We start from the raw sequence: 57,671 nt of genomic DNA, 5'->3' as shown, positions 1-57,671 counted from the left end.
AAGAGACTGCGAGGAGCAGGTCGACGCCTTCCGCGAGACCTTCGGGGAACGGCACCCGTTCACCTTGCGGGCCGTGGCGCGGCTCGGCGTCGCCCAGCGCAAGGCGGGCCATCACGCCGAGGCGAAGGAGAACACACGCGTCGCCCGCGACGGGCTCATCGAGCGGTACGGGGAGGACAGCCCGGACGGCCTCCAGGCGTCCCTGAACCTCTCCATCGACCTGCGGCAGAACGGCGAGCTCCAGGAATCCCTCCACCTCGGGGAGCGCACCAGGGTGCTCTACGCGGAGGTGTACGGCAAGGACCATCCGCACACGGTCGCGGCGGACGCCAATGTCGCGGTCGCGCTGCGGCTGCTGGACCGGGTCGGGCAGGCGCGCAAGCTGAACGAGTCGGCGCTGGCCCGCTTCGGGGAACCGCTCGGCGATCTGCACCCGCACACCCTGACCTGCGCGATCAACCTCGCCAATGACGTCTTCGCCCAGGGCGACGCGGCGGCGGCGCTCGAACTCGACCAGCGGACCCTTCCGCCCCTGATCGAAGCGCTCGGGGAGGACCACCCGACGGTGCTGGTGCTGCGCGGCAACATGGCCTGCGACGTACGCGCGGTGGGCCGGACGGAGGAGGCGGAGGAACTCCAGCGACAGGTCCTGGACGCCATCGGCGCGAAGCTGGGACCCCAGCACCCCGCCTGCGACGACCTGCTCGCCTGGCGCCGGGCCAACTGCGACATCGACCCGATGCCGATCTGACCGGTCTCGGCGAAGGACGCGCGTTCGTTCCGGCGTCCGTTCCGGCGGCGGGTGCGGGCGTCGCGGGGTAGGCGGATCAGCGGCCCGGTTCGCCGCGACCGCCCTCGCGTGGTGATCCGGGGACGTGCCCGGCCTGCGGGGCCGGGCGCGGCACGCCCTGCGGGCCCTGCGGCCGGGGAGGCGTGCCGGCCCCTCGGCCCTGCGGCCGGCGGCCCGACGCGGGGTCGTCGGACTTCGCCGCCCGCCGGCACGGCCACGACCGCCCGCGTGCGGTGATTCCGGGATCGTTCACCGGCCCGTGGGGCCGACACGGCAGTCCCTACTTGGCCCCTGTGGCCGGGAGGCGCGCCCACGCGGGGTTGCGGCCGTGGGGTGCCCGTGCGTGGGGTCGCCGGATCCCGTCGCGTGTCGGTACGGCGGTGTGCGAACCGTGGATCGCCGCCGCCGCGTGGCGGGCGTACCGGACGTGGTGGGGTTCCGGCATGTCTCTCGGGCCGCCGCATCAGGCCGCTTGGCCCTGCGGCTGGGGGCCGTACGAGGAATTGCCGGATCCCGTCGCCTCTCGGCACGGGCGCGTACGAACCGTGGAGCGCCGCCGCGTCCACCGGGCTCCGCCGTGCTCCCCGGACCCCGCGCGTCCCGCGGTCGCCCGGCCGGGCCCCGCCGCGTGGCGCACCGCACCGGAGGCGGCGGGGCAGCGGCGGGACTCTGCGTCCGCCGCACGGGGCCGCTCACCGGACCCCGCGCGTTCCGCGCGTCCCGCGGCCGCCCAGCCGGGCCCGCCCTTCGGTCAGCCTTCGTGTCGGTCCGGTCCGGCGGCCGTGCCGAGCCAGTGGGCCAGGGCCACCGGTTCCGGTGGTCGGCCGGAGGTCCGCCGTACGGCCCGGTGCACGGCCGCGACCAGCTCCGGCGTCTCGGTCAGGGCCCGTACGGCCTCCGCCGCCCCGCCCGTGTCCGCCAGGGTCAGCCGCAGGCCGGTCCAGGCTCCCGGCCGCGTCGGCCGCGCGCCGTCGTCATCTCCCTCGCCGTCCCCGTCGGCGTCGCGGTCGATGTCCCGCAGGTAGAGGCGGAGTGCGGCGGTGCTCTCGCCCGTGGCCCAGAGCAGATCCGCCCGGCCGGCGCCGGCGACACCGGGCACCGTCTCGCCGGGACCGTCCCGCAGCTTGTCGAGGGCCGCGGGGTCGGCGAGTCCGATCCGTACGAGCATGGCGCGGGCGTCGAGATACCGTGCCCCGGAGTCATGGGCCGGGAAGCCGGAGCGCCGGGGCAGGGCAGGGGGCCGCTCCCGCCGCTCCCGCCAGGCGGCGGCCAGGAGCGCCACATCGTCCGGGTGCGGCCGCACATGGGCCAGGCGCCAGGACGTCCGGTGGTCGAGGGCCATCCGGTGGGCCAGCGTCTCCTGCGGACCGACGCCGGACCGGCGGCCCAGATCCGCCACGGCGCTCCGCAGGTCCTGTAACGCGCGCCGCCCCAGCGGTGTCAGCGCCGGATCGGCCGAGAGCTCGGGCAGAACCCGGCCCAGCTGGCCGAGCCAGAGCGCGCTTTCGAAGCGCGCGTGACCGCTGTCCGGAACATCGGGATCCTCCGCGCAGGCCAGCCAGAACCGGGCCAGCGCGGTGAAGGCGTAGGCCCCCTGGAGCATCCCGCCCAGCGGCCGGGGATCGTCGCGCCACGGTGCGTAGTAGAGACGTTCCGCCTCCTCGTCGGCCGACGCGGACGGCTCGTGCAGCGGGGCCAGATGCATCAGCGCGCTGAGCTTGCTGTGCTGGAGTTCGTGGACGAGCGTCGCCGCGCACGCGGTCACCGACTCGGGCACGGAGGACGCGAATCCGCCGACTCCGTGCGCGCTGGTGACACTGCGGACCCGGAAGACCTCGTGCGCGGGCATCGGCTGCAGGGAGCGCAGCAGGACCGCGGCGGCATCGGCGGTCGGCGGATCCGTATCGGCCAGCAGCCGGAACGCCTCGCCCAGCAGTCCGGCCCAGTCGTCGTACGCGCGCTGCGACAGCCGCTCGGGAGCACCGTAGGGAAGCGGCGCGATCCGGTGCGGCCCGATGTCGTCCACCGCGACCCCGGTGGCCGCTTCGCCGTCGAGCGGGAGTCCGCGCACCGGAAGCCAGCCCGGCGCGGCCTGTTCCGGACGGGCCGGCAGCACCAGACGGGCGTCCCGGCCGGTGACGGTCAGCCGCCCGCCCGCCGCCCGTACCTCGGCCGTGTCCCAGCAGGGCCGCCGTCGACGCGCACCGGCGAGCCGTGCCAGTCCCAGGGTGGGCAGCCAGAGCTCACCCCGGCGGACGGGTACGGGGAAGGAGAAGGCGAGGCCCGCGCGCGCCGCGGCGACGGCGGCCAGGATGTGCAGCCGCCCTGCCTCGGCCCACAGAGGGGTGTCGCCGCCGCGCGAGGTGCGGAGCCTGACCAGCAGCCCGTTCAGCCAGAGACCCGTCTCGGGGAGGAGGAGCAGTTCCTCGACCACCGCCGGTGTCCGCCGCTCCGCCGCGGCCAGCAGATCCCAGGCGCGCTGGGCCTCGGGGAGAGGGCCGGTCACCCCGGTGAGAGGGGCGAGGGCGTCCATCAGCAGATCGAACAGCAGGAGGCGGTGGCTGCGCTCGGCCCGTGCCAGTGCGGCAAGGGTGTCAGAGGTGCCGCCACCGCGGGCCAGTTCACGGAATTGGCGGGGTGTCAGTGAATGCCGCGACCTTGCCTCGTGCAGTGAGTCAGGGCGCATACCTTCCCTCTGCGTCGGCACCGGGCCGGGGGCTCAGGCGGACCAGCTGTTCTGCCCTCCGGGGGATGTGCTCCTGGCAGGCCGCCCGACATCCTTGAGCAGCCGCTGCTTCGCGATCGTTCTGTGATCGTCCGAGCGAGCGCGCAACTCCTCCAGAGATGTGCCCGTGAGATCGGGCAGGTCCGACTTGACGGCCGTTTCCGGCTTCTCCACTGCCGTAGACCTCCCCGAAAATCCGCGCGGCGTTCGATCCGCGCTTACATGATGTCCCAGGCACCCATCACTGGAAACATGCCCTCTCAGACAGTCTCAAGGCCCCGCGGCGGATGGTTGGCCGAATATCAGAGCGTCACGCCCGGCTCCGGATCGGGCGGCGTGAACCACTCCGGATACTCCCGGAGGACCTCCAGCAGATCATCGAGGGCCGCCGTCCCCGGATCGACCAGCGAGACAGCCGCCCACAAATGCGTCAATCCGTCTGTGAACGCCAGACATGTCTCCACGAGGTCGAGGATTTCCAGGCGCATCACCCCCGAACGGGCGACGCTGCCGGCCAGTTCGTCCGGAAGCAGGCCGATCACCCGGCTCCGGGACTCGGGCGTGCGCATCGCCCCGACCGCCGCCAGCGCGTCATGGAGACGACGCATATCGGCCAAGCCGAATTGCCGCCGCCGAGCCCGGCTCGGCGGGGGAGCCGCCGGCCTCCGGCCACCGGTACCCCGGTTCGCGCCGCCCGGATTCGCGCCGCCCGGACTCGCCTCGCCCGGACTCGCGCCGCCACGGGTGCGCCGGGCCTCCCCGTCACCCTCGAACCAGAGCGAGGTGGTCTTCCCCAGCCGCGCGCGCAGCGCCTCGGCGAGCAGTCCGGGCGAGTGCCGACGGGCGGGGTCCTCCCGCAGCAGCCGCAGCGCCTCGGCACTGAAGTCGCCGGACCGCACTCCGTTGCGGGTGGTCTCGCCGGGGCCGCAGGCGAACAGCACGTGCTGGTCCGCCTGCTGCCGGGGAGTCGATCGGGGGAGCGGATCCGGCCGCAGCGCCCCGGCCGTCGCGACCGGATCGGCGTAGGTCTGGCAGGCGTCGATCAGCCAGAGCTGACGCGGATGTCCCGGAGCCCCGTCCGACCGGTAGAGGGCCAGCGCCGCCTCCACGTCGAGACAGCGCAGATCGCGCTGCACCGCGTCCGTGAAGAGCAGCCTGCGGCTGTGCTCCCCGTCGATCAGTCCGTGCCCCGACCAGGCGACGAAGAGCCAGTCGCTGCGCTGCTCCGCCAACTCCCTCGCCAGCACCCGGTGGACGGTGTCCCGGTCGGCGGGCCGGTACCGCAGACCGGACTTCTCCACGCGTTCGCGGTTCCGTTCCAGCGGGGACAGCAGCAGCGTCAGGGCCTCCTCCCGTACGCCCAGTTCCCGCAGCCAGCCGGCGTATCCGAGCGCGTCGTGCACCGGCCCGTCGAGACTCCAGGCCGAACCCGCCTCGTACGACTCCACTCCGACCACGAGCGCCCGCATGGATCCTCCCCTCCCCGTCGCCGACAGTCTTTCCTGCCGTGCGGTGCCGGTACACCGCCCGGCCCGAAAGCGCCGCGAGCCGACGGCGGAGCAACTGACGCGGCCGGGGCACGGGACCGCCGCGCACGCGTTTGACGATTCGTCATGGTCGCTCCGAATCCGGGTTCTAGGCTGCGCGGATGGACTGGACTGCTCTGCTGGCGACAGCGTTGGGCGCGCTCATCGGCGTCGGAAGTACCCTCGCCGCGGGCCGAATACAGTGGCGTCGCGAAACCGAGGAAGTGGACAGGGACCGACTGGAGGCCCGGTACGTCGACTATCTGGAAGCGCTGGCGAACGCGCGCGACGGAGTCTCCGCGGCGAGCCGTGAGATGGAGAAGACGGTTCAGGAACGTTCCGAACTGGCCAGGACGGCATTCGTCGAACATTCGGTCTACGCCAAGGTGTATCTCCTGGAGCTGATCGCGCCCGCCGATGTGGTGGAGATCGCGAGGGACGCCACCGCGAAGCTCACCGTGTACCGCGATGTGGTCGTGGCCGGGGCCACGCGCGACGACCCCGCGTGCGTCCAGGCGCGCCGGGATTTCCGTCAGGCGCGCGAGAAGCTGATGGCCATGATGCGCGCGACGCTGGCACGGGAGGGACAGCGCTCGCTCGGCACCCGATGAGACGCACCGCGAGCCCGCCCCGCGCCCGCCGTGGCGTTGAGGTCCTCCGGCACGACCGGTGCCGCTCCCGCAGTGCGAACCGGACGGCGTCAACGGCGCCAACGGCGGCACCCGGTCGTTCTCCTGACTCCTCCATGGCCCGAGGCTCCCGCGCAGCACGGGCCGCTCGTTCCCGGCCGAGCCGTGCACCGCCGACCGACGGTACGGTGACGCGGCAAGCGGTTCTGCGACAGGTTGGGCGGACGGATTCATGCGGATGCGGTTCGAAGACGAGGCCGAAGGCGAGGAGGAGTTCGAGGCGGCGAGCGGGTTGCTGGTCGACCGACTGGAGCGGTGGGCCGGGGAGCACGGTCTGCCGGTCGACGCGTTCCTGGCCGAGGCGGCGTTGGAGTACCGGCACCGGGCGACTGCCGACGGTCGCTTGGGGCTGTGGGAGCCGAGGCACATCGAGGAGTTCCTGCTCTCCTGGTCGCCGGAGCAGATCACCCAACCCGTCGCCCGGGAAGACGGCGACGCTCCCAGCACGTTGCGTACGCTGCTGCGCTACCTGCACGCCGCGCAGTTGGCGGATCCGCGCGGTCCCGCGCTTCGGGACTCGCTCGCCGCGGTCGACGCCGCTGCCGAGGAGCATCCGGCGGCCATGGCGGACCGCACCCGATGGGGTCTGGCGAAGTTCTGGGCGATGACGGCCGCCGAACAGGGCGTGGACATCCTGGACACAGAGGCGTTGCAGCGATTCGCGGAGCGGGCTCGGCACGGAGAGGTCATCTATGACCAGGAGGCTCTCGACGCGATCATGGAACGGCGGTTGACCGGCTCGACGGCCGGCGCGGTCCGGTCCGAGCCGCAGTTGCCCGTGACGCTTCTCCCGGACGACGCACTGCGCCGACGGGCCGAGGCGTCCGCCGTGGTGGCGCAGTTGCGCCGGCTCGCCGAGTGGGCGGGGCGCGACGGTCGCGCGCTGACGGCGGCGGGGCGGTTGCGGATGACCGACGCCCGTGAGCTGGTGGAGGCGCTGGGCACCGGCGACAGGGCAGAGGGGGTGCGCTCCTCGGCGGGCCTGCCGCGGCTGGGGCTGCTGGTGGAGTGGGCCAGGAAGGCGCGGCTGGTCCGGGTGGCCAAGGGGCGGCTGTACGCGGTGTCCGCGGCCCGGCCGGTGCTGGCAGACCCACTGCGGCTGTGGCTGCGTGCCTTCGACGCCTGCTTCGAGCTGCGGAAGGCCCTGATCGGGGCGCGCGGCGGCTGGCAGACCGAGTCGATGCTCTTCGATGTGTACGAGGACGTGCTGGAGGACGTGCTGAACACGCTCTACAGCCTGCCGCAGCCGATGCCCTGGCCGCGTCTGCGCGACTCCGTGCACCTGGTCTACCGGACGCGCTTCGAGTGGGAGGGCGGATCGGAGTTCCAGGAGCGGATGTGGTTCGAGGAAGCCGACCGGGATCTGCGCACGGTGATCGACGCGCTGGTCGACCTGGGCGCGCTTGAGCGCGACCGGGGGATGGCCGACCCGGTCTTCCTCGACGTCGACCTCGCCGACGCCGGCTCCGCGCCGCCGGCCGACATGCCGCCGGAGTTCGCGGAGCTGCTGGGCTTCGTGGCGGCGGCGGACCCGGCGGCGCGGGAACGCGTCCACCGTCGGCGTGAGGAGCTGACCGCCGGGCCCGTCGAGCTCATCCGTCTCACCGAGCCGGGCACGTGGGCGGTACGGCAGCGGCTGCTGGCGGCGGGCCGGGACGCACCGCTGGTCGGCGAGCTGGCACAGGCGCCGGCGGCCGGTCTGCTGGGGGTGCTGGCCGACGACTACGACCCGGATGCCGCCCGCGCGGAGCTGGACGGCTGGCTGTCGGCGCGTGGTGAGCGGGACGCCGCACTGCGGCAACTCACCGAAGCCGTACGGACCATGGTCTTCCGCACGCGTGCCCAGGCGATGCTCACCGTACTGCTGACGGCGTTGCCGGATGGCGAGGGCGAACGGCTGCTGCGCGAGTTGCGCGGCGACCCCCGGCTCGCGCCGCTCGCGCTGAGCGTGCTGGCGCACCGTGAACTTCTCTCCCCCGAGGACATGACCGATGAGGAGCACCTGCTGGTGCTCGCCGAGAGCCTGCTCCAACTCGTGGAACTGACGGGCGGCCGGGACGGCGCCGAGGAAGCGCTGAGCGCCCAGGGCCCCCAGGCCGGGGAAGCGGTCGCCGCCGCGCTGGCCTCCACGCACCCGGACCGGGCCGGACTCGAAGAGCTCCGACGGCTGGCTTCCCGCGCGCTGCGGACCCCCGCCGCCCGCCTCGGCCACATCCGTAACCGCAGCCGCCGCTCGGGCAAGAGCGGCCGCAAGCACCGCCGTTGAGGGCGGCGCTGCCGGTTCCACGGGCGCGGGCACGTCGCCGTACGTCCTTGGCGGCGCGTTACTGTCGGACACATGGCCGAGGCATGGGACGAGGACGGGCTGCGGGCTCTGCGCCGTGCGCTTTACGGGCAGGACGGGGCGGCGCTGCTGGCGGCGTTGCGCCGGGGACCCGCGAGTGATGTGCTGCAACTGGCCGGCGAGGGCGTGGCCGGGGCTGCGGCGCTGGGTCTGCCGGGTGCCGCGGAGACGGCGGCCCAGTTCCTGAGCGCACTCCAGGAGCGCGGCTTCGAGGGGGACGAGGAGCTGGCGGACCGGTTGCGCACGGCCATGGACGGCACGGCGGATCCCCTCCTGCGTCCGCTCGGGGTCGATCTGGAGATGCTCGCCATGCTGCTGGAGGGCGACCCCGCCCACTCGGGTGGCCGACTCGATCTGTCCACCGGGGAGTGCTTTCCGGCGTTCACCGACGAGTTCGACCCCGGGCTCGGGGGGCCGCGGACGACCCCGAGCGATGGCTGCACGTGCCGGCTCTCGGTTCCCGGCCCGGCTACCGGGACATGGAACTGTTCGTCGACGGGCTCGGTGATCCCGCCCTCGCCGCCCGGCTGCGGATCGCCATCGCCGGGCGAGGAGCCTTCCGGCGGTTCAAAGACGTCCTCTCCCACGACGAGCGCGCCTCGCGCCGGTACCACCGATTCCACGAGGAACGACAGCTCGGCCGGGCCCGCGCCTGGCTGGCGGAGGAGGGCTACCGCCCGACGCCGCTCGCGCCGCGGCGAACGACGGGGTCCTGACTCCACTGGGCGAAACGTCGGTACACCGTCTGCCGGCACGGACCGAACACCGGAGGCAACCGCCTCCACGCGCAGCCCGATGTCGCCACGAACACGATCGCGGCCTGCGCCTCACGGTCATCAGCCCGACGTCGGCCCCCACCCCGGACGCTTCGCGCCGCTCAACCAGGTCCGTCGTGCACGTTCAGTGAACGACAACGCCATGAGAGCACGGTGTCGCAGGGAGCCGAGCCTCCATCAGACCCGGATCGCGATACGGAGCGTCACCACCACCGGAGAGACAAGGTGCGACAAGCTGGGACAATACGGTGCGGAGTGATGGGATTGAACGGAGTGGGCAATGGGGCGTCCCTGGCTGAACGTGCTGGTAAAGGTGGTGCCCGTTCCGCTCGGGTTACTGCTCAGCGGTGCTCTGGTCTGGAGTGCCACCAACGCCGACTGGAGTGCGACCAGCAGCAACAGCGGCAACACGTGGACCTCCGGCTCGTTCGGGCTGGCCAATGACAGCAAGGTGCCCATGTTCGACGTCGAGGACATGCAACCTGGCGACAGGGGCTCCAACTGCATCAGGATCAAATCGAACACCGATTTCCCCTCAGTGCTCAAGGTGTACAGCAGCTCACCGAACTGGCCCAACAACTTCCAGTCCTTCGTCAACCTCAGAATCGAGGTGGGCAGCGGCGGCGACGCCGGCGACTGCAAGGGCTTCACCCGGCGCGAGACCGTGTTCCGCGGCACCCTGGACACGTTCGTCGCCGTGCACACCGACTTCCGCACCGGCGTGGGTCCCTCCCCCCTGCGCGGCGCGGTGAGTTTCCGCATCGCGTGGGAGTTCAGCCGGAGCGCACCCAATGGCTCGCAGAGCACCAACACCAACGAGGTGACCTTCACCTGGGAAGCACGGGAACACAAGTGACTCTCCCCAGTGACCCTGCTGCCGGCGCTCCCCGCCAACCCACGGTCAAAGACGTCCCGCACCCGATCCGCGTGGTCACCTCGATCACCGCACGTACCTTGCTCGGCTCGATGGTCGGGCTGATGGTGTGGGCGCAATTGCCCGTGGTGGCGCTGGGCTGGACAGCGGGCGTGGTGCAGTCGGGCTCCATGCGTCCCGCCCTCATGCCGGGCGACGTCGTTCTCTACCAGCCACCACGCGACCGCACACCGGCGGTGGGCCAGATCGTGCTGGCCCAGGACCCCACTCGATCCGGCCAACTGCTCACCCATCGGGTCCACGGGGTACTTCCCAACAACGACCTGATCACCAAAGGTGACGCCAACTCCACCCCTGACTCCACCCCGATTCGGCCCAAGGCACTCCAAGGCGTCGCGCGATTGCACGTGCCCTGGATCGGGCTGCCGGTCCAGCTCTGGCGCGCCGAGCAGCTCGTGCGGGAGGCGATCCTGCTGCTCGGACTGGCCATTCTGCTCGCGCTCGCCGCGCTGCCACCGCACAGCCGTAGCCGGCACAAGTAGTTCCGGTGGCTGGAAAGGTGCCGTTCAGGGCCTACGACCTCAGCACTCGATGATGTTCACCGCGAGCCCGCCCCGCGCCGTCTCCTTGTATTTGACCGACATGTCCGCGCCCGTTTCCTTCATGGTCTTGATGACCTTGTCGAGCGAGACCATGTGGCTGCCGTCGCCGCGCATCGCCATCCTCGCCGCGGTCACGGCCTTGACCGCCGCCATGCCGTTGCGTTCGATGCAGGGGATCTGGACCAGACCGCCGACCGGGTCGCAGGTGAGGCCGAGGTTGTGCTCCATGCCGATCTCGGCGGCGTTCTCGACCTGTTCGGGAGTGCCGCCCAGGACCTCCGCGAGGGCGCCCGCGGCCATGGAGCAGGCGGAGCCGACCTCGCCCTGGCAGCCGACCTCGGCGCCGGAGATGGAGGCGTTCTCCTTGAAGAGCATGCCGATCGCGCCTGCCGCGAGGAGGAAGCGGACCACGCCCTCGTCGTCGGCGCCCGGCACGAAGTTCGTGTAGTAGTGGAGAACGGCCGGGATGATGCCCGCCGCGCCGTTGGTGGGGGCGGTGACGACCCGGCCGCCCGCCGCGTTCTCCTCGTTCACGGCCATCGCGTAGAGCGTGATCCACTCCATGGCGTGGGCCGAAGCGTCGCCCTCGGCGCGCAGCCGGCGGGCCGAGTTGGCGGCGCGCCGGCGGACCTTGAGGCCGCCGGGGAGGATGCCCTCACGGGACATGCCGCGCGAGACGCAGGCCCGCATGACCCCCCAGATGTCCAGCAGACCCGCACGGATCTCGTCCTCCGTGCGCCACGCCTTCTCGTTCTCCAACATGAGGGAGGAGATCGAGAGCCCGGTCTCCTCGGTCAGCCGCAGCAGTTCGTCGCCCGTGCGGAAGGGGTGCCGCAGCACGGTGTCGTCGAGCTTGATCCTGTCCTCGCCCACCGCGTCCTCGTCCACGACGAAGCCGCCGCCCACCGAGTAGTACGTCTTCTCCAGGACGGTCGCGCCCTCGGAGTCGTACGCGAAGACCGTCATGCCGTTGGCGTGGTACGGCAGGGTCTTGCGGCGGTGGAGGATCAGGTCCCTGTCGAAGTCGAAGCCGATCTCGTGCATCCCGAGCAGACTGATCCGGCCGGACTCCTTGATCCGCTCCACCCGCTCGTCGGCCGTCTCGACCTCGACCGTACGGGGGGAGGCGCCCGTCAGGCCGAGGAGGACGGCCTTCGGGGTGCCGTGGCCGTGGCCGGTCGCGCCGAGCGAACCGTACAGCTCGGCCCGTACCGAGGCGGTGTGGACGAGCAGACCCTCGTTCTTCAGCCGCCGGGCGAACATCCGGGCGGCGCGCATCGGGCCGACCGTGTGGGAGCTGGAGGGGCCGATGCCGATCGAGAAGAGGTCGAAGACCGAGATGGCCACGGGGACTCCTAGGAGAGTGGTAGACGCCGTTGTCTGCCGGGGTGGTGCGGGGTGGTGCGGATACGCGCCGGGGTGGTGCGCGGGATGCACCGGGGTGGTGCGTGGTACGGGCGGGGCACCGCGCTCACCGTCCAGTGTGCGCGGTGCCCCGGAATCCGCCGGTGGAACGTAAGGGCTACAGACCGGGGTACAGCGGGTGCTTCGCGGCCAGCGCCGTCACCCGGGCGCGCAGCGCCTCGGCGTCGTAGGACGGCTTCAGCGTCTCGGCGATGACGTCCGCGACCTCGCGGAAGTCGTCCGCCTGGAAACCGCGGGTGGCGAGCGCCGGGGTGCCGATCCGCAGGCCCGAGGTCACCATCGGCGGCCGGGGGTCGTTCGGGACGGCGTTGCGGTTGACCGTGATGCCGACCTCGTGGAGCCGGTCCTCGGCCTGCTGGCCGTCCAGCTCCGAGTCGCGCAGGTCGACGAGGACCAGATGGACGTCCGTACCGCCGGAGAGCACGGAGACGCCGTACTTCCTGACGTCGTCCCGGACCAGGCGCTCGGCGAGGATGCGCGCGCCGTCCAGCGTGCGCCGCTGGCGCTCCTTGAAGTCCTCGGTGGCGGCCACCTTGAAGGAGACCGCCTTCGCCGCGATGACATGCTCCAGCGGGCCGCCCTGCTGACCGGGGAAGACCGCCGAGTTGATCTTCTTCGCCAGTTCCTGCGTGGAGAGGATCACTCCGCCGCGCGGGCCGCCCAGCGTCTTGTGGGTGGTCGTGGTGACGACATGGGCGTGCGGCACCGGGTTGGGGTGCAGACCCGCCGCGACGAGGCCCGCGAAGTGGGCCATGTCGACCATCAGATACGCGCCGACCTCGTCCGCGATCCTGCGGAAGGCGGCGAAGTCCAGCTGACGCGGGTACGCGGACCAGCCGGCCACGATCAGCTTGGGCCGGGACTCCTTGGCGAGCTTCTCGACCTCGGCCATATCGACCTGGCCGGTGGCGTCGTCCACGTGGTAGGCGACCACGTTGTAGAGCTTGCCCGAGAAGTTGATCTTCATGCCGTGGGTCAGATGCCCGCCGTGCGCGAGATTCAGGCCCATGATCGTGTCGCCGGGCTTCAGCAGCGCGAACATCGCCGCCGCGTTCGCCTGCGCGCCCGAGTGCGGCTGGACGTTCGCGTGCTCGGCGCCGAAGAGCGCCTTCACACGGTCGATGGCGATCTGCTCGACGACGTCGACATGCTCACAGCCGCCGTAGTAGCGGCGGCCGGGGTAGCCCTCGGCGTACTTGTTGGTGAGGACGGAGCCCTGGGCCTCCATGACCGCGACCGGAGCGAAGTTCTCCGAGGCGATCATCTCGAGGGTGGACTGCTGGCGGTGGAGCTCGGCGTCGACGGCGGCGGCGACGTCCGGGTCCAGCTCATGGAGAGGGGTGTTGAGAAGCGACATCTCTGGATCCCTGGGGGTGGTGATGGTCGGTTGCCAAAGTCCCTCAGCTGCTGGGGCGCATCAGCTGCGGGGGCACGTCAGCCGCTGGAGAAATCCGCGTACTCGTCGGCGGTGAGCAGATCCTTGGGCTCCTCGCCGACCCGCACCTTGAACAGCCAGCCGCCCTCGAAGGGGGCGGTGTTCACCAGCGAAGGGTCGTCCACGACGTTCTGGTTGATCTCGGTGACCTCTCCGGAGACCGGGGAGTACAGATCGCTGACCGACTTGGTCGACTCCAGCTCGCCGCAGGTCTCGCCCGCGGTCACCGTGTCGCCCACCTCGGGAAGCTGTGCGTAGACGACGTCACCGAGCGCGTTGGCCGCGAACTCCGTGATGCCGACCGTCGACACACCGCCGTCGGCGGCCGACAGCCACTCGTGCTCCTTGCTGTAACGCAGCTGCTGGGGGTTGCTCATGATCTGAATTCTCCTGTACGCGGGAAGTGCGGATGTACGGGCAGGGGGGTGGTGGGCGAGGGTGTGCCGAGGGTCACTTCTGGCGCTTGTAGAACGGCAGCGCGACGACCTCGTACGGCTCGTGCGTGCCGCGGATGTCGACGCCGACGCCCTCGGCGCCGGGGACGGCGTGCTCCGGGTCCACGTACGCGATGGCGATCGGCTTCCCCAGCGTGGGGGAGGGCGCGCCCGAGGTGACCTCGCCGACGACCTTGCCGCCGGCGACGACCTCGTATCCGGCGCGCGGGACACGGCGGCCCTCGGCGATCAGGCCGACGAGCTTGCGCGGCGGGGCGGTCTCGGCGCGCTCGGCCGCCGCGGCCAGGGCCTCGCGGCCCACGAAGGCTCCGCCGTTCGTGGTCTTCTCGAACTTCACGATCCGGCCGAGGCCGGCGTCGAAGGGGGTCAGCGCGGTGGTCAGCTCATGCCCGTACAGCGGCATGCCCGCCTCCAGGCGCAGGGTGTCGCGGCAGGACAGACCGCAGGGGACGAGACCGGCGTCCCGGCCCGCGGCCGTCAGCGACTTCCACAGCTCCTGTGCCCGCTCCGGCTCGACGAACAGCTCGAAGCCGTCCTCGCCCGTGTAGCCGGTACGGGCGATCAGCGCGGGGACCCCGGCGACCGTGCCGGGCAGGCCCGCGTAGTACTTCAGCCCGTCCAGGTCGGCGTCGGTGACGGACTTCAGGATGCCCGCGGACTCGGGGCCCTGTACGGCGATCAGCGCATAGGCGTCCCGGTTGTCGCGCACCTCGGCGTCGAAGCCCGCGGCACGCTCGGTGATCGCGTCCAGGACGGTCTGGGCGTTGTCCGCGTTGGCCACGACCATGTATTCGGCGTCACCGAGGCGGTAGACGATCAGATCGTCCAGGATGCCGCCGTCCTCCCGGCAGATCATGGTGTAGCGGGCGCGCCCGACGCCGACCGTGCCGATGTTCCCGACCAGCGCGTAGTCCAGGAGTGTGGCGGCCTGCGGGCCGGTGACCGTGATCTCGCCCATGTGGGAGAGGTCGAAGAGGCCCGCTCGGGTGCGTACGGCCTGGTGTTCGTCGCGCTCGCTGGCGTACCGCAGCGGCATGTCCCAGCCGGCGAAATCGGTCATGGTCGCGCCCAGCGACCGGTGCAGGGCGTCGAGGGGGGTACGACGGGGGGCAGGGCTCATGGACGGGACTCCCAAGGCATGGCGACGAGGACGTTCCTCCCCATCTGTCATCGGAACCTGAGAGGTTCACCGCGACCGTACGTAGAGATGGTCGCGACTTGCACCTTGGGTGGAGCCACTGCCAGCGGCTCGCTTTTCAGATCTGCCTCATCGCGCGCGGTACGGGGCCTGAGAGATTCAAGGGAGGAACTTGCTCCTTCGGCGTCCGGCGGCATGGCCGGAACTCTCCCGCGCGGATTCAAGCGGCCGGTATGCAGTTGGCGGGCACATCATTGCACGCCTCACGGTCGAGTGGGGTGGACGGGCCCAACGGATTCTCCCGTCGCCGTTCCCGGAACCGCGACATGGGGCAAGACGCTCTTCACGGGGAAACCCGTTGAACCGCATTACCATTTCTTTACGCTTCTTGGGCAAGTGTGTCGGTGAGCTGACAGTGGGGGAGGGTGTGATGACGTTGCAGCACTCCGGTGCTTACGCGACGACCGCGGGGGTGCCCGCTCAGCCATCGGCGCCCGTCCGGGAGCTTCTGGGGGCGCCCGCGCCCGCGCTGCGGGATCTGCGGGAGCGCTCCGGGCGCAGTCCGCGGCGGCTGACATTCGGAGCGGGTGACCTCGTGGTGGTCTCCGGGCTGCCCGGCAGCGGGAAGTCCACGCTGATCCGGCGTGCGGCGAGCGGCCTGCGCATCGACTCCCAGGACACGCGGGACCGGTGGGACGCCCGAATGCCCGGGTTTCTGCCGTACGCGGTCTACCGCCCCTTCGTCCGCCTCGCGCACTACGCGGGGCTGCGGCGGGCCCTGCGCTCCGGCGAGAGCGTCGTCGTCCACGACTGCGGTACGCAGGCGTGGGTGCGCCGCTGGCTCGCCCGTGAGGCCCGGCGCCGGGGCACGGCCCTGCATCTGGTCATCCTCGACGTCTCGCCGAAGATCGCCCGGCAGGGGCAGCGCGAGCGCGGCCGGGGAGTGTCGGGGTACGCCTTCGCCCGCCACCGCCGTGCCGCCGGCCGTCTCATCTCGGACGCGGAGGGCGGCCGTCTCCCGTCCGGCTGCGCCTCCGCGGTGCTGCTGGACCGGGACGCGGCGACGGTCCTGACCCGGATGGGGTTCGCCAGCCCGCCGAGGTGCTGAGGGCGGCGCCCGAGTACGGAAACGGACCCGCGAGACGGGATACGGGACGTGTACGGGACGTCTGTGAGGCGGGACATAGGGGCGCGGGTCCGTGTACGGCACGGGTCTGTGTACGAGGCAGGGGCGCGGGCGCGAGCTTGCGTACGTGGGAGCGGAACACGAGCACCAGCCCGAGCCCGCGGGCTCGGGCACCCGGATGGGTAGGGCATTTTTCAGCCGTCCGCGTCCCCAGGGGCCGTTCCTGTTTCCCCGTCCCGTCCCCGTGGCTGTTCCCGTCCTCTCCGTCCCGGCGCCTTGTCCCCGTACCCGCGGCCGTCTCCCCGTCCCGGCCTCCCTGGCCCCCGCCTCTGTCGCCGTCAGACCGCTCTGTGGTGGGGTGCGGCCACCCGCCGGGCGGAACGCCAGGGCGGGTGGGACGCCGGGACGGGCGGGGCCGGGAGCAGCCGGGCGGCGGGGGCGGCTGGACCGCACCGCCCGTTCGCGCCGTCCGCCCGCCCCTCGCGCCCCGCGCCGTCCACCCCGCCTGCGCCCCGCGCGCCTCGCGGTGCCGTCCACCTTGGCTAAGTGGCCGCCGCTCGTCCGCGCCCCGCGCGGCCCCCGCGGCCTTCCACGGCATTAAAGTCGGGGGAGCGCAGTCGTGGGACGCCCGGTGGGAGCCGGGGGAGAGGGTCGGGGGCATGACCATGTCGGAGCAGGCGCATTCGCGTCTCTACGCGCAGTGGCCTGTGAACGAGCTGGAAGAGGTGCTCGCCGCGTCGGTCGGGAACCCGGCCGCGGGTGCGCGGCTCGTCGAGGTGCTCGGGCGGAGCCGTATCTGGGTGCCGCTGCCCAACGGCGGCGGCCCGGAGAGCCGGGACCTCGATCTGCCCATGATGGAGATCGACGGTGGGGCGTATGTGCCCGTCTTCAGCTCGGAAGAGCAGTTCATGGCCTGCGTCGGCAGCCATATGTCCTTCACCGTCGCGCCCGCGCGCGAGTTCGCCCGCGGACTGCCCCCGCAGCTCGGCATCGCCGTCAATCCGGGTGGCGCCGTCGGCGCGCCGCTGCCGCCGCCCGCCGTCGCCGAACTGTGCCGGGCGGTGGGCGACCCGCTGGGGGGCGTCATCGATGCCGGAGGCCCTGGGGCGGGGCCCGCGAGCGGTGGGCGCGTACGGCTTTTCGAGCCGGACTGGCAGGACGAGCCCGTCGACTTCCTGGCCGCGGCGGCCGGGGAGTTCCAGGAGTCCGGCGTCGTCCTCACCGCGCGCAGGGCTCTCGCCTCCGTCGAGGGCGATCCGCCGACGCTCTTCATCGGCGTCCAGCTCGCCTCCCTCGACGCCGCCCACGCCAACGCCCCCCTGGACGCCCTGGGCCGGGCGCTGGGCCGGGTCCCGATTCCCTGGCCCGTCAGCATCGTGCTGCTGGACGTCGCACACGACCCCGTGGCCGACTGGATGCTGGAGAAGCTGCGCCCCTTCTATCAGCGGGATCACAGATAGCGAACGGGTGGCGCTCAAGGACGTCAAGTCGATGTCAGGACGGCCGATTAAGCTGGTTTCATATGCCCGGACACCACCAGCGGTCCGGAGTCGGCCTCCCACCGGCTGGAGGTCGCGAATGTCGGATACAGGGTCGGACAGAGGGGCGGGACCAGGGTGAGCGCGTCAGGCACCGCGGCGACCGGGCAGGTCGAGCACATGCTCCGCCAGGTGACCCCCGGGCGCTATGACGCGTACGAGGCACTGCTCAAGGCGCTCGCCGACCCCGCGGGCGGCCAGGTGTGGATGCTGCTCTGGCAGGGCCGGCCGGGCACCCCGGACGCGCAGTACGGGAACATGGAGATCGACGGCGTCGGCTACGCCCCCTGTGTCACCTCCGCCCAGGAACTCTCCGTCTCCGGCTGGAACCGCGCACATGAGGTGGTCAGCGGGCTCGACATCGCCCGAGCGCTCTACCCCGACCGCTGGGGCATCTGGCTGAATCCGCATGCCCCCGGTGGCGGCGTCGGCATCCCCTGGCCGGATCTGCGCCGGATCGCCACCGGCCTCGACCGGATGCCGGCCGGACCGCTCAGGCTCTCCGAACCGGCCATCGAGATCCAGCACTTCTACGCCCTGCTCTCGCAGAACGCCCACCGCACCACCGCCGTCCGCTCACTGCGCCGCGCGTGGGTCCAGCCCGCGCTGGGCACTCCGTATCTCGCCATCGGGCTCGATCTGTACGACACGGGCAGACAGTCGGTGGACGCGGTGCGCGCGATGATGCAGCAGTCGATCGCCGCGGTGCCGGACGGGCTGCCCGTCTCCACGGTCGCGATGTCGGACGAGTACGACCCGGTGGCGATGTGGCTGCGGGCCAATGCCCAGCCCTTCTACGACCGTGACGCCCATGACCCCGCGCATGGCGGCGGCGGTTACGGCTACCCCCCTCCCCACGGCCGCTGATCCTGCGGTAGCCGGTAGCCGGTAGCCGGTAGCCGGTAGCCGGTAGCCGGTAGCCGGTAGCCGGAGGCCGGTAGCCGGCCCCCGAAGCCCGAGCATCGGGGCCGATCCTTCAGAAGACGGAAGCCCGAAGGCTCGCCCGGATGTTCACCGATCCCCAAGGGTGCTGATCCCCGACGGCACTGATCCGGGTGAACACCGCGCCCCCACGCGCTGAATCCGGAAGCGCGCGCCCAACCCCGGGAGTCACCGTTCCTCGGGCGCCGACCCCCGAGCGTGGCCGCCCGCCCGCGCGCCCGGTTCGCCGCGACCGCCCACCCCGGTCTCCGCAGGTCTCCGCGCGCGGCCCGTACGGCATGTGTGAAGGGCCCACACACCCCGGCTCCGCACGAGCTTCACGAATGCCGTGCCCGGCCCGGTCGTTTGCCTGTTTCCGAGCGCAATTGCCCCTTCGATCCCTCGGACGCACTCCGGTCCACATAGTGGGAACTGTCCCAACTTTCGCCTCATACACGGCAATTACCGATCCGCTCAGTATGGGAAGCGGTCCGGATATCGGAGCCTCTGAGGGTGCATCACGTTTGAGCAACCATTGCTCAGGGGGTCTGGCGGGTGATCGCGGGACCGTTGAAGACTCCCGCACCAAGGGGAGACGCGCACCCCTTGTACGGCTGGGTAACCCGTACCTCCGTACCGACTGCCGCATGTCCAACCGGATGTTGTGAACGAAGCCGCTCCAGCGGCGGGTACGGGCCGGTCACCTCCGGCCGAGAGGGGCCCCACCACGATGACGGCACCAATGCACGACACGAGCGCGGACGCGGAGAAGGCCGCGACCGCCGACGTCGCGGCGGCTGTACTCAAGAAGTCGGTCGAGGGCCGATCACTGCGGCAGATCGCCTGGACCCGACTGAAGCGGGACAAGCTCGCGCTCGCGGGCGGCATCGTTGTCATACTCCTGGTCCTCGTCGCCGTCTTCGCCCCGCTCATCGTCGATCTGCTCGGCCACCCGCCCGACAAGTTCCACCAGGACAAGCTCGATCCGCTGTTCGGCCTGCCCATCGGTTCGTACGGCGGCATCAGCTCCGAGCATCTGCTGGGCGTCGAGCCCAGCAACGGCCGCGATGTCTTCAGCCGGATCGTCTACGGCGCGCGGATCTCGCTCCTGGTGGCCTTCCTGGCCGCCCTGGTCGCCGTACTGCTCGGGACGGTGTTCGGCGTCATGGCCGGATACTTCGGCGGCTGGGTCGACTCGGTCATCAGCCGGGTGATGGACATGCTGCTCGCCTTCCCGCAGCTGCTCTTCATCATCTCCCTGGTCTCGGTGCTCCCCACCGATCTGCTGGGCATGACCGGGACCAACGTCCGAGTCGCCATCCTCGTCACCGTGATCGGCTTCTTCGGCTGGCCGTACGTCGGACGCATCGTCCGCGGCCAGACCCTCTCCCTCCGGGAGAAGGAGTACGTGGAGGCCGCCCGCAGCCTGGGCGCGGGCCGGCGCTATGTGCTCTTCAGGGAACTCCTGCCGAACCTCGTCGCCCCGATCACCGTCTACGCGACCCTGATGATCCCCACCAACATCCTCACCGAGGCGGCGCTCAGTTTCCTCGGCGCGGGGGTGAAGCCGCCCACCGCCTCATGGGGGCAGATGCTCTCCTCGGCGGTGAAGACCTATGAGTCCGACCCGACCTTCATGGTGGTGCCCGGTCTGGCGATCTTCATCACGGTCCTGGCCTTCAACCTCTTCGGCGACGGAGTGCGGGACGCGCTCGACCCCAAGGGCACCCGGTGACCGCCCTCGATCCCCGCGGCGCCGCCCGGCCGCGGCCAACTGAACGTGCCCCTGCCACAGATGTCAGGCGGCTCCCCGATGGATTCCCGGCGTCGAGCAGGGACCGCGCTACCCCGGAGGTTGCAGGAACTATGACTCCCCTACGTTCGTCGAGGACCAGGCGCATCGCCGGAGCGGCGCTCGTCGTGGCCGCCCTCACGGCCACCGCGGCGTGCGGCGGCGGCTCCGACGACGAGAACGGCGGCGGCAAGGGCGCCGGATTCAACGCCGGAGCCAAGGGCATCGCCAGTCCGTCGACCAAAGCGGGCGGCACGCTGAAGTTCATCGGCAAACAGGACCTGGACTCCGCCGACCCCCAGCGCCAGTACTACGGCATGGCCTGGGACTTCTCCCGGTTCTACGCGCGGCAACTCATCTCGTACGCGACCAAACCGGGCGCCGCGGGCGCCGAACTCGTCCCCGACCTCGCCAAGGCCAAGGGCGTCGTCTCCAACGGCGGCAAGACCTACACCTACCAGCTCCGCTCCGGGATCACCTGGGAGGACGGTTCGCCGATCACCTCCAAGGACATCAAGTACGGGATCGAGCGCATCTGGGCCAAGGACGTCATCACCGGCGGCCCGCAGTATCTGCGGCAGGTCCTCGACCCGGAGCAGAAGTACCCGGGGCCGTACAAGGACACCACCGCGGACAAGCTCGGACTGCAGGCGATCCAGACGCCCGACGACACGACCATCGTCTTCAACCTGGCCGCGCCCAACGGCGACTTCGAGCAGATGCTCGCCATGCCGTCCGGGTCGCCGGTGAAGAAGGAGAAGGACACGGCGGCCAAGTACCAGCTGAAGCCGTTCTCCTCGGGCCCGTACAAGTTCGAGTCGTACACGCCGAAGAAGAGCATCGTCCTCGTCCGCAACGACAAGTGGCAGAAGGCGTCCGACCCGATCCGGCCCGCGCTGCCGGACAAGATCACCGTCACGATCAACTCCAACATCGAGGCCATCGACGAACTGCTCATCAAGGGCGAGTACGACCTCGACCTGAACGCCACCGGAATGGCCCAGGCGGGCCGTACCAAGGCGCTCACCGAGCACAAGGACAATGTCGACAACATCGAGACGAGCTTCGTCCGCTATGTCGACATCGCCACCAAGGTCGCGCCGTTCGACAACATCGAGTGCCGTAAGGCCGTCATCTACGCCACCGACTACACATCGCTGCAGACGGTCCGCGGCGGCCCGCAGGCCGGCGGTGACATCGCCACGAACATGCTGCCCAAGGGCATCAAGGGCGCGGACGACTACGACCCGTACGGCATCAAGGCGCGCCAGGGCAAGCCGGACACCGCCAAGGCCAAGGAAGCCCTGAAGGCGTGCGGCAAGCCGAACGGCTTCAGTACCAACATCAGCGCCCGCAGCAACAACCCGAACGAGGTCCAGGCGGCCGAGGCGCTCCAGCAGGCCCTCGGGGCCGTCGGCATCAAGACTGAGGTCGAGGCGATCGACGGTGCCGAATCCTCCAGCATCACCGGTTCGCCGGCCGTGGTGAAGCAGCGCGGCCTGGGCCTGGTCATGTCCGGCTGGGGCCCGGACTTCCCGACCGGCCAGGGATTCTCGCAGCCGCTCGTCGACGGCCGCTTCATCGCCACGAACGGCAACTACAACATCTCCGAGACGAACGATCCGAAGATCAACAAGTTCTTCGACGACGCTCTGAAGGAGACCGACCCGAACAAGGCCGGCGAGATCTACCAGCAGATGAACCACGCCGTCGCCGACCTGGCCGTGCAGATGCCGTTCATCTACGAGAAGAACATCACCTGGCGCAGCTCGCGGCTGACGAACGCCTACTCGACGGCGGCCTACAACGGCCGTTACGACTACGTCAGCCTGGGCGTCGTCAAGTAATCCTCCGCCATGACGTCCAGTCCTCCGCCATGACGTCCAGTCGTCCGTCATGACGTGACTTCGTCCGTCATGACGTGCAGTCCTCAGCCGTGACGTGCACGGTCGCCCGCGGCCCGGCCCCGGGCGACCGGCCACGCCCCCACCATCGCCCAACCCGCCAGTCCCGAAGGGCAGGTGATGGCCTCGGGCGGCGGCCGGGAGCACCCCGTCGACCGGGGTCGCCCCGGCCGCCGCCGGGCCGCGCACAGTGCTTGCATACATCGTCCGGCGATTGTTCGCCGTCGCCATGATGCTGTTGGTCGTGACCCTGACGACCTTCGTCATCTTCTTCGTGCTCCCGAAGTGGGCCGGGTCCGATCCGGCGTATCTCTTCGCCGGCAAGCAGACCGACCCCGCCGCCATCGAGGGCATCCGGAAGAAGCTGGGTCTGGCCGATCCGGTGCTGGTGCAGTTCTGGCACTTCGTCCAGGGCCTGTTCGTGGGCCGGGAGTACGCCAACGGCGCGGACGTCACCAACTGCCCCGCCCCCTGCTTCGGCTACTCCTTCCGTACCGAACAGGAGGTGTGGCCGCAGCTCACCGAGGCCATCCCGGTCACCCTGTCGCTCGCCGGGGGAGCCTGTCTGCTCTGGGTCGTCGGCGGTGTCAGCACCGGCGTCGTCTCCGCGCTGCGCCGCGGCACCCTGTGGGACCGGGCCGCGATGACCGTCGCGCTGGCCGGCGTATCGCTCCCGATCTACTTCACCGGACTGCTCTCGCTGGCGATCTTCAGTTACCAGCTGGACTGGGTCGGCGGCGAGTACGCCTCGCTGGGGCAGGATCCGGCCCAGTGGTTCGAGACGCTGATCCTGCCCTGGATCACCCTCGCCTTCCTGTACGCGGCGATGTACGCGCGCCTCACCCGCGCCACCATGCTGGAGATCATGGGCGAGGACTACATCCGCACCGCCCGCGCCAAGGGACTCACAGAGCGGGTCGTCATCGGACGGCACGCGATGCGCTCCACCTGGACGCCCGTGCTGACGCTGCTCGGCCTCGACCTCGGAGCGCTGCTGGGCGGGGCGGTGCTCACCGAGTCCACGTACAACCTGCCAGGACTCGGGCGGCTCGCGATCGAGTCCATCAACACCAAGGATCTTCCGCTGATCCTCGGCGTCACGCTCATCGCGGCCCTGTTCATCTGCGTCGCCAACCTCGTCGTGGACCTGCTGTACGCCGTCGTCGACCCGCGAGTGAGGCTCGGATGACCAACCTCGAAACCTCCGGCACTTCGGACGCGTCCGGCACGTCCGGAACCCCTGGTGTGTCTGGTGCGTCTGGTGCGTCCGGCGTGTCTGGTGGCTCCGGAGCCGCCGATGCGTCCGGAACCCCGGCTACGTCCGGCGCGTCCGGAGCCGCCGATGCGTCCGGCGAATCCGGCACGTCCGCGGACGGCGACACCGGTGCGGGAACGGCCCCCGGCGAGGTCGCGGCGGCCGGATCGCCCGCCCCGGCCGCGTTCCTCGAAGTACGCGACCTCCGGGTCCACTTCCCGACCGACGACGGCCTCGTGAAATCCGTCGACGGCCTCAGCTTCCGGCTGGAGAAGGGCCGGACCCTCGGCATCGTCGGCGAGTCCGGCTCCGGCAAGTCCGTCACCTCGCTGGGCATCATGGGCCTGCACACCGCGGGACAGTACGGCCGCCGCAAGGCGCGTATCTCCGGCGAGGTCTGGCTCGACGGCCGGGAACTGCTCGGCGCTGACCCGGACGAAGTCCGCAGGCTGCGCGGCCGGGACATGGCGATGATCTTCCAGGATCCGCTCTCCGCCCTGCACCCCTACTACACGATCGGCAGGCAGATCGTGGAGGCGTACCAGGTCCACCACGACGTCGACAAGAAGACCGCGCGCAAGCGCGCTGTCGACATGCTCGACCGGGTGGGCATCCCCCAGCCCGACAAACGCGTGGACGACTACCCGCACGAGTTCTCCGGCGGAATGCGCCAGCGCGCGATGATCGCGATGGCGCTGGTCAACAACCCCGAACTGCTGATCGCCGACGAGCCGACGACCGCGCTGGACGTCACCGTCCAGGCGCAGATCCTCGACCTCATCAGGGATCTCCAGAGAGAGTTCGGCTCCGCGGTCATCGTCATCACCCACGACCTGGGAGTCGTCGCCGAACTGGCCGATGACATCCTGGTGATGTACGGGGGCCGGTGCGTGGAACGCGGCCCCGCCGAGAAGGTCTTCTACGAGCCCCAGCACCCCTACACCTGGGGCCTGCTCGGCTCGATGCCGCGCATCGACCGCGATCAGACCGAACGGCTCATCCCGGTCAAGGGCTCCCCGCCCAGCCTCATCGACATCCCCGACGGCTGCGCCTTCAACCCGCGCTGCCCGTACGCCGATGTGCCCGAGGGCAATGTGACGCGCACCGTCCGCCCCGAACTCCGCGAGGTGGGCGGGCGGCACTTCTCCGCCTGTCACATGGCGCAGGGGGAGCGGACGCGGATCTGGACCGAAGAGATTGCGCCCAAGCTGTGAGTGACGACGTGAAGATTCCCCAGCAGGCGGCGGCGGACGCGAAGGCCGCGCCGAAGACCGGGGCGGCCAAGGAAACCGGGGCCGCCAAGGAAACCGAGGCTGCCACGGAGACCGGGGCTGCCACGGAGACCGGGGCCGCACCGGACGCCAAGGCGGCCCCGGACGTGCTCCTCAAGGTCGAGGGCCTGGTCAAGCACTTCCCCATCAGGAAGGGGCTGCTGCGACGGCAGACCGGAGCCGTCCAGGCCGTCGACGGGCTGACCTTCGACGTCCGTTCCGGCGAGACCCTCGGCGTGGTCGGCGAGTCGGGCTGCGGCAAGTCGACGATGGGCCGGCTGATCACGCGGCTGCTCGAACCGACCGGCGGGCGGATCGAGTTCGAGGGGCACGACATCACCCACCTGGGTGTCGCCGGGATGCGTCCGCTGCGCCGTGACGTCCAGATGATCTTCCAGGATCCGTACTCCTCGCTGAACCCCCGGCACACGATCGGCACCATCGTCTCCGCGCCCTTCCGGCTCCAGGGCATCACGCCGGAAGGCGGGGTGAAGAAGGAGGTCCAGCGGCTGCTCGAACTGGTGGGCCTCAACCCCGAGCACTACAACCGCTATCCGCACGAGTTCTCCGGCGGCCAGCGCCAGCGCATCGGCATCGCGCGGGCGCTCGCCCTGAAGCCCCGGCTGGTGGTGGCGGACGAGCCGGTCTCCGCGCTGGACGTCTCCATCCAGGCGCAGGTGGTGAATCTGCTCGACGACCTCCAACAGGAGCTGGGGCTCACCTATGTGATCATCGCTCACGATCTCTCCGTGATCCGGCATGTGTCGGACCGGATCGCGGTGATGTATCTGGGCAAGATCGTGGAGCTGGCGGACCGGGCCTCGCTGTACGAAGCGCCGATGCACCCGTACACCAAGGCGCTGATGTCGGCGGTGCCGGTGCCGGACCCGCGGCGGCGCGGCGTCAAGAGTGAGCGGATTCTCCTCAAGGGCGATGTGCCGTCGCCGATCTCCCCGCCGACGGGCTGCCGCTTCCACACCCGGTGCTGGAAGGCGACGGAGATCTGCGTCACGCGGGAGCCCCCGCTCATCGCGCTGAAGCCTGGACAGCAGGTGGCCTGCCACCATCCGGAGAACGCGGCGGACCTGGCGCCACAGGAGAAGGTGCTGGAGTCGGCGCGTGAGGCGGTCGAGGTGGTGACGGTGGCTCCCCGGTCGGCGGACGCGGGGGCGGCGGTGCGGGGGGCTCCGGTGGAGACGGCCCGCGCCGGGGCCGAGACAGCCCAGACAGTCGGGGCCGAGACAGCCGGGGTCGAGACCGAAGGGGGCGGCGGGGGCGGCGGGGTGGAGGCGGGCGGCGGGGCCAGCGGAGCCGTAGCGGCTGCCGACCCTGCCGACCCTGTCGAGCCTGTTGAGTCGGGAAACACCGATGAGGCAGACGAGTCAGACGAGTCAGACAGGGCTGGCGGGCCGGGCGGGACACGGGAGTAGACCCGGCACAATCATCCGGTGTTCCAAGAACTCTTCACGCCCTCCGTTCAGCACGCGCTCGACCTCGCCGGAATCTTCGTCTTCGCGATCTCCGGCGCACTGCTCGCCGTACGCAAGAACTTCGACGTGTTCGGCATCGCCGTGCTGGCCGAGGTGACCGCGCTGGGCGGAGGGCTGCTGCGCGACCTGATCATCGGCGCTGTTCCCCCGGCCGCCTTCACCGATCTCGGCTACTTTCTGATGCCCCTGGTGGCCGCCGCGCTGGTCTTCTTCCTCCACCCCCAGGTCGAGCGCATCCAGACCGGCGTCAATGTCTTCGACGCGGCGGGCCTCGGACTGTTCTGTGTGACCGGGACGACCAAGGCGTACGAATACGGCCTCGGCCTCACCTCCTCGGCGGCGCTGGGCCTCGCGACCGCGGTCGGCGGCGGTGTGCTCCGGGACGTCCTGGCCAATGAGGTCCCGTCGCTGCTGCGCTGGGACCGCGATCTCTATGCCGTGCCCGCCATCGTCGGAGCGGTCATGATCGTGCTGTTCATCAAGTTCGACACATTGAACGCGCTCACCAGCGGCCTGGCCGCGGTGACCGCCTTCGCCCTGCGCCTGCTGGCGATGCGCTTCCACTGGCGAGCGCCCAGGGCCTGGAACCGGCGTTCGGCCGCCTTCGAGGAGATGTGACGAAGGAAACCATAGAAAGCTACCGCTTAGTATGTCCTTGTTGTACGGTACCGCTATGGCACAGGCGGTTCAGGCATCCATCGGCGACAGCGAGTTCGACCGCGACACGGCGGTCACCCTGCGCGAACCCGGCGTCTACGACGCGGAGCTCTCGGCGGGCTGGACGATCAGCCACGCCGTCAACGGCGGCTATCTGCTGGCCCTGCTCGGGCGGGCCCTGGGAGATGTGCTGCCGCATCCGGACCCCTTCACGGTCTCGGCCCACTATCTGAGCGCGTCCCAGCCCGGCCCGGCGGTGATCCGGACCCAGACCGTCCGCGCCGGCCGCACCCTCTCCACCGGGCAGGCGTCCCTCTTCCAGTACGGCGAGGACGGCGCCGAGGTCGAGCGCATCCGCGTCCTGGCGACCAACGGCGACCTCGGCGAACTGACCGACGAGGTGCGGACCTCGGCGCTGCCGCCCTCCATCCCGCCGTACGAGAACTGCCTCGGGACGGACGACGGACCGACACCACGCCTCTCCGGCAGCTCGGCGATTCTGGAGCGGCTGAACATCAGGCTCGACCCGGCGACCGTCGGGTGGGTGGTCGGCGCCCCCTCCGGCAAGGGCGAGATGCGCGGCTGGTTCTCCCTCGTGGACGGCCGGGACGCGGACCCGCTCTCCCTGCTGCTGACCGTGGACGCGATGCCGCCGGCCGCGTTCGACCTGGGCCTCAAGGGCTGGACGCCCACGATCGAGCTGACCGCGCACATCCGCTGCCGCCCGGCCCCCGGCCCGCTGCGGGTCGCGATCACCACCCGGAATCTGGCCGGCGGCTATCTGGAGGAGGACGCGGAGATCTGGGACAGCCGGGACCGGCTGGTCGCCCAGTCGCGCCAGCTGGCGAAGGCCCCGCGCTGAACCTTGGGGGCGTACGGGAACTTCCGTAGCCCCGCCCCCTGGCGTACAGGGCTTCCCTATACGCCAGGCGGTCCGGTACGCCAGGGCCGGTCCGGCCCCTTAAACCTCGCGGCCCAGCCAAGCCGCCAGCCGCTCATAGGCGTCCGCGCCCGCCGGCGCCTCCCGGACCGCCTCGAACGGCACCTCCCCGCCGCGAGGGCCTCCTGCGGGCAGCATCGCCCGGGCGGCAGGCAGAACGGCCTCGGCCAGCGACTGATCCAGCGGCATCGGATGCCCGAGCGCCCGGGAGAGATCCCAGGTGTGGGCCACCGTCTCCATCACATATCCCCCGAGCGCGGCGGCCCCGGGCACTCGACCCCACGGCACCGTCACCTCCAGCCCGAGCTTCGCGTCATCCGCCCACGCCTCGGCGAACCGCCGACGGGCCTCGACGTAGGCATCGCCCCACCCCTCGTCCCCGACGCCGTCCACCCTCGCGGGCGCCGTCGTCGCCTCACCGCCCTCACCCACCAACGCGATCCGGTGCGTCCCGCCCACCACATGGGACAGCAGGGCCCGGACGTCGTACTCCGAACACGGCGTCGGGTCGCCGAGCCGGTCCGGCGTCACGGTCTTCAAGAGTTCCGCGAACTGGTCGGCGGCCCGCTCGTACTGGGGGCGAGGGTCGTTCATACGGTCCATCTCCTCGGTGTGTGTCGTTCGGTGCACGTGGTTCTCGTATGGGCTCCGCAGAGCCGGAGCCCAAGCCCTGGAGCCCAAGCCCTGGAGCCCAAGCCCTGGAGCTCGGCCGGCCGGCGAAACGGAACCGCACTGTCCTCCCGACCCCAGCCGCCCGTTCCGCCGGTGCAGCGCACTGTTCCCGGATAACCTGACAACCACCGTCATATTTTCCGGAGACCCTCATCCCGTGAAATCCGACCGGCTGCTGTCGATCCTGTTGCTCCTCCAGACCCGTGGCCTCGTGCCGGCCGCCGAGCTGGCCGAGCGCCTGGAGGTCTCCATACGGACCATCTACCGTGACATCGAATCCCTCTCCGCCTCCGGTATCCCCGTCTACGCCGAGCGTGGCCGGCACGGCGGAATCGCCCTGCTGCCGGGCTTCCGCACCGATGTCACCGGTCTCACCGAGGACGAGTCGCGCGCCCTGTTCGTCCTGGCCACCCAGGGCACGCACACGGCGCTCGGCCTCGACGAGGCGCTGGGCTCGGCCCTGCGCAAGGTCATGGCCGCCCTCCCCGAACCGCACCGGCCCGCCGCCGAGCTGACGAGCCGCCGCGTCCTGGTGGACCCGGCACGCTGGCTGATATCGCAGCCCGCCGTCGACCTCGACGTCCTCAGCACCGCGGTCTTCACCGATCGGCGGCTGCGGCTCCGCTACCGCCGCCGCGACGAGACCGAACCCGGCACCTACCTCCTCGACCCGTACGGCCTCGTCGTCAAGGCGGGCTTCTGGTACCTGGTCGCCGACAAGTCGGGATCGGCACGCCTCTTCCGCGCCGATCGCGTGGTCTCCGCCACCATCGTCGACGAACCGGTTCGCCGCCGCCCCGGCCTCGAACTCGCCGACGTCTGGGAAACCCTGCGCTCCGGCATCGAACGCCGCCGATGGGAAATCCGCGTCACGGTCCTCGCGCGTGAATCCGCGCTGAACCACATGCGTCGCGTCACTGACCTCCGTTTCATGGCCGATCCCGTCCCGGAGGGGATGGATGGCGAATGGACTCGTCTCGAACTCGGCTACACCTCCATCGAGGAAACCCAGACCCTCCTCAGCTTCGGTGCGGACGTCCGAGTCCTCTCGCCTCCGGACGTCCGCGATCTGCTGATCCGCGCGGCGGCGGCGGTGACCGACCTCTATGCCTCCGCCGACCGCCCCGACGCGGGGCAGCCTCCCCCGGACTGACGTTGCGGATCCGGGCGCGCTGGATACGGACGAACCGGACCCGCGAACCCAGTCGGCCCAGTCGCCGCCGCCCGCCGGTTCTGCTCGCTTCCGGCTCACGTCCCGACCGGCGAACCGTCCGGACGCGGCGCTCGCCGAGGCCGGGGGCACCCCGAATTGCAGGAGGCGCACCCGCTCACCCCCGGCACTCGTCCGAGCCCCCCGATCCGCCTCGTAGAATCGACGCCACCATGGCCTACCTCGACCACGCTGCGACCACTCCGATGCTGCCGGAGGCCGTCGAGGCGATGACAGCCCAGCTCACCGTCACCGGCAACGCCTCTGCCCTGCACGCCGCCGGCCGGCGGGCCCGCCGCACCGTCGAGGAGGCGCGGGAGACCCTTGCCGAGGCGCTCGGCGGACGCCCCAGCGAGGTGGTCTTCACCTCGGGCGGTACCGAGGCCGACAACCTCGCCGTGAAGGGCCTGTACTGGCAGAGGCGGGACGCCGACCCGGCCAGGACACGCGTACTGGCGAGCCCTGTCGAGCACCACGCCGTCCTCGACGCCGTCGACTGGCTCGGCGAGCACGAGGGCGCGACCGTCGAGTACCTGCCCGTGGACGCCAACGGGCGGGTACACCCCGAGGCCCTGCGCGAGGCCATCGAGCGCAACCCCGACGACGTCGCCCTCGCCACCGTCATGTGGGCCAACAACGAGATCGGCACGGTGATGCCGGTCGCCGCGCTCGCCGCCGTGGCACGAGAGTTCGGCATCCCGCTGCACGCCGACGCCGTCCAGGCATTCGGCCAGCTCGACGTCGGGTTCGCCGACTCCGGGCTCGCCGCCATGACCGTCTCCTCCCACAAGATCGGCGGCCCGTACGGCATCGGCGCACTGCTGCTGGGCCGGGACTACACCCCCGTCCCCGTACTCCACGGGGGCGGCCAGGAGCGGCACGTACGCTCCGGGACCCTGGACGTCCCCGCCATCGCCGCCTTCTCCGTCGCCGGTCGGCTCGCCGCCGAACGCCGCGGGGAATTCGCCCGCGAGATCGGTGCCCTCCGCGACGAGCTGATCGACGCCGTCCGTACCGCGGTGCCCGACGCGATCCTCGGCGGCGACCCCGAGGACCGGCTACCGGCCAACGCGCACTTCGCCTTCCCCGGCTGCGAGGGCGACTCGCTGCTCCTGCTCCTGGACGCACAGGGCATCGAGTGCTCCACCGGGTCGGCCTGCACGGCAGGGGTGGCCCAGCCCAGCCATGTGCTCCTCGCGACGGGCACCGACCCCGGCCTGGCGCGAGGGACCCTCCGCTTCACCCTCGGTCACACCTCCACCACGGCGGACGTGGAGGCGGTCGCGAAGGCGATCGGCCCGGCGGTGGAACGGGCCCGTACGGCGGGTCTGAGTTAAGACTGACACCCCGCCCGACCTGCCCGCCAGCGATTGGCGACACCACGCCACAACCGGAACCCGCCCACCCACAACGCCCACCCACGCCTACCGGCAACGTCCACCCGCGATGCTCGCCCCGCACACCGACCGGCTCGCACGCCCACCGACCCATGCGCCGTGCCCGTCGGCTACGCCCGCCCACAGCACGCCGCCCCTCGAGGACCCCGACCCGACCCGGTCCAATCCGGAACTGTCCCCTCCGGGCCCATCCGAGAGCCGACCCGGACCCATCCGACCCGACCGGGTCCGCACCTCGGTCCCCGCTCGGCCCGCCCCCCGCCCGCTACTCCGCCCCCTGCTCGGCCTTCTCCTCCGCTTTCCGCTCCGCCGCCCGCCGGGCCTCCGGCATCGCCGCGCGCACCAGCTTGATGTACCGGTCCCAGTCCCAGTGCGGCCCCGGATCCGTGTGATCCGTCCCCGGCACTTCCACATGCCCGATGATGTGCGTGCGGTCCACCGGCAGCTCGTACCGCACGCATATCCCCGCCGTGAGCCGCGCCGACCCCTCGTACATCGCGTCCGTGAAGTCCTGCGGCCGGTCCACGAAGCCCTCGTGCTCGATTCCGATGCTGCGCTCGTTGAACGACCGGTTCCCCGCGTGGAAGGCCACGTCCAGCTCGCGGATCATCTGGGCCACATGTCCGTCCTTGCGCACGACATAGTGCGTCGCGGCCCCGTGCCCCGGATTCTTGAACACCCTCAAGGCCGTCGGATAGCTGCCCTGCACGACATGGATGATCACCCGGTCGATGCGGTAGTCGTCGGGGCGGTCAGCGAGCCGCCAGTTCGCCCGCGAGGCCGCCGTCCACTCCGCGCCTATGTGGTCCAGCTCACCCTCCTTGCGCGGTTTGGCCATCCCCGGCATCTGCCACCACAGCCGTCCCAACTCGTCGCGGGCCAGCACACCGCCGCCCACCAGGGCGGCCGCGCTCCCGATCAGCAGAGCCCGCCTGCCGAGCGGGCCTTTGCCGCTCTTTCCCCCGCCGCTTCCCCGTCTGCCGCGCCCGCGCCCCGGACCGCCGCCGAGCCCTTCGCGCTTCGCATCGCTTCCCATGCGCTCTTCAACGCATACTCGCGAGCCGTCGGTTCCCCGGGCCCGTACCCTGGTGAAGCTATGACTCAGACTTCCCAGCGCCCGCTCCGTGTACTCGCCGCCATGTCCGGCGGCGTGGACTCCGCCGTAGCCGCCGCCCGAGCCGCCGAAGCCGGCCACGATGTGACCGGTGTGCACCTGGCGCTCTCCGCGAACCCGCAGTCGTTCCGTACGGGAGCGCGCGGCTGCTGCACCATCGAGGACTCACGTGACGCGCGCCGTGCCGCGGACGTGATCGGGATCCCGTTCTACGTATGGGATCTCGCGGAGCGCTTCCGCGAGGACGTGGTCGAGGACTTCATCGCGGAGTACGAGGCGGGCCGCACGCCCAACCCCTGTCTGCGCTGCAACGAGAAGATCAAGTTCGCCGCTCTGCTCGACAAGGCGCTCGCGCTCGGCTTCGACGCGGTCTGCACCGGTCACTACGCCTCCGTCCTCCTCAAAGAGGACGGCAGCCGCGAGCTGCACCGCGCGAGCGACATGGCCAAGGACCAGTCGTACGTCCTCGGAGTGCTCGACGAGCGCCAGCTCGCGCACGCGATGTTCCCCCTCGGCGACACCCTCACCACCAAGGACGAGATCCGCGCGGAGGCCGAGCGCCGGGGCCTGGCCGTGGCGAAGAAGCCCGACAGCCACGACATCTGCTTCATCGCCGACGGCGACACGCGGGGCTTCCTCGCCTCCCGTCTCGGCGGCACGGCCGAGGGCGACATCCTCGACGAGTCCGGTACGAAGGTGGGCACCCACGAGGGCGCCTTCGGATTCACCATCGGCCAGCGCAAGGGCCTGCGCATCGGCCACCCGGCCGCCGACGGCAAGCCCCGCTACGTCCTCGACATCTCCCCGGTGAACAACACGGTCACCGTCGGCCCCGCGGAGGCCCTCGACGTCACCGCCCTCACCGCGATCAAGCCCCGCTGGTGCGGAGCCGCCCCGGACGGCCCGGGGACGTACACGGCACAGCTCCGCGCCCACGGCGGCGAGACCGAGGTGACGGCCGCCATGGAGGACGGCGAGCTGCGGGTGAGCTTCACCGAGCCGGTGCGGGGCGTCGCCCCCGGCCAGGCGATCGTGCTCTACGACGGCACCCGTGTGGTGGGCTCGGCGACGATCGCGACGACGTCGCGCACGGCCGTGTCGGCGGCCTGACGACCTGGCCCGCCAGCGGCCACCCGCAGTTGCCGTGGCACCGGCGCGTTTCGACCGGGCCTCATGGGCTCCCTGCACAAGGGCACGACGGCACGAGTCACCGGCACCGGAACGCCCGAGGCGGCGACCTCCGCGGAATGACCTCCGACCCTGTCCGTACCCGGTGGCACACCACCCCCGTACCCGAAGCCACCGCCCTGTCGGCCGTCGCGACACCCCAGCCCCAGGCGTGCGATGAGCCGTCGGACCGGGAGCCGTCGGACCGGGAGCCGTCGGACCGGGAGCCGTCGGACCGGGAGCTGTCGGGCCGGAAGGCCGCGCGGACCGGAAGGCCGCGAACCCGCGTGGACGCGCGTTGTCCGAGCCCCCCGCGCCCGGACAACGCGCAGCTCTCAGCCGGAGAAGAACTCCTCCAGCACCGGGGCCAGCGCATGCGGCGCCACCTCGTGCGTTTGACCCGTAAGGGTGCGGTGGCAGCCGCGCGGCAGCGCGGACGCAGCCGAACGCGCGGCCTCCCGCATCCCCTGGGGGCTCGCACCGCCGTCGACGACCATGGCGCGCACGGCGACCTCGTGCAGCAGACAGACGGGGATCGAGCCGTCGCCCATCACCTCGTAGTCGTACGGAAGGGTGTGCGCCACCGACTCCAGATCGGCCCACACGGGGGAGTGGCGCATCTGCTCCATCACCTCAGCGGGCACCCCGACCTCGGCGAGGAAGAGCGCCAGCGCCGCGCCGGGCTCTCCCGCCGCCACGTGTTCACGGGTCCGTACGACGAACTCCCGTGGCGCACCCCCGGGCCGGGCGGTCGGGTCGAAGGGCGGCTCGTACAGGGAGAGCCGGTCGATGGGCAGCCCCGCTGCCGCCGCCCGGAGCGCGAGCACGCCCCCCGACGACATCCCGTGCACCCTCGCGCTGCCGCCCGCCTCCTCGATCACGGCCGCCAGATCCTCGATCTCGCGCTCCACCGCGTACTGCGCGGTGTCGCCGCTGCCGCCGCGGCCACGGCGGTCGTAGGTGAAAACGCTGAAGCGCGACGCCAGGAGCGACGCGAGCGCGGATTCCGTCGCCGCCGTGGACAGCGCGCCGCTCACGAGCACCACCGAGGGTCCCTCGCCCCGCCGTTCGTACGCGATGACCGTGCCGTCCCCCGACTGGGCCTTGCCGAGCGTCCGGTTCCTGTTGTCCATACGAGTGCGGACCGGCGACCGGAGCGGAACTCATCGCTCACCCCATGATTTTCTCTCGCGTCCGAACTCGCGTCCGAAGGTGTCGGCGGGGGCGATGGCCCCGGACGGTGTGCTGCGGCTCGTTCCCGGAGTGCGAGCATGGGCGCCATGGCTACCCATCTCATCACCGGTTCCGGCTCCGGCATCGGTGCCGCCGTGACGCTCCGGCTCCATCAGCGCGGCGACGATCTCGTACTGCTGGCGCGTGACGCCGGACGCGCGAAGGAACTCGCGGCCGAGTACCCCGGTGCCCGTACGCTCGTGGCGGATCTCGCGGACCCCGACCGCATCTCCTGGGCGTTCTCGCACCAGCCCATGCCGGACCGGATCGACTCCCTGCTGCACATCGCGGGCGTCATCGACCTCGGCCCCGTGGCCGAGCTGCGCCCCACCACCTGGCACCAGCAGCTCAACGCCAATCTCATCGCGCCCGCCGAACTGACCCGGTTGCTGCTGCCGCAACTGCGCGCCGCCCGCGGCCATGTCGTGTTCGTGAACTCGGGCGCCGGTCTCGCCGCCCACGCGGACTGGAGCGCGTACGCGGCCTCCAAGCACGGCCTCAAGGCGCTGGCCGACTCCCTCCGGCAGGAGGAGCACGGCAACGGAGTCCGCGTGACCTCCGTGTACCCCGGACGCACCGCGAGCCCCATGCAGGCGAAAGTGCACTCCCAGGAGGGCAAGGAGTACGACCCGGACCGCTGGATCGAACCGGACTCGGTCGCCACCGCGATCCTCACCGCGATCGATCTGCCGCGTGACGCGGAGATCAACGACCTGACGCTACGGCCCGGACGCTGAGCCCCACGGGCCTCCCCGGCCCCACGGCCACACCGGCTCTCCACCTGCCCCACCGGCCCTCCCCCCACCTCGCTCCCGCCCTGGCAGCCGTCGGCCGCCGACCCTCGACACCCACGGCCCAACCGGCACGTACGCTTCCGGGGTGAGTGAGAAGAGCGAGTTCACCTGGGGCCCGGCCACCGGCGTCGGCTCCATGCCCGGCGGCGACGCCCGCGAGAGCGTGAAGACCGTCGCCGGGTCCTTCGAGGACTTCCCGCACCTGCCCGAACTGCCCGCCCGAGGACCCGGCTCCGACATGATCGGACGGACCCTGGGACTGCTCGTCGAGCTGTACGCGCATGTCGAGCCCAGCGGCTGGCGGGTCAGCGACCGGCCGGGACGCGACACCCGGCGCGCCCGTTCCTGGCTCGGCGAGGACCTCGACGCGCTGGAGGAGTTCGCAGGCGACTACGAGGGCCCGCTGAAGGTCCAGGCCGTGGGGCCGTGGACGCTTGCCGCCGCGCTGGAACTGCGCGGCGGCGAGGCGGTTCTCTCGGACCCCGGCGCCCACCGGGATCTCGCCGCCTCGCTCGCGGAAGGGCTCCGTACGCATCTGGCGGACGTCCGCCGCCGGGTACCCGGCGCGCGGGTGGTGCTCCAACTCGACGAACCGTCGCTGACCGCCGTGCTGCGCGGGCAGGTCAGGACGGCGAGCGGATACCGCACCCACCGGGCGGTCGACCGGCAGCTCGTCGAGGCCACCCTGCGCGAGGTGATCGGCGGCGAGAGGGTCGTCGTCCACTCCTGCGCCCCCGAAGTGCCGTTCGCACTGCTGCGGCGGGCCGGGGCGGCGGGGATCTCCTTCGACTTCGATCTCCTCACCGAGCGTGATGATGATCTGATCGGGGAGGCGGTCGAGAGCGGCACCAGGCTGTTCGCCGGGGTCGTGCCGTCCACGGACACGGCATTGTCGGACCCGGCAGGTAGCGTCATGGGTGTCAGGATGTTGTGGCGCAGGCTGGGGCTGAAACCGGGGACTCTGAGCGAGTCCGTGGTGATCACACCCAGCTGTGGCCTGGCGGGCGCCTCACCGGCGTACGCGCGGGCGGCGCTCGCCCACTGCGTCCGGGCCGCGAGTTCGCTCGCGGACAACCCTGAGTAATGGGGTCACGGGGAAGAGCCGGGGAATCGGGAGGATGAATCGGTGACTGGCGAAGAGCGGACGGGACTGCCCGCCCAGGACGACGCGGACTTGCCCGCACGGGACGAAACGGACCCGCCCGGGCAGGACGAAACGGACTCGCCCGCGCGGGACGGTGCTGACCTGCCCGCGCGGGATGACGTGGACTTGCCCGCACAGGCACGGGAGCAGCATGCCCAGATCGCCGAACAGGTCGAGGAGCACCGCTTCCGGTACTACGTGAAGGACCAGCCGGTCGTCAGCGACAGCGAGTTCGACCGGCTGATGCGCTCGCTCGAAGCGCTGGAGGACCAGTACCCCGCCCTGCGTACGCCCGACTCGCCGACCCAGAAGGTCGCCGGGCACTACGAGACGGATCTGGCGAAGGTCGAGCACCGCGAGCGCATGCTCTCCCTCGACAACGCCTTCGACGAGGAGGAGCTGACCGCCTGGGCCGAGCGCGTCGAGCGCGAGGTCGGCACCTCGGACTTCCACTTCCTGTGCGAGCTGAAGGTCGACGGGCTCGCCGTGAACCTGACGTACGAGCACGGTCGGCTGACCCGTGCCGCGACCCGCGGCGACGGTCGCGTCGGAGAGGACATCACACCGAACGTCCGCACCATCTCCGACATCCCGGACCGGCTGCACGGCGACCGGATCCCGGAACTGGTGGAGATCCGCGGCGAGGTCTTCTTCCCGATGGACAAGTTCCAGGAGCTGAACGCGAGACGCGTCGCGGCGGGCGAGCAGCCGTACGCCAACCCGCGCAACTCCGCGTCCGGATCGCTGCGCCAGAAGGATCCGAAGGTCACGGCGACCCTCCCGCTGCACATGGTGGTGCACGGCATCGGCGCGCGGGTGGGCTTCGACATCAGCTGTCTGTCGCACGCGTACGACCTGCTCCGGGAGTGGGGCCTGCCCACGGCCCGGCACAACAAGGTCGTGGACTCACTCGACGGCGTACGGGAGTTCATCGCCCACTACGGCGAGAACCGGCACTCCATGGACCACGAGATCGACGGAGTCGTCGTCAAACTCGACGAGATTCCGCTCCAGGGCCGGCTCGGCTCCACCGCGCGGGCGCCGCGTTGGGCGATCGCCTGGAAGTACCCGCCGGAGGAGGTCAACACCAAGCTGGTCAACATCCGCGTGGGTGTCGGCCGCACGGGCCGGGTCACTCCGTACGCACAGGTGGAGCCCGTCAAAGTGGCGGGCTCCGAGGTCGAGTTCGCCACCCTGCACAACCAGGACGTGGTCAAGGCCAAGGGCATCCTCATCGGGGACACCGTGGTGCTGCGCAAGGCGGGGGACGTCATCCCGGAGATCCTCGGGCCGGTCATGGAGTTGCGGGACGGCACCGAGACGCCTTTCGTGATGCCGGCCCGTTGCCCCGAGTGCGGGACGCAGTTGCAGGCCATGAAAGAAGGCGACGTCGATCTGCGCTGCCCCAACGCCCGGTCCTGCCCTGCGCAGTTGCGGGAGCGCCTGTTCTATCTCGCGGGCCGCAGATCGCTGGACATCGAGCACTTCGGCTATGTCGCGGCGGCGGCGCTGACCAAGCCCCTGGAGCCGTCCGAGCCACCGCTCAAAGATGAGGGCGATCTCTTCGACCTCACCATCGAACGGCTGCTCCCCATCAAGGCGTACGTCCTCGACCAGGACAGCGGACTGCCGAAGCGGGACCCGAAGACGGGCGAGGAGAAGATCGCGACGGTCTTCGCCAACCAGCAGGGCGAGGCCCGGAAGAACGCGACGGCGATGCTGGAGAACATCGAGGCGGCCAAGAACCGCCCGCTCGCCCGGATCCTGACCGGGCTCTCCATCCGCCATGTCGGCCCGGTCGCGGCCGAGGCGCTGGCCCGCGAGTTCCGTTCCATCGAGCGGATCGAGCAGGCGAGCGAGGAGGAGTTGGCGGCCACCGACGGTGTCGGCGGCATCATCGCCGCCTCGCTCAAGCAGTGGTTCGCCGAGGAGTGGCACCAGGAGATCCTGCGCAAGTGGCGGGCGGCCGGGGTCCGGATGGAAGAAGAGGGCGCCGGGGAGGACGTGGGGCCCAGACCGCTCGAAGGTCTCACCGTCGTCGTCACCGGAACGCTGGAGAACTACACCAGGGATGGCGCAAAAGAAGCCCTTCAGAGCCGAGGCGCGAAAGTGACCGGATCCGTTTCGAAGAAGACGGGCTTCGTGGTGGTCGGCGACAACCCCGGTTCCAAGTACGACAAAGCGATGCAACTGAAGGTGCCGGTTCTGGACGAGAACGGCTTCGCGATCCTGCTGGAACAAGGACCGGATGCGGCTCGTGAGGCGGCAGTGCCTGAAGAGGCGTGACAGAGGGGGCGCATACGGGGCGCGGGGGAGGCTCGCGCGAGTAGTCGGAAGGGGCGCGCATGGCGGGAACAAGACGTCCTCCGGCCAGGGGGAACGACCGGTAACAGTCACCCGTTCAGCGCATAGCAGATGGAGAAGGGTGGCCGGGTCGCATTCGGGCAAGAGCTGTAGAGCGCTGCCCGTCGGAGCCTCCTGCCGCCTACTGTTGAGACGTGCGCCTGTCGTGCACGGCTGCGTGGTGGGATTTCAGTCGTGGTGGCATGACCACGGGAACCATCGCGAGACATCGGCACCGCCGGCTGTGAGAGGGACGGGAATGGAACCGACCGAGAGCGCTGCCCCGGTCCCACGGCCGCGTGCATTCGCGGCCCTGGCCGGCGGCCTTGCGGGCATATCGCCGGGACTGCCCGTCGCCGTGATCGCGGGAGCCGCCCTCGTCACCGCCACCGCGGTCGTCAGCGCGGTGCGCGACGGACGAGGGCTGTTCCCGGGCTCCACGACGGGCTGGGCGTTCGCCCTGCTCACCGGGATCATCGTCGGCCATCTCGTCGCTCTCGGCCGTGACCGCTGGTGGGGCGGCACGGGCTCCGGCGCGGCCCTCACCGTCGCCGTGCTGCTGCTCTACGGGTGGGTTCCGGCCGCGCTCGTCAGCCTGGCCGTCGTCACCCTGGTGGGCGCCGCCCGCCGCCACCGCTGGCGTCAGGGCCTGGTGCACGGGTCCGTGGACATCCTCGGCATCGGGGCATCCGCCCTCGTCCTCTGGCTCTTCGGCCGGACGCCGAGCGTCGAAGAGCCCTGGTCGCCACTCGACTGGGGTATAGGGGCCGTACCGGAAGTGGTCCTCGCGGCCATGACGTATCTCGCGGTCACCCGCCTCCTTCTCTGGTACGTGCTGGCGCCCCATGCCGGCGGCTTGCCCACGATCGCCCGTACGGCCCTGCTGCGGCAGGGCCTTGTCGCGGTCGCCCTCCTCGGCATCGCCCCACTCGTCTGCGTCGTGGCGGTGACCCTGCCGCCGGCGCTGCCCCTCTTCGCCGTACCGATGATCGCCCTCGACTCCACCCTGTGGATCGCCAGGGCCAGGGCCGAGGAGCAACTGCGGGACCCGCTCACCGGACTGCCCAACCGCCAGTGGCTGCTGGAGCGGACCTGGGCCGCGCTGGACGAGGCGGAGAGCGACGGCTGCCGTGCCGCGCTCGTGCTGATCGATCTCGACCGATTCCGTTCGGTCAACGACACCCTCGGGCATCTCGCGGGCGACCGGCTGCTGTTGCAGATAGCGCACCGGCTGCGGCACGCCCTTCCGCGTGGGGCCGAGGCGGCGCGGCTCGGCGGCGACGAGTTCGCCGTACTGCTCCCCACCGCCGACTCCATCACCAGCGCACAGCGCGTCGCCCGACAGCTCGCGTCCGAGCTGTCCTCGCCGCTCGATCTGGACGGGCTCACGCTCGTCCTGGAGGCGAGCGCCGGAGTCGCCGTCTTCCCGGAGCACGCGCTGGACGCGGAAGGTCTGCTGCGCCGCGCCGATGTGGCGATGTATCAGGCCAAGCGGGACCGCACGGGTGTCGAGGTCTACGAGTCCAAGCGGGACAGCAACACCCCCGACCGGCTCGGCCTTCTCGGAGATCTGCGGCGGGCGCTGGACGCGCGGGAGGTGGAGTTGCACTACCAGCCCAAGGTCCGCTTCGACGGTCAGGTCGCGGGGCTGGAGGCGCTCGTCCGCTGGGTCCACCCGGACCGCGGCCGGGTGCCGCCCGACGAGTTCATCGCGATCGCCGAGTCCTCCGGTCTCATGCCGCATCTGACGGAATATGTGCTGGACACGGCGCTCGCACAGGTCGCGAAGTGGCGCGAGCAGGGGCTGAATGTGCCGGTCGCCGTCAATGTCTCCCCCCGCGACGTCCACACCCCCGGCTTCGCCGGGGCCGTCGCCGCGCGTCTGGCCCGGCACGGTGTGCCCGCCGGGTCGCTTCAGCTGGAGATAACCGAGCACGTCCTGCTGGAGGACCCCCAGCGCGCCGCGGACACGCTGGCCGGGCTGACGGACCACGGCGTGCGCATGTCGCTCGACGACTTCGGCACCGGATACTCGTCCCTCGTCCATCTGCGCCGACTGCCCGTCAGCGAGCTGAAGATCGACCGCTCCTTCGTCGCCCGCCTCGCGGTCGACAACCAGGACGCGGAGATCGTCCGCTGCACCGTGGACCTGGCGCACTCGCTGGGGCTGCTGGTGGTCGCGGAGGGCGTCGAGGACGACGAGACCTGGGAGCGGCTGCGGGATCTGGGCTGCGACGCGGTGCAGGGGTGGCTGGTCGCCGCTGCGATGCCGCCGCAGGAGGCGACGGCATGGCTCCGGGCACGGGGGGAAAGGGGCTGGCACCGCCAGCGGGAGTCGTCGGCGGCGCCGGTGGCATCCACATCGGCGGCCGCGCCTTCGCTGCCCTCCGCCACGGCCGCGGTCGCGGCTTCGAACGCTGCGCCGGCACCCGCCTCGGCGGCTTCGGCTTCGGCCTCGGCTTCTGCTTCGGAGGCGAGCGAGCCTTCGGGGCGGACGGTTCTGCCGTAGCGGTCGCCTGAGCGGGGCGCGTGCCCGGCTCTGCCCGCCGGCAGCCGACCGGAGGCTCCGCCCGTGACCGCGCGACGTCCTCCGGGCTGGTCCTCAACCGTCGGACGGGCCGGACCAGCCCACTCCGGGCCTCGCTCATGGCTGCGGCGCGTCGCGGATTCTCGGGGAGGCCGGGGCGGCAGGGCCCGTACGGCGGGCAGCAGGCCACCGGACCTCTGCCCCGCGCGGACGCCCCTGCCCGCGGCGGCGGGCGCGGACAGCCCTTAGCGGAACCGGGCTCTCGTTCAACCGTTTCGTGTGCACGGGGGGCTGCCCCATAGGATTGGAGCCAAACCACACACACTCACCCCTGAGGATCGCTGCATGGCTGGCATTACGCGCGAGGAGGTCGCCCACCTCGCCCGGCTGGCGCGTCTGGAGTTGTCCGGCGCGGAACTCGATCACTTCGCCGGTCAGCTCGACGACATCATCGGCGCGGTCGCCCGCGTCGCCGAGGTCGCCGACCAGGACGTGCCCCCGACCTCCCACCCGCTGCCGCTGACGAATGTCATGCGCGCGGACGAGGTCCGTCCGTCGCTCACCCCCGAGCAGGCGCTCTCGGGCGCCCCGGCCCAGGAGCAGCGGCGTTTCAAGGTGCCGCAGATCCTGGGGGAGGACTAACACCATCATGACGGACATCATCAAGCTCACCGCGGCCGAGATCGCCGCGAAGATCGCCACGGGTGAACTGACGGCGGTCGAGGTCACCGAGGCCCATCTGGCCCGTATCGACGCTGTCGACGAGAAGGTGCACGCCTTCCTGCACGTCGACCGGGACGGAGCGCTCGCGCAGGCCCGCGCCGTCGACGCCAAGCGCGCGGCGGGCGAGAAGCTCGGCCCGCTCGCGGGCGTGCCGCTCGCGCTGAAGGACATCTTCACCACCGAGGGCATCCCGACGACCGTCGGCTCCAAGATCCTCGAAGGCTGGATCCCGCCGTACGACGCGACCCTGACGCGGAAGCTGAAGGAGGCCGACGTCGTCATTCTCGGCAAGACGAACATGGACGAGTTCGCCATGGGATCGTCCACCGAGAACAGCGCGTACGGACCCACGGGCAACCCCTGGGACCTGACCCGGATCCCCGGAGGCTCGGGCGGCGGATCAAGCGCCGCGCTCGCCTCGTACGAGGCCCCGCTCGCCATCGGCACGGACACGGGCGGTTCGATCCGCCAGCCCGCGTCCGTCACCGGAACGGTCGGCGTCAAGCCCACGTACGGCGGAGTCTCCCGCTACGGAATGGTCGCGTTCTCGTCCTCGCTGGACCAGGGCGGCCCCTGCGCCCGTACGGTCCTGGACGCGGCGCTGCTCCACGAGGTCATCGCCGGTCACGACCCGCTGGACTCCACCTCCATCGACGCCCCGGTCCCGGCCGTCGTCGACGCGGCCCGTAACGGCAGTGTGGAGGGCATGCGCGTCGGCGTCGTCAAGCAGTTCCGCGGCGAGGGCTATCAGGCCGGAGTCGTCCAGCGCTTCGACGAGGCCGTCACCCTGCTGAAAGAGCTGGGCGCGGAGATCATCGAGCTGGACTGCCCGTCCTTCGACCTCGCCCTCTCGGCGTACTACCTGATCGCGCCGTCCGAGTGCTCCTCGAACCTCGCCCGATTCGACGCCATGCGCTACGGCCTGCGCATCGGGGACGACGGTACGAAGTCCGCCGAGGAGGTCACCGCGCTCACCCGTGAGGCGGGCTTCGGCGACGAGGTCAAGCGCCGCATCATGCTCGGCACGTACGCGCTCAGCTCCGGCTACTACGACGCGTACTACGGCAGCGCCCAGAAGGTCCGTACGCTGATCACGCAAGATTTCGAGCGCGCGTTCGAGCAGGTCGATGTGATCGTCTCGCCGACGACTCCGACGACCGCGTTCCCGATCGGGGAGCGCGCCGACGACCCGATGGCGATGTACCTCGCCGACCTGTGCACCATCCCCGCCAACCTGGCAGGCAACGCGGCGATGTCCCTGCCGTGCGGCCTGGCACCGGAGGACAACCTTCCGGTCGGGCTCCAGATCATCGCCCCCGCCATGAAGGACGACCGGCTGTACAAGGTCGGCGCGGCCGTCGAGGCCGCCTTCGTGGAAAGGTGGGGGCACCCGCTGCTGGAGGAGGCTCCGTCGCTGTGAGCGTCGCGCGCTCGGCCTCCGGTCCGCGGATGTCGATGATGGCTGTACCTCTGCGCCGAGTGGGCGGAGAAGCGAACGGAGGAACGCTGTGAGCGTCGCGCGCTCGGCCTCCGGTCCGCGGTTGACGATGATGGCTGTACCTCTGCGCCGAGTGGGCGGAGAAGCGAACGGAGGAACACAGTGAGTGCACTGAACAAGGCCAAGAGCTTCAAGAAGTCGAAGGCCGGCACCTACCTGTCGATCGGCACCACCGCGTTCGGCGCTGTCGGAGTCTTCAAGCAGGCGAAGAAGGCCCGTAGCGAGCACGACACGCTCCGGCTCGTCGACGCAGCGATCTCCGCCGCCGCCATCATCACGGGCGTCGCCCTGCTGGTACGCGAACTGAAGCGCATCGGCGACGACGACGTGCTGTTCGGCTGAGAGAGCCGAGAGCTGAGAGGGATAGTTTCACCGTGACCGTCACTGAACTGGTGTCGTACGAGGCGGCTCTTGCCGGGTACGACCCTGTCATGGGCCTTGAGGTCCATGTCGAACTCGGTACGAAGACCAAGATGTTCTGCGGCTGTTCCACCGAGCTGGGCGCCGAGCCCAACTCGCAGACCTGCCCCACCTGTCTTGGCCTTCCCGGCTCGCTCCCGGTCGTCAACGCGACCGGAGTGGAGTCCGCCATCAAGATCGGTCTCGCGCTGAACTGCGAGATCGCCGAGTGGTGCCGTTTCGCCCGGAAGAACTACTTCTATCCGGACATGCCGAAGAACTTCCAGACCTCCCAGTACGACGAGCCGATCGCCTTCAACGGTTATCTGGACGTTCAGCTGGAGGACGGCGAGGTCTTCCGGGTGGAGATCGAGCGCGCCCACATGGAGGAGGACACCGGCAAGTCGACGCATGTCGGCGGTGCCACCGGCCGTATCCACGGCGCGTCCCACTCCCTGCTCGACTACAACCGCGCCGGCATCCCGCTGATCGAGATCGTCACCAAGCCGATCACCGGTGCCGGCGAGCGCGCGCCCGAGGTCGCCAAGGCGTATGTGGCCGAGCTGCGCGAGCTGATCAAGGCGCTCGGCGTCTCCGAGGCCCGCATGGAGATGGGCCAGATGCGCTGTGACGTGAACCTGTCGCTGATGCGCAAGGACGCGGACCGGTTCGGTACGCGGAGCGAGACCAAGAACGTCAACTCGCTCCGTTCGGTCGAGCGCGCCGCCCGGTACGAGATCCAGCGGCACGCCGCCGTACTCGAAGCCGGGGGCACGATCGTCCAGGAGACCCGTCACTTCCACGAGGAGGACGGTTCCACCACCTCCGGCCGGGTGAAGGAGGAGGCCGAGGACTACCGGTACTTCCCGGAGCCCGACCTCGTACCCGTCGCACCGTCCCGCGAGTGGGTCGAGGAGCTGCGGGCGTCTCTGCCCGAGCTGCCGCGCCTGCGCCGGAACCGCCTCCGCGAGGAGTGGGGCGTCTCCGAGCACGACATGCAGTCGATCCTCAACGCGGGCGCTGTCGATCTGATCGTCGCCACGACCGAAGCGGGCGCGCCCGCCGACCAGGCGCGTAAGTGGTGGATGGGTGAGCTGGCCCGTCACGCCAACGAGTCCGGCCGGGGTCTGGACGAACTGCCCATCACCCCGGAGCAGGTGGCCAGGGTCACCGTCCTCGTCGCCTCCGGGGATCTGAACGACAAGCTGGCGCGCCAGGTCATCGAGGGCGTCCTCGCAGGTGAGGGCGACCCCGACGCCGTCGTCGACAAGCGTGGCCTGAAGGTCGTCTCCGACGAGGGCGCGCTCGGCGCGGCCGTCGACGAGGCCATCGCCTCGAACGCGGCCGTCGCGGACAAGATCCGCGGCGGCAAGGTCGCGGCCGTCGGCGCACTGGTCGGCGCGGTCATGAAGGCAACGCGCGGCCAGGCGGACGCGGCGCGCGTCAAGGAGCTGATCCTGGAGAAGCTCGGCGTCGCCGAGGGCTGACGGCATCAGCTGACGGCATCAGTCGTCCCGCACGAGGGGCGGTCGGCACCGACGGGTGCCGGCCGCCCCTCGTGCGCACTCGCGTGGACGAGGCGGTGAGCTGGGCCCGGCGTCCGTCGCCTGCACCGCGCCCCGCGCCCCGCGCCCCACGCCCCACGTGCCGCTTCCCGCTCCCCGCTCCCGCTTCCCATTCGCCCGCACTCGCCCGTGTGTTCGCTGCCCGGATCGCGACGGCCGTACCGGATCGCGACCCGTGAGCTAGTGGCGTATCCCCAGGCCGGGCAGCAGCAGCTCACCGCGGTCCTTGCAGCTGACGTCCCGTGCTCTCAGCTCCTTCGGCTCCCGGGTGCCGCGTGCTCTCAGCTCCGCCAGTGCCAGCCGCGCCGCCTCCACGGTCTCGGGCCGCTCCGGCTCGGGGAACTCGGCCTGCCACCAGCCGCGGTCGCGGGACTGCCAGCCGCGTGAGCGCATCAACAGGGCACGTTCCGGGCTGTCCTCGCCGTCACGGTCGTCCACCGAGACATGCAGCCCGTCCTCCAAGGAGTACGAGATCTGCAACTGGCGGCCCCGGTCGGCCGCGCTGGTCAGGGAGAACCCCGCCCAGTCGCCGCCGACCTGTACGGGAAGCTGCTCGACCCAGGCGGCCAGCATCAGCTGAAGCGCGCTCTCGAAATGCTCCAGACAGGAGGCCATCCGGCCGCCGGTGCGCTCCACCGGTCGCTCACCGGGGCCGCCGCGGTCCAACTGCCAGATATACGGCAGGAGATCGAAGCCATGCGGCTCGGCCGCCCCCCAGCCGCCGCCCCAATCGAAGCTGCGGTGCTCCGCGTGCTCCAGGAAGTCCGTGTTGTGGACCGAGAGCAGGGCCCAGTGCGTGGTCCCGTGCAGCAGAACCGTCCTCCTGGCGTCCCGCCAGCGGACATTGGGCCCGTGCGCCGAGCCGCCGTAGACCGTCGGCTCTCCGATACGGTTCACAATCGCCGCGTACACCTGGTGGAAGGCGTCCCGCCGTTCCCGAAGGGAGGCCATCGGGTCATAGGCGAGCACCGGCACAGGAGCGCGGCCGAAGTACGCCCCCGGCGCATCGTGCAACATCAGGGCGAACTCCGCCGCGCGGCCCGGGTCAAGGGTCGGCTGATTGGTCCCCGTGGTCTCCATGCCGTCCATCGTGCCAGCCGTCACCGACAACTGACCGGCCCGTGACGGACCACTGTCGGACCTTCCCCTTCGGGCACCGGAACCGCGCCCCTTGTCATGTACGGAGTCGGTGGAAGGCGGGGTGCGCTGACGGGGTGCGCACAGACACCCGGCCCGGTTCCTCCGGTCGTGGACCGGCGACCAGGCCATGGTACGGAGAGCCACGGAGGGCCACGGTGGGGCACGGACGGACCCGGCGGGCGGGCGGTGGCATCTCCTGAACCGAGTGGTGTGTTTCATCGCTGTCATGGGTTTTGCCGCACTTGAATCTCTGAGGCGCGCATCACTGCCTTCAGGCAGCACGCCGGGCCCCGGTGCTCCCGTTCCCCGTTGTGAGTAAACCCACGAAACGGGGTGGAAGGGGCAAACGATCACCATGGACTGCCAGAGTGGGTCTCAGTAGCGTCATCAGTTTCGAGTTCTTTGCGTTCTTTGAGTTCATTCGGGCTGTTCCCGATCAAAGATCCGTGAACCACCCAGGGAGCACGTCCGTTGGCAGCAATCGCCCGGTGGTGTATCGCGCACCGCCTCGTCACCGTGCTCATCTGGCTGCTCGCCTGTGCCGGGGTCGCGGTCGCGGCGGGGATCGCGGGAAGCTCCTACTCCAACGACTACGAGGTCCCCAGCACCGAATCGGGCCGCGCCACCGCTCTCATGACAGAGGGCTTCCCGGAGCAGTCCGGCGACAGCGACACCATCGTCTGGCACAGCGAGTACGGCAGCGTCCGCGCGGCCCCCGTGCGTGAGCACATGGCCCAGATGCTCGACTCGGTCGCGGGACTCGACGGGGTCGCGACCGTCGGCAGCCCGTACGGAGCCAAGGGCGGCGGGCAGATCAGTGAGGACGGTCACACCGCCTACGCCACCGTCACCTTCGACCGGCGCGCCGACTCCGTACCGGAATCGCAGATCGAAGCCGTGATCGACACGGCGAAGGCCGCGCAGACCGATGGCGTCCAGGTCGAACTGGGCGGCACGGCGATCGGCCTGACCGAGTCGTCCACCGGTCATATCGCCGAGATCGTCGGCGTGGCCGTCGCCGGGGTCGTCCTCTTCCTCGCCTTCGGCTCACTCGCCGCCAGTCTGCTGCCCATCGCCACGGCCCTGGTCTCCGTCGGCACGGCGTACTCGGGCATCGTGCTCCTCGGCCATGTGATGACCGTCGCCGACTTCGCCCCGATGCTCGGCATGCTCATCGGGCTCGGCGTCGGGATCGACTACGCCCTCTTCATCGTCACCAGACACCGCAAGAGTCTGCGCGCCGGACTCACGGTCCCCGAGGCCGCCCGGAACGCGGTCGCCACCACCGGACGGGCCGTCGTCTTCGCTGGTGCCACCGTCTGCATCGCTCTGCTCGGCATGCTGATATTGCGGCTCAGCTTCCTCAACGGCGTCGCGATCGCGGCCGGCCTCACCGTTGTACTTACCGTGGCCGCGTCCGTGACGCTGCTGCCGGCCCTGCTGTCCTTCATCGGCATGCGGGCGCTCAGCCGCCGCGAGCGACGGCGGCTGAGCGAGCACGGGCCGGAGCCCGAGGTGCCCACCGGCTTCGCCGCCCGCTGGTCCGCCTTCGTGGAACGCCGCCCCAAGACGCTGGGAGCCGTCGCGGTCGTCGTCATGGCGGTGCTGGCGCTGCCGGCCCTCTCGCTCCACCTCGGCACGTCCGACCAGGGCAACAATCCGTCCTCGTCCACCACCCGCAAGGCGTACGACCTGCTGGCGTACGGCGGCCCCGCGCCGGCCGACGGGACGCCGAAGGGCTCCGGGAACGGCTTCGGGCCCGGCGTCAACGGCCCGCTCACCCTCGTCGCCCGCATCGACGGAACCCCCGACCGGCTCGCCATGGAGAAGCTCCCGGACGCGCTCAGGGGAACCGAGGGGGTCGCGTCGGTCGGCCCGGTGACCGTCAACGGCAGCGGGGACACCGCCCTGCTCACCGTCGTACCCGACTCGGCGCCTCAGTCGAAGGCCACCAGCGCGCTCGTCGACCGTCTGCGCGACGACCTCCTGCCCGCCGCCACGGACGGCACGAGCCTGAACGTCCTCGTCGGGGGTGTGACCGCGGGCTATGACGACTTCGCCGCTGTCATCGTCGGCAAACTGCCGCTCTTCGTGGGCGTCGTGATCACGTTCGGCTCTCTGCTTCTGCTGCTCGCCTTCCGCTCGATCGGCATCCCGCTGAAGGCCGCCGTGATGAACGTGGCCGCCGTCGCCGCCTCCTTCGGAGTCGTCGTCGCGATCTTCCAATGGGGCTGGGGGAGCGAGTTGCTCGGGCTCGGCAGGGCCGGCCCGATCGAACCGTTCCTGCCGGTCATCATGGTCTCCGTCCTCTTCGGGCTCTCCATGGACTATCAGGTCTTCCTGGTCAGCCGGATGTACGAGGAGTGGCTGGAGACCGGCGACAACCGCCGGGCCGTCCGCGTGGGTCTCGCCGAGACCGGCAGGGTCATCAACTCCGCCGCCGTCATCATGATCTCGGTCTTCCTCGCCTTCGTCCTCAGCGGAGACCGGATCATCGCGATGTTCGGCATCGCGCTCGCCGCCGCCGTCGCCCTGGACGCCTTCGTTCTGCGTACGCTCCTGGTCCCGGCCCTCATGCACATGCTCGGCGGCGCGAACTGGTGGCTGCCGGGCTGGCTGGACCGCCGCCTGCCGCGGATCAGCATCGAGCGCCCGGCCTCCCGTACGCGTGCGACGATTCCCGAGCAGCGTCTGGCCGACGACGAGCATCTGGTGCCGTAACCGGTCGAGGCACGAGAGCCGTGGCGGTACAGGAGCGGCGGCGGTACTCAGCGGCAGCACCAGCGACAGACACAGACACAGACAACAGACACGGACAAGGGCAGTGAACGGCGATGTTTGCGATACCCCTGGGTGGTACTGACTCCGGCCCCGTTCCCGGCACCGGTGACCTTGGCTCCGGTTCCGGTTCCGGCCTTGGTTCCGGTTCCGGTTCAGGCGGGGTCGGCCGGGGGACGGCGGAACTCCGCCCGCTGGAGCCCTGGCGGGCCGAGGAATTCCTTGCCCACATCGACCGGGGGCGCGAGTTCATCGGCGGATTCATCGCACTCCCCGACGCCGCCGAGGACCTCGATTCCGCGCGAGCGTTCCTCCAGTCGTACGCCGACAAACAGGCCGCCGACGCCGGGCGGATCTACGGGATCTGGCTGGACGGGACGCTCGTCGGCGGGGTGCTCTTCCGGACCTTCGACGCCGCCTCGGGGACTTGCGAGGCCGGCTGCTGGCTCGAACCGGCGGGTGTGGGCCGGGGCCTGGTCACCCGCGCCGTGCGGGTGCTCATCGACTGGGCCGTGGGGGAGCGGGGCATCCATCGCGTCGAATGGGTGGTCTCCTCCGGGAACACCGCCAGCATCAGGGTCGCCGAACGGCTGGGCATGCAGCGGGACGGGATTCTGCGGGAGGCGTATCCGTACCGGGGCGTACGGCACGACTTGGAGGTCTGGTCGATGCTGGCACCGCGATGGCGGGAACTGACGGGTGTCCGCGAGGCATCCTGAGGCCCTTCGGGCTCCCTGTGAGGGCTGATCGTCCCCTTTGGGGAGTGATCGTCCCCTTCGGGAGGGCGCGCGTTAAGGGGACTCTCAGACAGGCCCCCTACCGTGCGCCGAATGAACCCCACAGACACCGACAAGACCACGGGAACCACCGCTCCGCCCGAGGACGGGGAACGTACCACCGAGGCATCCGGGACGACCGCCGGAGCGACCGGCCCCACAGAGGCGTCGAAGGCCGCCACGGACGGCGCCGGAGCCGAGAACGCCACCGAGGACAAGGACGCTGACGGCAACGACCACCCCGACGGCTTCGACGACTTCGACGACGATGAAGATCACGAGAGCCTCGAGGACGAGGAGACTCCCCGTGGCTCCTCCGGGCTGCTGTCCGCCGCCGCGTCCGTCATCGCGGCCGGACTCGGCGTCGTGGGCCTCAGCGGCAGCTGGGTCGGGCGGATCGCCGCCGAGCGCCAGACCCTGATCGGCCAGATCAAGACGTCCCAGGGCACCCCGGCCGAGCAGATCTCGGCGATCTACGGGGACGCCTGGCACACCACAGCGCTCGTCAACGGCGGTTTCGCGTTCCTCGCCCTGCTCATCGGCCTCGCCGTGCTCACCCGGCCGGCCAAGCCCGGCTGGGTGCGGGCCTTCGCCCTCGCCGCGGCCGCACTCGGCGGCATCGGGCTGCTCGTCTCACTCGGCATGTACTTCGACCTCCTGCTGTCGTTGCCCAGCGCCGGTTCCTGAGCCGGGTGGGCGATAGGGAAAATCCCTGGTGAGGGCCGTGTCCGGGTGATCTGATGAGCAAATGGACCACGACGGGATGATCGCCCTGTTCGATCGCCGAATGCGCCGCGACGCCACCGATGACACCCCTGGAACCCGGATCGAACGGGTCGGCGATGTGGTGCGCCAGACCGGTCCCGACTGGAACGGCATCCTCTGGTCGCGTCTGGACCGCGCCACCGCCGACACCGTCATCGCCGAGCAGCTGGCGTACTTCACGGCGCTCGGCCGGGACTTCGAATGGAAGCTGTACGCCTACGACCGCCCCGACGACCTCGGCGACCGGCTGCTGGCGGCCGGCTTCACCGCGGAGCCCGAGGAGGCGTTGATGGTCGCCGAGATCGCGGAACTGTCCAAGGACGCCGGGCTGCCGGACGGCGTAAGGCTGGAGGAGGTCACCGACCGGGCCGGTGTGGAACTGATGGCGGACGTGCACGAGCAGGCATTCAGCACGAGCGCCGACGAGGTGCGGGGACAGCTCCTGGCGCAACTGGGCCAGGAGCATGCGGTGCTCAACCTCGCCATGGCCGGTGAGACGCCGGTGTGCGCGGCTCGTCTGGTACTCGTCCCCGGTACGGAGTTCGCCGGTCTGTGGGGCGGTGGCACATTGCCGGCCTGGCGGGGCCGCGGAATCTACCGTGCCCTGGTCGCCCACCGCGCCCGGCTCGCGGCCGACCGGGGCTACCGCTTCCTCCAGGTCGACGCCTCCGAATACAGCCGCCCGATCCTCGAACGCCTCGGCTTCGAGAAGCTGAGCGCGACGACCCCTTACCTCTACGAGGTCCGGGCGGACGTCCCGGAGGGCGCCGGCGAGCGGACGAGCTGAGATCCGTGGGACCGGGCCCGGTCGGCACAGGACCCGCTGCCCCGGATCCTCCTCCACAGGGCGCCGCGGCTGAGCCCTTGGCACTCAGGGGTCAGGGCTCAGGACCACGGAAGCGGAGGATCCCGATGTCTGCGGGCCCAGTGCTCAATGTCAGCGCGGAGCCATGGAACCGGCCGGAAGATCCAGCTCACCGGTCGCGTTCCGGACCAGGCCCCTCCGTTTCTTTGCTGACTTCTCCGCTTTCCCCGCTCTCCGTGTTCTCCGCGTTCTCCGTGCTCTCCGGGTTTCCTGGGCCTTCCGCACTCTCCGGGGCTCCTGGGCTCTCTGTGTCCTCCGGCCCGTTTTGAGCGGCGGCCCGCATGACGACCTTGCCCGACGCGAGGTCTATCGGCCCCCGGCCCGGGTCGCCGTCACCGACGTCCGTCCTGGTCAGCGCCAGCCGATTCCGCTCGTCATCCGTGTGCTTCCTGCCGGGGGCGAAGAGCTGCTCGAAGATATTGAACACAGGCGGCACATCCCTATTTCACCTCCAGCTGGAGGATCCTGTCGTCCCCTGCCTCGGGCGATCCCCTGCCATCAGTCTCGCTGGTGACCAGGAGAATCTTGGAGCCGCCCGCCGGAACGACGGTACGGAGTCGGCCGTACTCTCCTTCCAGGAACGATTGGGGGTCGGCCAGGGGTTCCGTGCCCGCGAGAGGGATCCGCCAGAGCCGCTCTCCCCTCAGCGCGGCCATCCAGATCGAGCCCTCCGCGTACGCGATACCGCTGGGAGACGCCTCCGAGGTCTTCCACTGGGCCACCGGGTCGACGAACCCGGACTTGCCGCCCTTGCCCTCCACCTCCGGCCAGCCGTAGTTCTTACCCGGTTCGATCAGATTCAGCTCGTCCCAGGTGTTCTGTCCGAACTCCGCCGCCCACAGTCGCTTGGCGGAGTCCCAGGCCAGGCCCTGCACATTGCGGTGCCCAAGGGAATAGACGAGTGAATCCGCCTCGGGGTTGCCGGGCGCGGGCCGGCCCTCGGGGGTCATCCGCAGGATTTTGCCCGCCAGTGACTTCCGGTCCTGGGAGAGTCCCGTGTCCCCTGTCTCGCCCGTGCCCGCGTAGAGCATCTTGTCGGGGCCGAACGCGATCCGCCCGCCGTTGTGGATGGCTCCCTTGGGGATGTCCCGCAGGATCGTGTCCGGAGCGCCCAGCTGCTGCCCGGCCGGCTTTCGCTCGTCGTACAGCAAGCGGGCGACGCGGTTGTCCGATTCGGTGGTGAAGTACGCGTACAGCTGGCGGTCGGAGGCGAAGTCGGGCGAGAGCGCGAGGCCCAGCAGACCGCCCTCACCTATGGGGGAGACGCCCGGAATCGAGCCGATGGCGGTCTGCTTCCCGCTCTCCGCGTCGACGCGGGTGACCGTGCCCTCGTCGCGCGAGGCGACCAGCAGATCGCCGTCCGGCAGCGCGGTCACCCCCCACGGCGACTTCAGCCCCTCCGTGACCGTGGACACCACCTTCGCGGAGCCCTTGGCGGGCGGCCCCGATCCGGTCGCAGTGCCGCCGGAGGAGCCCGCTGACGGATTCGCCCCCGCCGAGGGCGTCCCGTCCCCGACGCTCGGCGTCTTGTCCTCACCGGATGAGCACCCTGTGGCGAACAGCAGGACGGAAGCGGCCAGGACGGCCGTCACACCAGGACGTCGCACGATTCTGATCCCTTCGGCGGCTCCGTTTGAGCGCGTTCCTACCTTTCTTACACCGCCCGAGTCCCGGAGGTTCCCGATCTTCCGGCCCGGTTTCCGGCCCGGTTTCCGGCCCGGTTCCCGTGTCGGTTCCCGGCTCGGTTCCGGTCCGCTCTACAGGGAGACACGGGGGCGTCCCGGCGGCTGGGGCGGCCCCCGCTCCAGCCCGGCGGACTCGCGTTACTCGCCCCGGATTCCCCCGGAATCCACCCGACGCACCGAATCCCACGCCGCGTCTTCCGCACGGCGCCCCTCCCGCACGCGACGCACCAGAACCGGCGGCAGTCCCCTCCGATACTCGTGGTGACAAGGCGATACTCGCGGTGAGGCGGCGCTGCCCGCGTGAGGCGATCCCGTGGTGATACGCGAGCCCGATCCGCCCGGTTCAGTCCCAGGAGCCTCGAGGACGAGGCAGCCCCGCGATCTCCCGCTCGTCCCGTTCCGAGAGAGCGAGCCCCACCGAGGCCGCGTTCTCCAGCGCCCACTTCTCGCGCTTCGTGCCGGGCAGCGCCACCACATGGCGGCCCCGGCCCAGCACCCACGCCAGTGCGACCTGCGCGGGAGTGGTGTCGGGACCATGGCGTCTACCGACACGGCGGAGGCCGGCCACCACCGGCTGGTTTGCCGCCATCATCTCCGCGGTGAAGCGGGGATGACGCGCCCGCACATCGTCCGGTTCGAAGCCCTGTCCCGGGGTCAGCGTCCCGGTCAGATAGCCGTTGCCGAGCGGCATCGCGGCCAGGAACCCCACCCCCCGCGCCGCGCACCACGGCAGCAGCCGCTCCAGAGCCTCGGGTGACCACACCGACAGCTCCGCCTGTACCGCGCTCACCGGAAAGACCTGTTGCAAACGCTCCAGCTGCCGGATCGTTCCGCCGTACAGGTCCCCGGCTCCGGACGGTTCCGATCCGGACGGACCCGATCCGGACCGACCGGATCCGGACGGTGCGGACCGCCACGGTGCGGACCGTGACGGTCCGCGGCCTGCGACGACGCCTCCCGAGCCGCCCGCCCCGCCACGCGTCACGCTCCCGTGCCCGCCACCCGCGTAGGCGGATCCGCCGCGCGCTCCCACCGCGCACAGCCCCAGCGCCCGTACCTTCCCGGCGCTCACCAGCTCCGCCATCGCGCCCCAGGTCTCCTCGACCGGCACCTCGGGGTCGGCGCGATGCAGTTGGTAGAGATCGATCACATCGGACTGCAGCCGCCGCAGCGACGCGTCGCACGCGCGCTTCACATAGTCGGGCCGCCCATTGGCCACCACATGCTGATCGCCGACGAGGAGTCCGACCTTGGTCGAGACGAACGCGTCACGGCGGCGCTCCCGCAGCACCCGGCCGATGAGCAGCTCATTGGTGAAGGGACCGTACATATCGGCCGTGTCCAGCAGGGTGCAGCCCGCGTCCAGAGCCGTGTGGACCGTGCGCAAGGAGCGGTCTCCGCGCTGTTGAGAGGTGGTGTAGGCACAGCTCATCGGCATACAGCCGAGTCCCACCGCACCCACCCTCAACGCCGCCGCGCCGATCGTTCTGCGCTCCACCGGTCTCGTACCCCTCCCTCGGCCGCACACCAAACTAGTGCGGTGGTCGGAGAGGTCCGCCGGTGGGCCCGCCGTGTCTGGTACGGTCCGGTCCGGCGTGGCGCGGTGCGGCACGGTCGTCGGGCGTCCGAGGCTCGTACGCGGCCGTACGGACACGCTCCGTTACCACCGCGTGGTGGTGACTCCCGCCCGCAGGACCGTGCGGTCGGGCGGCACTCAGCCGCAGGGCCGCCGGACGCGGACCGGTGACGGCCTCCGGCCACAGAACCGGCCCCCGGGAACCGTCTCGGCGCGCCCGCCTCGGGCCCACTAGCCTCCTGACCATGAAGCAAGACATATGGCTCTCCATCCCCGCCGACGAGATCGAAGGACTTCCCCCGTCCGCCGAATCCGGTTTCGTCTACCGCTTCTGGGACGGCGGCCCGGACTTTCCCGCCGACCCGGCCGACTGCGTCTTCTACACCGTCCCCTATCTGAAGGGGACGGAGACGGCCGTCCGCCCCCTGTCCGCGATGACGTCCCTGCGGATCGTGCAGACACTCTCCGCAGGGATCGACCATGTCGAGCCGGGACTCGGAACGCTCCACTCCGGCGTACGCCTCTGCAACGCCAAGGGCGTTCACGAGGCGTCCACCGCGGAACTCGCCCTCGCCCTCACCCTCGGCTCCCTGCGCGGTCTCCCCGCCTTCGTCCGAGGCCAGGACAGGGAGGAGTGGCGGGCGGGCTTCTACCCGGCGCTCGCCGACAAGTCGGTGCTCATCGTCGGATACGGATCGATCGGCGCGGCCATCGAGGACCGGCTCGCGCCCTTTGAGTGCGCGCGGGTCTCGCGCATCGCGCGCTCCCCCCGCACCACCGAGCGCGGGGAAGTGCGCCCACTCGCCGATCTGCCTGCCCTCCTTCCGGACGCGGACGTCGTGATCCTCTCCACTCCGCTCACCGAGCGGACGAAGGGCCTGGTGGACGCCGACTTCCTGGCCATGATGAAGGACGGCGCACTGCTGGTGAACGTCGCACGCGGCCAGGTGGTCGACACCAAGGCGCTGCTGGCGGAGGTGGAGAGCGGGCGCATCACGGCGGCGCTCGATGTCACCGACCCCGAGCCACTGCCCCCGGCGCACCCCCTGTGGCATGCTCGCGGCGTGCTGATCAGTCCCCATGTCGGCGGTTCCACTTCGGCGTTCCTGCCGCGCGCCAAGCGGCTGCTGGCCCGCCAGCTCACCCGGTTCGCCGCCGGGGAACCCGTCGAAAACGTCGTACAAACAACCGAATAGGCCCCCGGAGCCGGATCCCGGCACACTGCTCGGCCGGTCACTCGACGCCGCCGCGACGGAACGGAGCGATCCGGACGCCGTCGTACTCCGTCACAGGCGAAAACTCTGCGAAGTCATCCGGTCGCCCCGCGCGTCGGCATCCGAAAAGTCGGTCACTGAGAGTAGAGATGCTATGTCCCTGAGTGACCATCCTGGTGTATCGTCCCGACTTGGGGGCTGCACCGGGCATGCGGCGGTGCGGTGACGCGACCTGACTGCCGATCAGACTTCGAGGGGGGCGACGGGCGATGCACGGCCAATGGACAGAAGATCCAACGCGGCGGGGACGCCGACGACCACCCTCGCGCACTCCGAAGCGCGGCCCCGCCCGGACGCTCGATCGGGCACAGGTTCCGAGCCGTGCACGGAGGCGTGGTCCTGCGGCGAGGCGCGGTGCCGTTCGCGGAAGCCGTCCGAGTGCGATCACACCATCCCGTGGCCCGGCAGCGCCACCCGACACGGCGACAGCACCCCGAGGATCGGCCCGGTGAGCGCCCCGGAGGCGCTCCTGCCCGGCCGGACAGCTCCCGGCGGCGGTGCGGGGCTGGTCTCCCAACTCGTTCTGGCGCTCGTCTGCGCCGGTTACGCCGTCGGCTCGGGCCTCGGCTGGGGCAGCTCCGAACTCGCCCTGATCATGGGTGACTTCGGTCTCAGTGCCGGCGCGCTGGCCGCCGCCGTCTCCTGCTTTCTCTACGCCAGGAAGGCGCCGCGTCGGCTGCGGCCCGCCTGGCTGCTCTTCGCGCTCTCCTCCGCCATGGCGTCGGTGGGGAACGCGGTCTGGGGGTGGTACGAGGTCGTTCTGGACCGTGAGGTACCGAGCCCCTCCATCGCCGATCTGTTCTTCCTCTGCTTCGCGCCGCCGGCCATCGTCGGCCTCCTCGTGCTCGCCAAAAGGCCGGTCACCAAGGCCGGCTGGATCTGCCTCGGTCTCGACGCCTGGCTGATCGGCGGCTCGCTGCTCACCATCTCGTGGAGCCTCGCGCTCGCCCACACCGCGGAGTCAAGTGGCGAGAACGTGGCGCCCGCCGCGCTCTCCCTCGCCTATCCCCTGCTCGACATCGTGCTGGTCAGCATGGTGCTCGCGCTGCACTTCCGGCGCTCGGCCGCCAACCGCTCGGCGATCAACACCGCCATCGCCGCACTCGCCCTGACCGTACTGTGCGACGCGCTGTTCACCTCCCCGCTGCTACGGGAGAGCTACCGCTCGGGCCAGCTCCTGGACGCCGGCTGGTTCGCCGGATCGCTGCTCCTCGCCTACGCGCCCTGGGGAGCGCGCCGCCCCGCCGAGGCGGCCAGACCACCGCGCGGCCCGCGCCACCCCACCCGCCCGGTCGCCGGCTCGCTGTCCGCCCTCACCCCCTACCTCGCCGCGGCAGTCTGCACGCTCGGCAT

General features: G+C 70.8%; 47 protein-coding genes, 1 pseudogene and 1 riboswitch (2 of these 49 cut by a window edge). Of the genes and pseudogenes, 33 read left to right on the top strand and 15 right to left on the bottom strand.

Annotated features, from left to right (window positions below; all coding sequences use genetic code 11):
* Positions 1–751: the 3' portion of an FxSxx-COOH system tetratricopeptide repeat protein gene (gene fxsT / locus ACWEFL_RS00505; RefSeq protein WP_451705309.1), read on the top strand. 3,821 nt of this gene lie to the left of the window's left edge; only the last 751 of its 4,572 coding nucleotides appear in the window; its start codon lies beyond the left edge, outside the window; it ends in the stop codon at positions 749–751.
* A 790-nt stretch (positions 752–1,541) separates the two neighbouring features.
* Here fxsT and ACWEFL_RS00500 read toward each other — a convergent pair.
* From ACWEFL_RS00500 to ACWEFL_RS00490, 3 genes are all read right to left on the bottom strand, one after another.
* The gene (locus tag ACWEFL_RS00500; RefSeq protein ID WP_451705306.1) at positions 1,542–3,476 is read right to left on the bottom strand and encodes an HEXXH motif domain-containing protein; all 1,935 of its coding nucleotides are present in this window, start codon (positions 3,474–3,476) and stop codon (positions 1,542–1,544) included.
* A 33-nt stretch (positions 3,477–3,509) separates the two neighbouring features.
* Positions 3,510–3,689, bottom strand: coding sequence for a hypothetical protein (locus ACWEFL_RS00495; protein WP_451705304.1), 180 nt, complete (start codon positions 3,687–3,689; stop codon positions 3,510–3,512).
* 128 nt (positions 3,690–3,817) lie between these two features.
* Positions 3,818–4,984, bottom strand: a complete 1,167-nt coding sequence (locus ACWEFL_RS00490) for an effector-associated domain 2-containing protein (protein ID WP_451705301.1) — start codon at positions 4,982–4,984, stop codon at positions 3,818–3,820.
* Between the two features lie 179 nt (positions 4,985–5,163).
* Between ACWEFL_RS00490 and ACWEFL_RS00485 the strand changes: the two genes are divergently transcribed.
* The 3 genes from ACWEFL_RS00485 to ACWEFL_RS00475 all read left to right on the top strand — a co-directional run bounded on the left by ACWEFL_RS00485 (position 5,164) and on the right by ACWEFL_RS00475 (position 8,790).
* Complete coding sequence (locus tag ACWEFL_RS00485) at positions 5,164–5,652, top strand: hypothetical protein (protein ID WP_451705299.1); 489 nt, start codon at positions 5,164–5,166, stop codon at positions 5,650–5,652.
* A gap of 256 nt (positions 5,653–5,908) precedes the next feature.
* Positions 5,909–7,996 (top strand): hypothetical protein, encoded by a 2,088-nt coding sequence (locus ACWEFL_RS00480; protein ID WP_451705298.1) that lies wholly within the window; start codon positions 5,909–5,911, stop codon positions 7,994–7,996.
* A 446-nt stretch (positions 7,997–8,442) separates the two neighbouring features.
* The gene (locus tag ACWEFL_RS00475; protein WP_451705295.1) at positions 8,443–8,790 is read left to right on the top strand and encodes a UPF0158 family protein; all 348 of its coding nucleotides are present in this window, start codon (positions 8,443–8,445) and stop codon (positions 8,788–8,790) included.
* Here ACWEFL_RS00475 and ACWEFL_RS00470 read toward each other — a convergent pair.
* Positions 8,787–8,936, bottom strand: a pseudogene (locus ACWEFL_RS00470) (transposase); the annotation flags it as partial. The gene ACWEFL_RS00475 and the pseudogene ACWEFL_RS00470 overlap by 4 nt on opposite strands.
* Positions 8,937–9,130: 194 nt before the next feature.
* Here ACWEFL_RS00470 and ACWEFL_RS00465 point away from each other — a divergent pair.
* The gene (locus tag ACWEFL_RS00465; protein ID WP_451705293.1) at positions 9,131–9,706 is read left to right on the top strand and encodes a hypothetical protein; all 576 of its coding nucleotides are present in this window, start codon (positions 9,131–9,133) and stop codon (positions 9,704–9,706) included.
* Complete coding sequence (locus ACWEFL_RS00460; RefSeq protein WP_451705291.1) at positions 9,703–10,266, top strand: signal peptidase I; 564 nt, start codon at positions 9,703–9,705, stop codon at positions 10,264–10,266. Before ACWEFL_RS00465 ends, ACWEFL_RS00460 begins: the two co-directional genes overlap by 4 nt.
* Before the next feature lie 39 nt (positions 10,267–10,305).
* Here the strand turns inward: ACWEFL_RS00460 and ACWEFL_RS00455 are convergent, their stop codons facing one another.
* The 4 genes from ACWEFL_RS00455 to gcvT all read right to left on the bottom strand — a co-directional run bounded on the left by ACWEFL_RS00455 (position 10,306) and on the right by gcvT (position 14,761).
* A complete protein-coding gene (locus tag ACWEFL_RS00455) occupies positions 10,306–11,673 on the bottom strand; it encodes an L-serine ammonia-lyase (protein ID WP_451705288.1) in 1,368 nt (455 codons plus the stop codon).
* 175 nt (positions 11,674–11,848) lie between these two features.
* Entirely contained in the window at positions 11,849–13,108 is a 1,260-nt protein-coding gene (glyA, locus tag ACWEFL_RS00450; protein WP_451705285.1) for a serine hydroxymethyltransferase, read from the bottom strand.
* A gap of 77 nt (positions 13,109–13,185) precedes the next feature.
* Positions 13,186–13,563 carry a glycine cleavage system protein GcvH gene (gcvH, locus tag ACWEFL_RS00445; RefSeq protein ID WP_451705282.1) on the bottom strand — a complete coding sequence of 126 codons (378 nt, stop codon included), beginning with the start codon at positions 13,561–13,563 and terminating at the stop codon, positions 13,186–13,188.
* A gap of 73 nt (positions 13,564–13,636) precedes the next feature.
* Positions 13,637–14,761, bottom strand: coding sequence for a glycine cleavage system aminomethyltransferase GcvT (gene gcvT, locus ACWEFL_RS00440; protein ID WP_451705279.1), 1,125 nt, complete (start codon positions 14,759–14,761; stop codon positions 13,637–13,639).
* Between the two features lie 147 nt (positions 14,762–14,908).
* A riboswitch (glycine riboswitch) is annotated at positions 14,909–15,002 on the bottom strand.
* 207 nt (positions 15,003–15,209) lie between these two features.
* Between gcvT and ACWEFL_RS00435 the strand changes: the two genes are divergently transcribed.
* From ACWEFL_RS00435 to ACWEFL_RS00390, 10 genes are all read left to right on the top strand, one after another.
* Positions 15,210–15,887, top strand: coding sequence for an AAA family ATPase (locus ACWEFL_RS00435; RefSeq protein WP_451705276.1), 678 nt, complete (start codon positions 15,210–15,212; stop codon positions 15,885–15,887).
* Between the two features lie 677 nt (positions 15,888–16,564).
* A complete protein-coding gene (locus ACWEFL_RS00430; protein WP_451705273.1) occupies positions 16,565–17,365 on the top strand; it encodes an enhanced serine sensitivity protein SseB in 801 nt (266 codons plus the stop codon).
* Positions 17,366–17,521: 156 nt separating this feature from the next.
* Positions 17,522–18,310, top strand: coding sequence for an enhanced serine sensitivity protein SseB C-terminal domain-containing protein (locus ACWEFL_RS00425; RefSeq protein WP_451705270.1), 789 nt, complete (start codon positions 17,522–17,524; stop codon positions 18,308–18,310).
* Between the two features lie 784 nt (positions 18,311–19,094).
* Positions 19,095–20,099 (top strand): ABC transporter permease, encoded by a 1,005-nt coding sequence (locus ACWEFL_RS00420; RefSeq protein WP_451705267.1) that lies wholly within the window; start codon positions 19,095–19,097, stop codon positions 20,097–20,099.
* A 131-nt stretch (positions 20,100–20,230) separates the two neighbouring features.
* Positions 20,231–22,003: an ABC transporter substrate-binding protein gene (locus ACWEFL_RS00415; protein WP_451705265.1), complete on the top strand. Its 1,773-nt coding sequence runs from the start codon at positions 20,231–20,233 to the stop codon at positions 22,001–22,003.
* A gap of 247 nt (positions 22,004–22,250) precedes the next feature.
* A complete protein-coding gene (locus tag ACWEFL_RS00410; protein ID WP_451705262.1) occupies positions 22,251–23,249 on the top strand; it encodes an ABC transporter permease in 999 nt (332 codons plus the stop codon).
* Positions 23,250–23,332: 83 nt separating this feature from the next.
* Complete coding sequence (locus ACWEFL_RS00405) at positions 23,333–24,529, top strand: ABC transporter ATP-binding protein (protein ID WP_451705259.1); 1,197 nt, start codon at positions 23,333–23,335, stop codon at positions 24,527–24,529.
* Positions 24,526–26,016, top strand: a complete 1,491-nt coding sequence (locus ACWEFL_RS00400) for an ABC transporter ATP-binding protein (protein ID WP_451705257.1) — start codon at positions 24,526–24,528, stop codon at positions 26,014–26,016. Before ACWEFL_RS00405 ends, ACWEFL_RS00400 begins: the two co-directional genes overlap by 4 nt.
* Before the next feature lie 18 nt (positions 26,017–26,034).
* Positions 26,035–26,694, top strand: a complete 660-nt coding sequence (locus ACWEFL_RS00395) for a trimeric intracellular cation channel family protein (RefSeq protein ID WP_451705254.1) — start codon at positions 26,035–26,037, stop codon at positions 26,692–26,694.
* Positions 26,695–26,749: 55 nt separating this feature from the next.
* Complete coding sequence (locus ACWEFL_RS00390; RefSeq protein ID WP_451705251.1) at positions 26,750–27,595, top strand: thioesterase family protein; 846 nt, start codon at positions 26,750–26,752, stop codon at positions 27,593–27,595.
* Between the two features lie 99 nt (positions 27,596–27,694).
* Here the strand turns inward: ACWEFL_RS00390 and ACWEFL_RS00385 are convergent, their stop codons facing one another.
* Entirely contained in the window at positions 27,695–28,276 is a 582-nt protein-coding gene (locus tag ACWEFL_RS00385; RefSeq protein ID WP_451706142.1) for a TIGR03086 family metal-binding protein, read from the bottom strand.
* Positions 28,277–28,502: 226 nt separating this feature from the next.
* On the opposite strand from ACWEFL_RS00385, the gene ACWEFL_RS00380 reads away from it, so the two are divergent.
* Entirely contained in the window at positions 28,503–29,498 is a 996-nt protein-coding gene (locus ACWEFL_RS00380; RefSeq protein WP_451705248.1) for a helix-turn-helix transcriptional regulator, read from the top strand.
* Positions 29,499–29,728: 230 nt separating this feature from the next.
* A complete protein-coding gene (locus ACWEFL_RS00375; RefSeq protein WP_451705245.1) occupies positions 29,729–30,892 on the top strand; it encodes a cysteine desulfurase family protein in 1,164 nt (387 codons plus the stop codon).
* Between the two features lie 325 nt (positions 30,893–31,217).
* Here ACWEFL_RS00375 and ACWEFL_RS00370 read toward each other — a convergent pair whose 3' ends face one another.
* The gene (locus tag ACWEFL_RS00370) at positions 31,218–31,988 is read right to left on the bottom strand and encodes an N-acetylmuramoyl-L-alanine amidase (RefSeq protein ID WP_451705243.1); all 771 of its coding nucleotides are present in this window, start codon (positions 31,986–31,988) and stop codon (positions 31,218–31,220) included.
* A gap of 60 nt (positions 31,989–32,048) precedes the next feature.
* Here ACWEFL_RS00370 and mnmA point away from each other — a divergent pair, with 60 nt between their 5' ends.
* On the top strand, positions 32,049–33,176 hold the full coding sequence (gene mnmA / locus ACWEFL_RS00365; protein WP_451705240.1) for a tRNA 2-thiouridine(34) synthase MnmA: 1,128 nt from the start codon (positions 32,049–32,051) through the stop codon (positions 33,174–33,176).
* Between the two features lie 392 nt (positions 33,177–33,568).
* On the opposite strand, the gene ACWEFL_RS00360 is transcribed toward mnmA, so the two are convergent.
* Positions 33,569–34,366, bottom strand: a complete 798-nt coding sequence (locus tag ACWEFL_RS00360; protein WP_451705237.1) for an alpha/beta fold hydrolase — start codon at positions 34,364–34,366, stop codon at positions 33,569–33,571.
* A 147-nt stretch (positions 34,367–34,513) separates the two neighbouring features.
* Here ACWEFL_RS00360 and ACWEFL_RS00355 point away from each other — a divergent pair, with 147 nt between their 5' ends.
* From ACWEFL_RS00355 to gatB, 8 genes are all read left to right on the top strand, one after another.
* Entirely contained in the window at positions 34,514–35,203 is a 690-nt protein-coding gene (locus ACWEFL_RS00355; protein WP_451705236.1) for an SDR family oxidoreductase, read from the top strand.
* Between the two features lie 142 nt (positions 35,204–35,345).
* On the top strand, positions 35,346–36,344 hold the full coding sequence (locus tag ACWEFL_RS00350) for a methionine synthase (RefSeq protein WP_451705234.1): 999 nt from the start codon (positions 35,346–35,348) through the stop codon (positions 36,342–36,344).
* A 162-nt stretch (positions 36,345–36,506) separates the two neighbouring features.
* The gene (gene ligA / locus ACWEFL_RS00345) at positions 36,507–38,690 is read left to right on the top strand and encodes an NAD-dependent DNA ligase LigA (RefSeq protein WP_451706140.1); all 2,184 of its coding nucleotides are present in this window, start codon (positions 36,507–36,509) and stop codon (positions 38,688–38,690) included.
* Positions 38,691–39,006: 316 nt separating this feature from the next.
* On the top strand, positions 39,007–41,256 hold the full coding sequence (locus ACWEFL_RS00340) for a putative bifunctional diguanylate cyclase/phosphodiesterase (RefSeq protein ID WP_451705232.1): 2,250 nt from the start codon (positions 39,007–39,009) through the stop codon (positions 41,254–41,256).
* Between the two features lie 363 nt (positions 41,257–41,619).
* On the top strand, positions 41,620–41,916 hold the full coding sequence (gene gatC, locus ACWEFL_RS00335) for an Asp-tRNA(Asn)/Glu-tRNA(Gln) amidotransferase subunit GatC (protein WP_451705230.1): 297 nt from the start codon (positions 41,620–41,622) through the stop codon (positions 41,914–41,916).
* A gap of 7 nt (positions 41,917–41,923) precedes the next feature.
* Positions 41,924–43,417: an Asp-tRNA(Asn)/Glu-tRNA(Gln) amidotransferase subunit GatA gene (gatA, locus tag ACWEFL_RS00330; RefSeq protein WP_451705228.1), complete on the top strand. Its 1,494-nt coding sequence runs from the start codon at positions 41,924–41,926 to the stop codon at positions 43,415–43,417.
* A gap of 180 nt (positions 43,418–43,597) precedes the next feature.
* A complete protein-coding gene (locus ACWEFL_RS00325; RefSeq protein ID WP_451705226.1) occupies positions 43,598–43,837 on the top strand; it encodes a hypothetical protein in 240 nt (79 codons plus the stop codon).
* A 32-nt stretch (positions 43,838–43,869) separates the two neighbouring features.
* A complete protein-coding gene (gene gatB / locus ACWEFL_RS00320; protein ID WP_451705223.1) occupies positions 43,870–45,381 on the top strand; it encodes an Asp-tRNA(Asn)/Glu-tRNA(Gln) amidotransferase subunit GatB in 1,512 nt (503 codons plus the stop codon).
* A 258-nt stretch (positions 45,382–45,639) separates the two neighbouring features.
* On the opposite strand, the gene ACWEFL_RS00315 is transcribed toward gatB, so the two are convergent.
* On the bottom strand, positions 45,640–46,548 hold the full coding sequence (locus ACWEFL_RS00315) for a hypothetical protein (protein WP_451705221.1): 909 nt from the start codon (positions 46,546–46,548) through the stop codon (positions 45,640–45,642).
* 522 nt (positions 46,549–47,070) lie between these two features.
* Between ACWEFL_RS00315 and ACWEFL_RS00310 the strand changes: the two genes are divergently transcribed.
* The 4 genes from ACWEFL_RS00310 to ACWEFL_RS00295 all read left to right on the top strand — a co-directional run bounded on the left by ACWEFL_RS00310 (position 47,071) and on the right by ACWEFL_RS00295 (position 51,705).
* The gene (locus ACWEFL_RS00310) at positions 47,071–49,320 is read left to right on the top strand and encodes an MMPL family transporter (RefSeq protein ID WP_451705219.1); all 2,250 of its coding nucleotides are present in this window, start codon (positions 47,071–47,073) and stop codon (positions 49,318–49,320) included.
* A 113-nt stretch (positions 49,321–49,433) separates the two neighbouring features.
* A complete protein-coding gene (locus tag ACWEFL_RS00305) occupies positions 49,434–50,096 on the top strand; it encodes a GNAT family N-acetyltransferase (RefSeq protein WP_451705217.1) in 663 nt (220 codons plus the stop codon).
* 111 nt (positions 50,097–50,207) lie between these two features.
* On the top strand, positions 50,208–50,840 hold the full coding sequence (locus ACWEFL_RS00300; RefSeq protein ID WP_451705215.1) for a hypothetical protein: 633 nt from the start codon (positions 50,208–50,210) through the stop codon (positions 50,838–50,840).
* A 61-nt stretch (positions 50,841–50,901) separates the two neighbouring features.
* Positions 50,902–51,705, top strand: coding sequence for a GNAT family N-acetyltransferase (locus ACWEFL_RS00295; RefSeq protein WP_451705213.1), 804 nt, complete (start codon positions 50,902–50,904; stop codon positions 51,703–51,705).
* A 187-nt stretch (positions 51,706–51,892) separates the two neighbouring features.
* Here ACWEFL_RS00295 and ACWEFL_RS00290 read toward each other — a convergent pair whose 3' ends face one another.
* The 3 genes from ACWEFL_RS00290 to ACWEFL_RS00280 form a co-directional block, all read right to left on the bottom strand.
* The gene (locus tag ACWEFL_RS00290) at positions 51,893–52,210 is read right to left on the bottom strand and encodes a DUF6191 domain-containing protein (RefSeq protein WP_451705211.1); all 318 of its coding nucleotides are present in this window, start codon (positions 52,208–52,210) and stop codon (positions 51,893–51,895) included.
* 13 nt (positions 52,211–52,223) lie between these two features.
* The gene (locus ACWEFL_RS00285; protein WP_451705208.1) at positions 52,224–53,390 is read right to left on the bottom strand and encodes a PQQ-dependent sugar dehydrogenase; all 1,167 of its coding nucleotides are present in this window, start codon (positions 53,388–53,390) and stop codon (positions 52,224–52,226) included.
* A gap of 421 nt (positions 53,391–53,811) precedes the next feature.
* Entirely contained in the window at positions 53,812–54,966 is a 1,155-nt protein-coding gene (locus ACWEFL_RS00280) for an aldo/keto reductase (protein WP_451705206.1), read from the bottom strand.
* A 323-nt stretch (positions 54,967–55,289) separates the two neighbouring features.
* On the opposite strand from ACWEFL_RS00280, the gene ACWEFL_RS00275 reads away from it, so the two are divergent.
* Positions 55,290–56,240 carry a 2-hydroxyacid dehydrogenase gene (locus tag ACWEFL_RS00275; protein ID WP_451705203.1) on the top strand — a complete coding sequence of 317 codons (951 nt, stop codon included), beginning with the start codon at positions 55,290–55,292 and terminating at the stop codon, positions 56,238–56,240.
* Positions 56,241–56,766: 526 nt separating this feature from the next.
* A protein-coding gene (locus ACWEFL_RS00270; RefSeq protein ID WP_451705200.1) for a putative bifunctional diguanylate cyclase/phosphodiesterase crosses the window boundary here: on the top strand, positions 56,767–57,671 show its start. The gene runs 1,918 nt beyond the window's last position; 905 of the gene's 2,823 nt are visible here — the first part of the coding sequence; the start codon lies at positions 56,767–56,769; its stop codon lies off the right edge, out of view.

It is taken from the genome of Streptomyces sp. NPDC004838 (genome assembly GCF_053600955.1).
The sequence above is the reverse complement of the archived record's forward strand: the minus strand, read 5'-3'. Positions and strand labels throughout refer to the sequence as shown.

Excerpts from the sequence above, each read along its gene's own strand:
- ACWEFL_RS00500 (WP_451705306.1), bottom strand. The coding sequence starts at position 3,476 with ATGCGCCCTGACTCACTGCACGAGGCAAGGTCGCGGCATTCACTGACA.
- ACWEFL_RS00490 (WP_451705301.1), bottom strand. The coding sequence starts at position 4,984 with ATGCGGGCGCTCGTGGTCGGAGTGGAGTCGTACGAGGCGGGTTCGGCC.
- ACWEFL_RS00485 (WP_451705299.1), top strand. The coding sequence starts at position 5,164 with ATGGACTGGACTGCTCTGCTGGCGACAGCGTTGGGCGCGCTCATCGGC.
- ACWEFL_RS00480 (WP_451705298.1), top strand. The coding sequence starts at position 5,909 with ATGCGGTTCGAAGACGAGGCCGAAGGCGAGGAGGAGTTCGAGGCGGCG.
- ACWEFL_RS00465 (WP_451705293.1), top strand. The coding sequence starts at position 9,131 with ATGGGGCGTCCCTGGCTGAACGTGCTGGTAAAGGTGGTGCCCGTTCCG.
- glyA (WP_451705285.1), bottom strand. The coding sequence starts at position 13,108 with ATGTCGCTTCTCAACACCCCTCTCCATGAGCTGGACCCGGACGTCGCC.
- gcvH (WP_451705282.1), bottom strand. The coding sequence starts at position 13,563 with ATGAGCAACCCCCAGCAGCTGCGTTACAGCAAGGAGCACGAGTGGCTG.
- gcvT (WP_451705279.1), bottom strand. The coding sequence starts at position 14,761 with ATGAGCCCTGCCCCCCGTCGTACCCCCCTCGACGCCCTGCACCGGTCG.
- ACWEFL_RS00435 (WP_451705276.1), top strand. The coding sequence starts at position 15,210 with ATGACGTTGCAGCACTCCGGTGCTTACGCGACGACCGCGGGGGTGCCC.
- ACWEFL_RS00430 (WP_451705273.1), top strand. The coding sequence starts at position 16,565 with ATGACCATGTCGGAGCAGGCGCATTCGCGTCTCTACGCGCAGTGGCCT.
- ACWEFL_RS00420 (WP_451705267.1), top strand. The coding sequence starts at position 19,095 with ATGACGGCACCAATGCACGACACGAGCGCGGACGCGGAGAAGGCCGCG.
- ACWEFL_RS00415 (WP_451705265.1), top strand. The coding sequence starts at position 20,231 with ATGACTCCCCTACGTTCGTCGAGGACCAGGCGCATCGCCGGAGCGGCG.
- ACWEFL_RS00390 (WP_451705251.1), top strand. The coding sequence starts at position 26,750 with ATGGCACAGGCGGTTCAGGCATCCATCGGCGACAGCGAGTTCGACCGC.
- ACWEFL_RS00385 (WP_451706142.1), bottom strand. The coding sequence starts at position 28,276 with ATGGACCGTATGAACGACCCTCGCCCCCAGTACGAGCGGGCCGCCGAC.
- ACWEFL_RS00375 (WP_451705245.1), top strand. The coding sequence starts at position 29,729 with ATGGCCTACCTCGACCACGCTGCGACCACTCCGATGCTGCCGGAGGCC.
- ACWEFL_RS00370 (WP_451705243.1), bottom strand. The coding sequence starts at position 31,988 with ATGGGAAGCGATGCGAAGCGCGAAGGGCTCGGCGGCGGTCCGGGGCGC.
- mnmA (WP_451705240.1), top strand. The coding sequence starts at position 32,049 with ATGACTCAGACTTCCCAGCGCCCGCTCCGTGTACTCGCCGCCATGTCC.
- ACWEFL_RS00360 (WP_451705237.1), bottom strand. The coding sequence starts at position 34,366 with ATGGACAACAGGAACCGGACGCTCGGCAAGGCCCAGTCGGGGGACGGC.
- ACWEFL_RS00355 (WP_451705236.1), top strand. The coding sequence starts at position 34,514 with ATGGCTACCCATCTCATCACCGGTTCCGGCTCCGGCATCGGTGCCGCC.
- ACWEFL_RS00340 (WP_451705232.1), top strand. The coding sequence starts at position 39,007 with ATGGAACCGACCGAGAGCGCTGCCCCGGTCCCACGGCCGCGTGCATTC.
- gatC (WP_451705230.1), top strand. The coding sequence starts at position 41,620 with ATGGCTGGCATTACGCGCGAGGAGGTCGCCCACCTCGCCCGGCTGGCG.
- gatA (WP_451705228.1), top strand. The coding sequence starts at position 41,924 with ATGACGGACATCATCAAGCTCACCGCGGCCGAGATCGCCGCGAAGATC.
- ACWEFL_RS00315 (WP_451705221.1), bottom strand. The coding sequence starts at position 46,548 with ATGGACGGCATGGAGACCACGGGGACCAATCAGCCGACCCTTGACCCG.
- ACWEFL_RS00305 (WP_451705217.1), top strand. The coding sequence starts at position 49,434 with ATGTTTGCGATACCCCTGGGTGGTACTGACTCCGGCCCCGTTCCCGGC.
- ACWEFL_RS00300 (WP_451705215.1), top strand. The coding sequence starts at position 50,208 with ATGAACCCCACAGACACCGACAAGACCACGGGAACCACCGCTCCGCCC.
- ACWEFL_RS00295 (WP_451705213.1), top strand. The coding sequence starts at position 50,902 with ATGGACCACGACGGGATGATCGCCCTGTTCGATCGCCGAATGCGCCGC.
- ACWEFL_RS00275 (WP_451705203.1), top strand. The coding sequence starts at position 55,290 with ATGAAGCAAGACATATGGCTCTCCATCCCCGCCGACGAGATCGAAGGA.